We start from the raw sequence: 57671 nt of genomic DNA on the forward strand, positions 1-57671 counted from the left end.
GGGGGGGGGGGGGGGGGGGGGGACGACGTCGAGCGTCTCGTTGTCCCGAGGCGCTGGCATGTCTCCGAAACCGGCTCGCGTGGAAGTACGAGTCGTCCGCGCGCAACAACGCGATCTTCGGTCGCGACCAGTCGTTCGTCGCGGGCGAACCGACCAACGTCCAGATCAGCGTGAAGGACTCGAAACGCTTCCCCGATACCGACGGCTGGGGCTACGCGCAGTTTGAGAACGACGGTACCGCGAACCAGAGCGTCGCGCTCGTGAATGCGTGCTACGCATGCCACAAGAAGTTGCCGGCCGGGAGCGATCTCGTCTTCAGCTCGTATTCGAAGTGAGCGGCGATGGTCGAGCGGACGGGCCGTCCTTTCGTGGACGCTCGGAAGCCCCGCAGTCGCGTGGCGTCCTCGGACCGTTCGGGCACGGGGCACAGCACGCGCTCTGTCGCCAGCCTGCGCCAGAGCGCCTTAGCTCGAGGGACGGCGGCTCCGGAGGAAGGAGTGCGGGGAAGAATGGCGCGCCTGGAGGGATTCGAACCCCCGACCAATGGCTTCGGAAGCCACTACTCTATCCGGCTGAGCTACAGGCGCGTAACAGCGGACCGGCATTGTAGCGGGTATGTCCCCGGCGGCCTAGTCTTGGGGCCGGGGCCCTCGCACGGGCCGGCTCCGCACCCGCCGCCACGGCGCGCACCGTCTCACGGTAGCGACGCCGCGTCTCCGCGTGCAGCGGCCAGCAATCGCACGCGCGCAGCAGGAACGGCAGCATCGCGAGCGACACGGCCATGCTGGTGAACTCGTTGGTGGCGATCTCCGACACCGACGCTGCGATGCCATGGCGATCCGCATCGATGCGCCATGTCAGCGTGTTTCCGATCGCGGCGCTGCCGAAGGCGAGGAGCCAGAAGGCGAGCATGAAATGCCGCCTCCGCGTGTGCGCGCGGTCGAGTTCGAGGCCGGGAGGCGCAGGGGAACGGGTCATGACTCGATAGCAACGTCGCGAAGGCCAGACATGAGAAGAGCGCCTTCCGGCGCCCTTCGGGTGGTGCTTCCTTCGATTTGTAGAACTCGCCCAGTGAGTCGGACCTGCCCTTATTCCGCTCCGGGTGAGGTAGTTGAGCAATCGTGGCGATCGGTGCGAGTGGTATTGCAACCTGTCGGCACGATCGAGTCGAATCGTCATCCCGCCAATTCGGCAAGCCCGTCGGCGATAAAGTCGAGCGCCACGTCGCCCCAGTCGATGCCTGCCTGCCCCCTCGGTATCGCCCGCCACTGGAACATGAAGAATCCCTGCCCGCTCACGACACCGTACGTATCGAGCGTTCTCGACGTGTCGCTCTTCGCACGCGGAAGCCGACGCGCGCGAGGGAATGCCCCGGCCGCCTCATCGTAGATGGGCTGCACGGCTTTCATGTACTCGTCGGATCCGACATCGTACGTCGCGATGGCCTCGGCATACTCGGGACGCTCGACGATCGCCCGACAGATATCCCTCTGCCGCTGGGTCTCCCGCGCCACGGCAGCCTCCGGGATTTCCGTCTTCAGAACGTCGAGGGGCGGTACGCCGTTGCGCTCCTCCGTACTGAAAATGTCCGTGGTCTTTTCGTGCGTCTTGTGCAGTACCTTGTATAAGGCTGCGATGTTTCCGTAGTCGCGGCCCTTGCAATGCGCGTCCACTTCTTCCGAGCGACGACACGTCGAATACCCTATTACATCGATATCGTTGTAGATGAGTCCTTCATTCGCGTTGTAGCGCGTCAGATCGACCTTCCCGGTAGAACCCGTTTCCGTAGCACGCAAGATCAGACAGTACAGATCCCCAAGCGTCCGGGTCTTCGGATCCAGGACCAACGTCCTGAGGCCGTAGTTGCGATCGTCCAGGAACCCGAGCACACGAAATTCATACGGGCCTTCGCCATCCATGACGTTTCTCCTCGTTGGCGGAATGTTTGGCCGGTCTTAATTGCCCGCCGCACTCGACGGAAGCGCCGGCTTGCCGAAATAATGGAAGGCGACGCAGGCATCGAGTCCGGGGTAGGCGCCGAAGTTGATTTCAGACAACCTCAAGGCCACCGCCGACGCACGGCTGTATGGCGGACAACTTCCATCCGGGTCGCAGTACGTGACATTGAGCATGGCCCCTGCGTTCATGCCGAGAGGAGGCCGCCCCGTCACCGCATCCGCCTCGCTATCCGCCCACCCTATCGAGACGGCGTAGTAAAAGCATCGATTGCTACCGGCGCCCCCAAGGAAATCTCCGAAGCCGCAAGCTGCACCAACGATGTCTTTCGAATAGGGCGAATTGAGTCCAGGCATGATCGTTCCCTCCATGGGTTCGCGATGTTGCGAGAGCGGCATCCGCTTGCTACCGCTCGTACGACATTTGACGATCAACGCACGCCCTCGTAAATAGCGCGAACGGTGTAGGAACCGCGCTGCGGACTCATCCCGTCGTTTCGCGGCACGAACGCAAGAAGGGCGCCTTCCGGCGCCCTTCTGTCGTGCTTACTTCGCCTTGTAGAGCTCGCCCAGCCAGTCGGGCTTGCTCTTGTCCCGCTCGAGGTGCGGGTACTTCAGGCCATCGTGGTAGTCGATGCGGATCGTCTTGTACTGGTCGAAGTTCTTCACCAGCAGTTCGATCGGCGCCTTGTCCGTCTTCGCGGCGGTCACGGCGTCCTTCAGCGCGTCGCCGTCGAACTCCTTGTTGTTCACCGCGACGATGTGCATGCCCGGCGACAGTCCGGCGTTGAAGGCGGGACCGTCCCAGAGCACGTCCGCGATGTCGCCCTTCGACGACACCGAGAAGCCTGCCGAGTAGGTCAGGTCGGTGTAGTGACGACGGGCCTCGATCGCCTTGGCGGCCTCGGACGGCTTGTCGTTGTAGACGAGCTTCCAGCCACCGCGTTCGATACCTTCGAGGTCGCCCTTGTGACCGTCGACGCGGTCGCGCAGGTAGGTCGCCCAGTCGAACGGCGTGATGCCATTGAGCGTGGAGACCACCTCCTCGAACGTGTACGGATTGACCTTCCAGTCACCGTCCTTCATGCCGAAGAACGCCTTGGCGAAATCGTCGAGCGACCGCTTGTTCTTCGTCAGTTCGCGCAGCTTCGTATCCACGTCGAGCCAGATCATCTGACCACCCGAATAGTAGTCTTCGCTCATCTGGTAGTTGCGATACGAGAGCGGACGACGCTGGGCGATGGTCGGATCGTTCGTGGTGTCCTGGATGTTGCGCCACGACAGGCCGGGGCGGCCCTTGTCGTACGTGGCGGCCACGAAGGCGAGCATGTCGCGCGCCTGATCCTGCGACAGCAGGCCCGAGCGTGCCGCGACGACGTTACCCCAGAACTGCGTCTGGCCTTCGTACACCCACAGCAGGCTGTCGCCCATCGGCACGTTGAAGCTGGGCGTGGCGAGGTCGGCGCCGCGGCGATACTTGCCGTCCCACGAATGGTTGTATTCGTGCGCGAGCAGGTCGCGGCCGGCCCAGCTCTTGTCCCACTCGGTGAAGTAGTTCGTTCCCGCGCTGTTCTCGGACGAACGATGGTGCTCGAGACCGATGCCGCCGAGCTTGTCGGTCAGCGCCAGCAGGAAGTCGTAGTGGTTGTAGTGACGCGCCCCGTAGAGCTTGTCCATCTGCTGGACGAGCTTGCGATGGGCCTCCAGGCCTTCCGGCTTGATCTCGAGCGCTTTCGCGTTGTCGGCGACGATGTTCAGGTGCACCGGCGAGCGACCGTTGGGATCGAGATCCACGCGCTTGAAGTAGCGACCCGCGAAGATCGGCGAATCGACGAGGTTGTCGAAATCGATCGCCTTGAACGTGACGGTGTCGCCGTTCTTGCTCGCCTGCTCCAGCGCGGTGCCGAACTGGAACCCGGCCGGGAACTTCACGGTCGGTTCGACCTGCACGCGATCGGCGCGGTAACCCGCCGGATACAGCGCGACCTGGTTCCACTGCACGTTGACGATGTCGGGCGTCATCACGATACGGCCCTGGCGCGCGTCCTGCGGCGTCAGTGTCTGGAATTCGAGATCGACGGACGACGCACCGGCGGGCACGTCGACGTGGAACGCGTAGACGTTGTATTCGTCGCGCTTCCACTCGAGGCGCTTGCCGCCGGCGGTGACGACGAGGCCTGCGAACTGGTCGATCGGACCGGTCGGCGAATGGTGGCCCGGGATCCACTCGGGGAACAGCAGCGTCAGCGGGCCCGGCTTCGCGGGCACGGTCTCACGCACGCGCATGATGCGCCGGTCGAGGTCGGTCGCGTCGACCGTGATCTTCAGCGTGCCGTCGTAAGCCACGTCCTGCGGGGCGGGAACGGTCGGCACGTCGTCCGCACGGACAGCGGTGGCGCCGACGCCCGCGAGGGCAGCCAGCAGCGCGGAAGCAAGCAAGGTGGATTTCAAAGCATTCTCCCCTGGGGAAACATGGTGGTCGCCCTTTCTTCCATGCGAGCGGATCGGCGCCGCCCAAGGCGGTTCGCGCAAGCCTTCGATCCTAAACGGCAGGGAGGGGGGTGCCCCATGCCAGAGGTCACGGTCGGGCCGTGTGCCGGTGGACGGCGGGCCGCAGGAAATCGCGGCGCCGGGCCCGGCGCCGCGACGGCACTTACTCGAGATCGCCGAGTTTGTCGTCCATCTTCGGTTTCGCCAGCCACTGGGCGATATCTTCGCCGATGGCCTTCGCGGTGCGCACGAGCACGGCGCAGTTGCCTTTGAAGCCACCGAAGGCACCGCCCATCGAGACGCGACGGTCCTTGAAGCTGCCGACGACGTTGCCGCCCTCGTACAGCTTGCCCTTCACGGTCATGGCCTTGTGGTGCCCCATGAAGGCATTGCCATCGGCGCTCACGTCGGTGATTTCCATCCACAGCACCCGGCCCGGTTCCGCGCCGGACACCTTCTCGGCGAACGTCACGGCCGTGCCGGTCTCCTTGGCCTTGTCCGCGATGGCGTCGGGCAGCTCGCTTTCGAGCTTGCACTCGTTGAGCACCGCCTTCGGCACGTCCGCATCTTCGTTGATACCCACGGGCTTCTGCACCGTCACGGCGTCGGCACCATAAACCGTCGGCGTCGCGGCCGCGATCAGAAACGCGGCGATCGTCCACTTCCTCACTGGTGTTTCTCCTTTTTACCCTGTTGCGTCATCCGGAGCGCGACCCGGCGTACGCCGTGGCTCCGCTCCCAACCGTAGCACGAGGGTCGGGACCGGCGCCTGCGCTCATCCCCGCGACGGTATCCTCAGTCCACGCTGAACCGCCGGACGCGACATGCCGCGTTCCAGCCATGCGGCGACGTTGGCGAAATCGTCGAAGCCGACCAGCTCGCGCGCGCCGTAGAACGTGATGAGGTTGTTGACCCAGCCGAGCGTCGCGATATCGGCGATGGTGTACTCGGCGCCGACGATCCAGTCGTGGCCCTTCAGCTGCGCGTCGAGCACGCCGAGAAGCCGCTTCGATTCGTTGACGTAGCGCTCCAGCGGTCGCTTGTCCTCGTACTCGCGACCGGCGAACTTATGGAAGAAGCCCACCTGTCCGAACATCGGACCGATGCCCGCCATCTGGAAGAACAGCCACTGGATCGTCTCCCAGCGTTTCGTCGCGTCCTGCGGAATGAACCGTCCGGTCTTCTCCGCCAGGTAGAGCAGGATGGCGCCGGATTCGAACAGGCCGATGGGTGCGCCGCCCGGGCCGTCCGGGTCGACGATCGCCGGGATCTTGCCGTTCGGATTGAGCGACGCGAACTCGGGCAGCTTGCTCTCGTTCTTGCCGATGTCGACCAGGTGCGGCTCGTACGGGATGCCGAGCTCTTCCAGCATGATCGACACCTTGACGCCGTTCGGCGTGTTCAGCGAATACAGCTGGATGCGTTCGGGATGCTGCGCGGGCCATCGCTGCGCGATGGGAAACGCCGATAGGTCGGTCATCGGATCGGTCCTGTGATGGGAAGGCCCTCCGAAGGTAGGCGCTCGATCGTGGGGATTCAATGAGGACGCGCCCGCGCTCCGGTTCGGCGCGAATCGAAGTAGGTGTCCGGCTCCCCGTGCGCCCCACGCCGCCCATGGGCTCGCGACGCGCGTATCGTGCCGCCTCCCGCGCTCCCGACCGGCGCATCCACGAAAAGGAAATCGTCCATGACATCGACGTCGTTGGCAGCATGCTGCCTGCTCGCCCTGCTCGCCACAGCGCCCACGGTACGGGCGTCCAACGCACTCGACCGCTTCGACGCGGCCGTCGCGGACGGCCTGCCGCGCACCATCGTGCTCGGCGACACGCACGGCGCCCGCGGCCGGGATGCCCCGGGCGACGTCTTGACGATCGCGGCGGCGCTGGACGTGGATGTGCGGTTCACCGATGGCGTGCCCGCGCGGCTGTACACCGGCACGTGGCGCGGCGAACCGGCCGTGATGACACGCTCGGACCACCACATGGACATCACCGTGACCGGCCGTGACGGTGTCACCATCACCGGCTTCACCGACGATTCGTCCGGGAGCCATCAGGTGGCGCCGCCGGCGAACCCCGGGCCCGCACAGGCACCCCGTGCGTCCGATGCCGCAAGCCGCCGACACGCCGGAGCACGGCCAGCCATGCTCGCGGCACGGTCCGCGCGCGCGTCGGGCACCACCAACGACCTGTCGTACCTCGCACCGGCCGTCGTGCCGCCGACGGTGACCTTCTGGATTTTCCTGCACGACGATACGAAAGGGACATCCCGACAGCACATCAACGCGGGCTATGTCGCGTGGTGGATAGCCGACATGAAGCGCATCCTGCCGTCGTACCGGCTGCGAGTGTTCTACATCGACAACCGGCCCGGCATGACCGACCTCTCCTACGGCAACAAGGAGACCGACATGTGGCGCTGGACCCTTGCCGCGGATGCATACGCCGCGCAAGCGAAGCTCGTGTACCAGCCCGGCAAATCGGAATACAAGTTCATGCTGATCACGAAGGACCTCGTCGCGCCTTCGACGGTCGGCCTGGCATGGCTCGGCGGCGATCAGGCCATGGTGTCGCTGAAGGGCTCGTACAACACGGTCGCCCACGAGTTCGGCCATACGTTCGGCGGTGTGCACGAGGACTCGGCGGTGTGGTGGTCTTACGTCTGGCCGTGCGAGACGAACCTGTACCCGACCGACTATGCGCTGCTCTCGAACTGCTACCGGTACACCGCGGCGAACGAGGCCCGCATCCGCACCTACCTGACCCGCGGCGGCGACGGCCCGCAGCCGCTGGATCCGGCGAGCAGCGCCATGACGCTCGTCGACTGACCCGACACGGAAAAGGATCGCCATGTACCGACACTCTTCCCGGCATGCGCGCCACGTGCGCGCATGCGTCGGCTCCCTCGTGTTTTCCGTCTGCGCCACATCCGCATCCGGCGTCCGCGTCGATCCGATCGACGTCTTCGATCGGGCCGTCGCGCATGGCCTGCCGCGTACCGTCACCTTCGCAGATCGTGGTATCCGTGCTCGCGACGCGGCGGGTGGTGGTCAGCTGACGATCATCGAAGTACTCGACGTCGACGTCCGCTTTTCCGACGATTCCGTGGCGACCATGTATGCCGCGACGTGGGACGGCGCGCCCGCTTTCGTCACCCGCTCGGCCGACCATCTCGACATCACCGTGACCGCGCCACACGGTGTACGCGTGACCGGCTTCGCGCGTGACCACGCGGGCAGCCACGCCATGGAGCTGCCGGGGTCGCCTCCGGACGACGCAGCGGCTCGTCGATCGCGCCGGAGCGTGGCGATCGCCTCGCCCGAGGGCGGCGAGACGTCGTCGCCCTCGACGCAGAATCCGCACGAAGGCGTGTCGACGGCCGGCTTCTACATGTACCTCCACGACGACCTGCGCGGGGTGTCGGAAAAACACGTGCATGCCGGCTACGTGGCCTGGTGGGTGGCCGGCATGCGCCGCACGCTGGCGGTATCGAAGATCCAGGCCGTCTATCGCCGCGACATCAAGGGGTTGACCGATCTGCCGTACGGTTACGAAACGGCGCTCGACGACTGGACCGTGGCCGCGGAAGCGCAGGCGGAACGCGACGGCCTCCTTTCCATCGACGGTCGCGCGTGGTTCAAGCACATGCTGATCACGTCCGGCATGCCCATCCCCGGCGCCCACGGACAGGCATGGGTGCGCGGCGACCAGGCGATCGCATCGATCCGTGGCCCGTATTCGGTGATCGCCCATGAATTCGGCCACACGCTCTCGGCGTCGCACGAGGCCGCGGAGATCGACTGGTCGAACGTCTGGCCGTGCGAGACCAACCTCTACCCGTACGCGAACGCGCTGCGCTCGAACTGCTATCGATTCACGCCGGCCAACGAGCGGCGCATGCGCGACTACATGGCTGGCGCATGGCACGCCGACCCGGTGGGCGGGAAGTTCGAGAAGGTGAAGTAGAACGGCTCGATCCTTCGCCTTCTCTCACGAAGGCGAAGGCGCCGACACCGCCGCATCAGGCGTCGCGGTTGAGCTTGCTGTGGCGCACGCCGTAGGTGAAGTACACGATGAGGCCGATCGCCATCCAGATGGCGAAGCGCTCGAAGGTGATCCAGGGCAGGCCCCAGATGAGCGCCAGCGAGAAGAGGATGCCCAGGGGCGCCACGAACCACACCGCCGGCGTGCGGAACTTGCGATCGAGGTCGGGCTTGCGCACGCGGAGTACGAGCACCGACGCGCAGATCAGGATGAAGGCGCTGAGCGTGCCGATGTTGACCAGCTCGGCCACTTCGCCGATGGGCAGCAGGCCCGCGACGACGGCGGTGAAGAGGCCGAGGATCATCGTCGGGCGGGCGGGCGTGCCGAAACGCGGATGCACGCGGGCGAACCATGCAGGCAGCAGGCCATCGCGCGACAGCGCGAACCAGATGCGGGCCGCGCCGAGCATGAACGCGAACAGCACGCTGATGACGCCGATCACGGCGGCGACCGCGATGACGTTGCTGATCCACGGCAGGCCGATCGCGTTGAACGCGTCGGACACCGAGGCTTCGCCGCTCAGGGTCGCGTACGGCACGATGCCCGTGAGCACGAGCGAGACCGCGATGTAGAGCACCATGGCCACCGCCAGCGAGAGCAGGACGGCGCGCGGCAGGTCGCGCTGCGGATCGCGGGCCTCTTCGGCGGCGGTGGTGAGCGTGTCGTAACCGAACACGGCGAAGAACACCACGCTCGCGCCGGTGAGGACGCCGTGCCAGCCGAAATGGCCCACGCCCTTGTCGTCGAAGATGCGTTCCGGGATGAACGGGTGCCAGTTGGCCGTGTTGATGAAGAACGCGCCGACGCCGATCACCAGCGCCACGCCGAGTACCTTGATCGCGACGATGCCGGTGTTGAGGCGCGCGCCCCACTCGGTGCGGATCGACAACAGCACGGCGACGAACAGCGAAATGCCCGCCGCGATGACGTTGAAACGGTGTCCATCGGTCGGCGCCGCTACCGGATGTCCGAACGAGATACCGAGCGGGCCGACGGCGTGCTGCCAGTAATACGTCATGGTCTCGGCGCTCATGCTCTTCTGCGCCCACTCCGGCAGGTGCACGCCAGCCGTCGCGAGCAACACCTGCACGTAACCGGACCAGCCGATGGCGACGACCGCGACCACGAGCGCATATTCGAGCAGGAGATCCCAGCCGATGATCCAGGCGGCGCCCTCGCCGAGCACCGCGTAGCCATAGGTGTACGCGCTGCCGGTGACCGGGATCAGCCCGGCGAATTCGGCGTAGCACAGCGCGGCGCAGGCGCTGCCGAAGCCCGCGATGATGAAGCTGAGCGCGACCGCCGGGCCAGCGTTCATCGCGGCCTGCTGGCCTGCGAGCACGAAGATGCCGACGCCGATGATGCCGCCGATGCCGATCGCCGTGAGCTGCCACAGGCCCAATACGCGCCGGAAGTCCTTGCGCTGGCCGACCTCGGCCTGCAACTGCTCGACGGACTTGTGGCGAAGGAACCTGGCTAACGACATGTGGGACACCCTGGGCTGGCTGACCCGGGATCATAGCGGGCGGGGCTTCCCCTGTCGTCGGGACACGGCGGGGCGGTGTGTAGCCGTACGCCGCCCTGGTGGGAGCCAGCCTGCTGGCGAAGGGTGCTCGCGGCAAGCACCTTTCGCCAGCAGGCTGGCTCCCACCAGGGTAACGGTCACCGCCCGTCGACGGCTCTGCGCCCCAGCGCCGGATCGTCCGTGAAGAACGCATCGATGCCCGTCGCCAGATAGGCGCGGATCTCCGCCACCGAACCGGCCTCGTTGCGGGCCGCGTCGCCCGCGCCGTCGCGGAAGTCGGCGGCCAGGAAATGGTTCTCGGGCCGGAACGTGTACGGATGCACCTCGAGACCGGCCGCGTGCGCATCGCGCACCAGCGTCGTCGCCGCAGCGAGGCGGCCGTCCTTATCGAGCGGAACGATGCTGCGGATGGAGGGCCCGATCGCGTCTGCATACGCTGCGATCGCTTTCAGCCCTTCCGGGGTCATCATCGCGGCATACGACGTGGCCGGCGCGTCGGCCGGATGCTCGTCGCCGGCCTCCATCAACTGGAGAAGGCGGATGTTCGGATGTGCTTTACCGAGCTTTCCCCGCAGGTACTTCAGGTTGCCGACCTCGAACGACTGGATCTCGACCGGTGCGGACCGCGTGTACGCGTGGGCCGCGATGGTCGCCAGCACCTTGTCTTCCATCGGCAGGCCGATGCCGCGGAAGTACGTCGAGTGCTTGATCTCGGGAATGATGCCGATGACACGCCCGCGCGCCGATGCCTCGGCCGCCACGAATTCGATCATCTCGTCGAACGTCGGCACCGCGAACTGGCCGTCGTACGCGGTATTGCCCTTGCGGATATCCGCGAGGCGCTCACGCGCGCGCAGCGTCTTCAGCTCCGCGAGCGTGAAGTCTTCCGTGAACCAGCCGGCGATGGCGACGCCGTCGACGGTCTTCGTCGTGCGACGCGCGGCGAATTCCGGATGGCTGGCGACGTCGGTCGTCCCGCCGATCTCGTTCTCGTGGCGGACCACCAGCACCCCGTCCCTGGTCGACACGAGGTCCGGCTCGACGACGTCGGCACCGTCCTCGATCGCCACGGCGTACGACGCCAGCGTGTGCTCGGGTCGCAGCGCGCTCGCGCCGCGATGCCCGATGACGAGGACCTTCGCCGCGATGGGCGTGGTCGTGGCGGTCGTGGACATCGGCAGCGCTCCGAGCAACAAGGCGAATGCGGCCGAGGATAGACCAATCCGACCCATCAGAAGTCCGCCGTGAGGGTGACGAAGCTCTGCCGGGGAGCGCTCGCGTGGAAGGCGAGCGCACGCCCCTGCGGATCGGTGGCCGCGAAGGCGGTCAGGTTCGTCGCGTAGCGATGGTCGGTGAGGTTGGTGACGTTAAGGGCGAGGGTCAAGGCCTTCAGACTCGCGATGGGACCGAAGTCGTAGCTTGCACCCAAATCGAACGACGTGGCACCGGCGACTTCCTGGTCGTTGGTGTAGGTGTAGTAACGACGACCCGTGTACTTGCCGCGCAGGCTTGCGGACCAGGGACCGTCGTGCCAGCTGATCTCGCTGGCGAACATGCGCTTCGGCGTGTCCACGGTCGTCTTGTCCTTCACCGGCACGATCTGGCCGTTCGCCACGTAGTTATCGTCGTAGGTCGAGCGGTTGAACGATGCCGAGTTGTACCACTCGAGTCCGCGCACCGGCTTCCAGATGAAGGTGAATTCGGCACCCCGGCTGCTGACCGAGCCGACGTTCACGAACGCGGTGTTGCACTCGGGACGCGTGCCCACCTCGATGCTGGGGCACGGATTGAGCGACAGCAGACGGTTGTCGAACCTCACGTCGTACAACGCCACCGAGGCTTCGTACGCGTCGCCGACGCTGCGGAAGCCGCCGTCGATCGAACGCGATTCCTCGGGCTTCAGGCCCGACTTCGTGCCATCGAACGCCGCCTGCGAGACGGAAAGCGGACCGCCCGCGCCGCCGCCCTGGAAGGCGGCGATGTTCTTCGCGTACGAGAGGAACAGCTCCTGGCCCGGTGCGAGCTGAAACGCGAGACCGGCCTGGGGAAGCAGCGACTTGCCTGCCTTCAGCGTGCCATTGGCATAGGGACTCTCCACGCCAGGCAATTCGACCGCCTTCATCGTGGTGTGCGGGCTCTTCACGCCGATGTCGACGGTGAGCCGGTCGTCCACGGCCTTGAAGCTGTCCTGCAGGTAGGCCTGCTTCGTGGTGATCGTGTAGTTCTGCGCGAACAGGCGGCGGTCCGGATCGGAGAGATAACGGTCGTCGCTGACCGGGCCGTCGATGTAGTAGAAGTTGCGCTCGACGTGATGGTGGTTCTGCTCGTACCACACGCCGCCTTCGATGTGATGGCTGCCGAGATCCCATGCGAGCGATGCGATCGCGCCGTCGCGGTTGATCGTGTAGTTCGTGCTGCGGATGGAGATCGGCAACTCGCGCGCCGTGCCCGGATTCGACTTCTGCCCCGGCGACCACCAGTGGCCCTGGCCCGCGTTTTCGTGGTGGTAGACCTGCGTGTGCAGCGTGGCCGACTCGGTCACGGTGAAGTCGCCGGCGATGTAATAGAGGTCGTCGCGGCGCAGGGCGCGGCTCTGGTAGTAGGCGTCGTCGATATTGTCCACGCCGCCCGAGAAGCCGCAGCGCGGATCCTTGACGCCGCCCTTCGTATAGGCAGGCGCGCAGTACGCCGCGGCGAGAGCGCGATTCCAGTCCGGTGCGTAGAGGTTCCAGTCCCAGCCGAGACCACGGCGCATCCCGCTCTTCGACAGATACGCGTAGTCGGCCTGGCTGGTGCGCGACGTATCGACGAAACCGCTGATGCGATTGCCTTCGCCGAACTCGTAGACGCCCTTGCCGTTGAACTGCTTGGTGTTGGTCGGCGAGTGGGGTCGCGCCCACATGTCCGCGTCCGCATGCACGCCGGACAGGTACATCGAAAAGCCCTTGTAGTCGCCGGTATCGATGCGCGCGTACGTGCGGCGGTTATGGTCGCTGCCGAACGTCTGTGCCACCTTGCCGCCGAACGTCTTCGCCGGATCGGCGGAAAAGTACTGGATGGCTCCGCCGAGGTTGCTCGTGGATGCCGTGCCGAGGGCGCCGATGCCTTCCGAGAGTTCGACCGTCGCCATGTTCTCGGCGATCAGCGCACGCGAGATGTTCAGGCCGTTGTAGTTGCCGTAGGCGTTGTCGCCGAGCGGCAGGCCGTCGAGCGTGTAGCCCAGGCGCGTGGTGTTGAAGCCGCGCAGGGTGATGGACTGCGATTCCTCGTTCGCACCGAACGCGTCGTTCGACTGCACCGATACACCCGGGAGACGGTTGAGGATCTTCTGCGGGCTGGTGCCGGGCGGCAACACCTTCTGGTCGTCCGGGACGATGCGCTGCACCTGGCGGGTCTCGCCCTGTCCGATCACGGAGACCGCTTCGAGGTCCTGGGTTTTCGGAGGCGTCGCCTCGTCGGCATGGGCCTGCACGGCGATCGCGGAGGCAAGGGCAAGAAACAGGGCGCGGCGGGTGACGATCATTCGGGGGAGCACGTGCATGGGGAAGCCGGCGAGCGTGCCCGTCGCATGTGTAGTTTTGTTTACGGCCCCCGCCGGTGCACCGAAAAGGTGGGGCGCGTCACACATTTCTGCTAGTTTTCGCCCCGGAAACCCCAACGGATCCCCGCATGATCAAGCCTCTCGCCCTGGCGGCGCTGTCCGCCGCCCTGCTCGCCGCCTGCGCCGGTACGCCGCCCGGCAGGACTTCCGCGCCCGCGGGCGTCAAGGACGGCGCGACGCTCGACCTCGCGATCCTCGAGACCACGGATGTGCATTCGAACATCCTCTCGTACGACTACTACAAGCAGAAGGACGATCCGACCTTCGGCTACGAGCGTGTCGCCACGCTCATCCGCGACGCGCGCAAGGAATTCCCGAACACGGTGCTCTTCGACAGCGGCGACACCATCCAGGGCAGCGTGTTCGCCGACTACCAGGCGCTGGTGAAGCCCATCGGCTGCGATACCGAGCTCGGCATCTACAAGGCGATGGACGCCGTCGGTTACGACGGCGGCACCGCGGGAAATCACGAATTCAACTACGGCCTGCCGTTCCTCGCGCAAGTCACGAACACGGCGATGAACGTCGATGGCGTGAATACGCGCCAGTGCGCGGGTCCGAAGTTCCCCATCGTGCTGTCCAACGTCTACAGCGCGCGCGACGGCAAACCCCTCTTCAAGCCGTGGACCGTGGTGGAGAAGACGGTGACCGCGACCGGCAGCGACGGCAAGCCCGTCAGCACCACGCTGAAGATCGGCATCATCGGCTTCACGCCGCCACCCATCCTCGACTGGGACAAGCGCAACCTCGCCGGCAAGGTCACGGTCGACGGCGTCGTCGAAGCCGCGAACAGATACCTGCCCGAGCTGCGGGCGCAGCACCCCGACCTCGTCGTGGCGATCCTGCATGGTGGCCTGAACACGTCGCCGTACACGCCGCAGATGGAGAACGGCGGCTGGTACCTCGCGGGCGTGCCGGGTATCGACGCACTGCTGCTGGGCCATTCGCACACCGAATTCCCGGGGCCGCGCTATGCGGGCATGAAGGACGTCGACGCGAAGCGCGGCATCGTTCGCGGCGTGCCGGCCGTGATGGGCGGCTTCTTCGGCAAGGATCTCGGCGTGATCAACATGACGCTGAAGCGCGAAGGCGATCGCTGGGTGGTCGACAAGGACAAGAGCCGCAGCCAGGTGCGTCCGATCTGCCCGAAGAAGAACGACTGCGTCGCGCCCGATCCCACCATCGCGCCGCTCGTGCAGGATGCGCACGACGCGGCGATCGCGTACGTGAACACGCCGATCGGCGCGACGGATCACGCGCTCACGAGCTATTTCGCCGACGAGGGCAACATGTCCGCGCTCGCCGTGGTGAACGCGGCGCAGATCGATTACGCGCGCGACGAACTCGGTCGCACGCGCCCCGACCTGAAGGACGTGCCGGTGATCTCGGCCGCTTCCGCGTTCCGCACCGGCTTCGGCGGACCGGACGACTTCACGGACGTGGCGAAGGGTCCGATGACGATCCGCAACGCGTCCGATCTCTATTTCTATCCGAACACGCTCGCCGCGGTGAAGATCGACGGTACCGGCGTCAAGGCATGGCTGGAAAAATCCGCATCGCGCTTCAATCGCATCGATCCGTCGAAGGAGGGCGAGCAGCCGCTGATCGGCAAGATGGCGGGCTATAACTTCGACCAGATGCAGGGCGGCGTCACTTACGCCATCGACGTCACGAAGCCGGAAGGCGAGCGCATCGTCGACCTTCGCTACAAGGGCAAGCCGATCAAGCCGTCGCAGCCGTTCGTCGTGGTCACGAACAGCTATCGCGCCAATGGCGGCGGCGAGTTCCCGGGCATGAACGGCGACAGCGTCGTGCTCAACGCACCGGACGGCAACCGCGAGGTCGTGATCCACTGGGTGGAAAAGATGAAGACGCTCACCCGCAAGAACGTCGAAAAAGCCTCGTGGCATTTCGCGCCGGTACGCACCAAGGGCGACGTGACCTTCACCTCCGCCAGCGGCAAGGTCGACGTGGCGACCTCGCTCGGCCTGCCCATCCGCCAGCTGCGCGACAACGGCGACGGCACGGCGGTCTACGCGATCGACCTGTCGAAGCGCTGACCACCTTTACCGTAGGAGCCGCTATAGCGGCGAGCTCTCGGCACCTGCTCGCCAAGAGCTCGCCGCTATAGCGGCTCCTACATCGCCCCTAGGCCATCCGGCTGCTTGACAGCCCCCGAGAGCCGGGCATAACGTCGACCCATGCACCCCAACGCGCCAGCGCTGCGTTCCACCCCGGCCCTCCCGGCCGGTGCGCCCGCGTCCGTTTCCACCGCGACTACAACGACCACGACCACCCTGGTCGGAGGATCGGAGTTCGCGCGCGCCTAGTTCCCAGTCGCTGCCGGCCCCGACCTCCCGCAGGACGGGACGGGCGCCGGATCGAAACGCCGCACATCCCACCTGACGCGAACGAAGGGCCTCTCACCGGAGGCTTGTCCCGTGTCCATCGCCATCGCTCCCTACCGCTCGCCGCTTCGCGCCGCGCCCCTGCGCGACGTCGCGGCGCCGCTCGTCGTCAACGTCGGCATCGTCGGTCCCGGCAAGGTCGGTACCGCGCTGCTCGCCCAGTTGCGCGCCGCCACGCCGCGGCTGCTGCGCGACTGTCGTCTCGAGCTGCGCCTGCGCGCGGTCTGCGACAGCCGCCACATGTGGCTCGACTGCGACGACGAGGCACTCAACGGACGCCTGCACGGCGCCCAGACCTGGCGCCCGACCGAGCTGGACGAGTTCGCCGCGTACGTGGCCGGCGAACACGGTGAAGCCGCGGTTCTCGCCGACTGCAGCGCGAGCGACCTCGTCGCGGATCGCTATGCCGGCTGGCTCGGGGCGGGCATCCATGTGGTCACGCCCAACAAGCGCGCGGCGAGCGGTCCCGTCGATCGCTGGCGGCACATTCGCGCGGCCGCGGACGCGAGCGGTGCGCGGCTGCACTACGAGGGCACGGTCGGTGCGGGCCTGCCGGTGGTACAGACGCTGCGCGACCTCCTGGACACGGGCGACGAACTCATGGCGGTGGAAGGCATGCTCTCCGGCACGCTCGCCTGGTTGCTGAACCGCTTCGATGGATCGGTGCCCTTCTCCGTTCTGGTGCGCGAAGCCCACGACATGGGTTACACGGAACCGGATGCCCGCGACGATCTCTCGGGCATGGACGTGGCGCGCAAGCTCGTGATCCTCGCGCGCGAGGCCGGCGTGGCCCTGTCGCTCGACGACGTCGCGGTGCGCAGCCTGGTACCGGAAGCGCTGGCGCACGGCTCGCGCGACGCGTTCATGGCCGGCCTCGCCGCGCTCGACGAACCCATGGCCGCGATGCTGGCCGAAGCGCGCGAGGCCGGTGGCGTGCTTCGCCACGTCGCGCGGTTCGACGGGCGACAGGGCTCGGTCGGGGTGCGGGTGGTCGATCGCGACCATGCCTTCGCCCATGCGCACCTCACGGATAACGTGGTGCGTTTCGCGACGCGCCGTTACTGCGACAATGCGCTGGTCGTCCAGGGCCCGGGTGCCGGCCCCGAGGTCACGGCGGCGGCGGTCTTTACCGACCTGCTGCGCGTGGCGGGCGCGATGGGAGTAAAACGGTGCGCATGCTGAAAGAAGAATCCTCGCCCCTGGCCGGCACGAACGTCGCCGTCGCGGAGGCCTATGCCAGTGTCGGCAACGTCGGCATCGGCTTCGATATCCTCGGACATACCGTCGAAGGTGCGGGCGACCGCGCCGAGGTGCGCCGGATCCCCGAGCGCGACGTGCGCATCGCGGCGATCGATGGCGTCGTCACCGACCTGCCCATCGTGGCCGCCGAGAACACCGCCGGCGCGGCCCTGCTGTCGATGATGCGCGGCCTCGACCTCCCGTTCGGTTTCGAACTCATCCTGCACAAGGGCATCGCCCTCGGGTCCGGCATGGGCGGCTCGGCCGCGTCGTGCGTGGCGGCGGTGGTCGCCGCGAACGCACTTCTCGACCATCCCTTGCCGCAACAGGACCTCTACCCCTTCGCGCTCGACGGTGAAGTGGTCGCCAGTGGCAGCCGTCATGGCGACAACCTCGGGCCGATGCTGCTCGGCGGACTCGTCCTGGCGACGGAGCGGCGGCTGGTGCGCATCCCCGTGCCGGCGCAGTGGCACTGCGCACTCGTTCACCCGCATGTGGTGCTCGAAACGCGCAAGGCGCGCGCGGCGCTCGCGGGCCACTACGCGCTGGGCGAATTCGTGGCGCAGAGCGCGAACCTCGCGCTCGTACTCGCCGGGTGCTACCGCGGCGACGCCACGCTGGTACGCGAAGGGCTGGCGGATGTCCTGATCGAGCCCCGCCGCGCGCCGCTGATTCCCGGCTTCGCGCACGTGAAGCAGGCCGCGCTCGATCACGGCGCCATGGGCGCCAGCATTTCCGGGGCGGGGCCGAGTGTCTTCGGCTGGTTCGAAGACCGCGCCACGGCGACCGCCGCCGCGCACGACATGCACGCCGCCTTCCTCGCCGCCGGCCACGAAAGCGACGTGCTCGTCGCGCCCGTCGACGGACCCGCCGCCCGCGTGCTGTGACGATGCGCTACGTCAGCACGCGCGGTGGCGCCGCGCCGGTCGGATTGTCCGCCGCGATCGCCGCGGGGCTCGCGCCCGATGGCGGGCTCTACGTTCCCGAGGCCATGCCCCGCGTGTCGCGCCCCGCCCGCGACGGCTATCTCGCCGGCACGGCGATGCACATGCTGGAGCCCTTCTTTGCCGGGGATGCCCTGGCGGAGGAGCTCGGCGCGATCTGTGCCGAAGCTTTCGCGCATCCCGCGCCGCGTCGCGAACTGCGCATCGACGGCGCCCACCTGCTCGAGCTCTTCCACGGCCCGACCGCGGCCTTCAAGGACTTCGGCGCCCGCTTCCTGGCCGCCTGCATCGTCCGCACGCGGCGCCACGACGCCCCTCCCCTGACCATCCTCGTCGCCACCTCCGGCGACACCGGCGCGGCCGTGGGCGCGGCGTTCCACGGGCTGCCGGGGGTGCGCGTGGCGATCCTCTACCCCGACAACCGGGTGTCGCCGAGGCAGGCGCACCAGCTCGGAAGCTTTGGCGACAACGTCCGGGCGCTCCGGGTGGAGGGCACGTTCGACGACTGCCAGCGGCTGGTGAAAGGCGCGCTGAGCGACCCTGCGTTGCAGGCCGACGTGCCCTTATCGTCGGCGAACAGCATCAGTCTGGGCCGCCTTCTCCCGCAAATGGCGTATTTCGGCCACGCGGCGCTGCAGGCCGGCGAGCCGATGAACGTCATCGTGCCCACCGGCAACCTCGGCAACGCGGTCGCCTGCCTCTGGGCGCGGGAGATCGGACTGCCCATCGGCGAAGTGGTATTCGCCTGCAACGCGAACGGGACGCTTCCGGAATTCTATGGCGGTATGCCTTATCGGCCACGCGACGCGGTGCCCACGCTCGCCAACGCGATGGACGTGGGCAGCCCCAGCAACTTCGAACGCCTGCGCCACCTGTTCGGAGACGAGACCACTTTGCGCGCCAGCGGCCGCGCGGAAAGCGTCGACGACGCCGCGATCCGCGACGTCATCCGACGGCACGCCGCGAGCGATGGCGAGGTCTTCTGTCCGCACACGGCGACCGGCATCCGGGTATTCGAGAAGCTGCGCCTCGCGGGCGACCGCCGGCCCTGGACCATCGCCGCGACGGCCCATCCGGCCAAGTTCGAAGCCGTGGTCGAGCCGTTGACGGGGCGCACCGTCGATGTCCCGGAGGCGTTGCAGGCCATGCTTTCCCGGGAGCCTTACGCCGAACCGATGACCGTGGATACGCGCGCGTTTGGTGCATGGTTGCGCGCGTGGTGACACGCCGCGTGTCGTGGGTCACATTAATTGGACGTCCAGACGTCTTCCGAGAAAGTTTCGTTCGAAAGTGTTGACACGCGTCGACGAGGTGACTTACGGTCGACCACATGACGCAGCGCAACACCCATGACCGTTTAGCCATCGACCGACTTACGCCGGTCAACGGCACGCTGCGTTCCGGCAGCGGTCTCCTTCTTCTTAGCCTTGTACTTATTACCTGCGGAGGTGCGGGCTGAGGGCAAGTGTCCAGGTGAAAACGAAATAACCTGAAGACTCCCGAAGAACCCCGCACCCGGAAACGGATGCGGGGTTTTTTATTGCCCGGCCCGCCTCATCAACGAGCGGAGCCAGATCATGAACCCAGCGAACCAGGGCAGCACCGACGCCGTCGACAGCGACGTAGGCGGGCGCGTGCGCATCTTCGACACCACCTTGCGCGACGGCGAGCAAGCCCCCGGCTTCTCGATGGACCGTCGCGCGAAGATGCGCATGGCGCATGCCCTGGAAGAACTGGGCGTCGACATCATCGAGGCCGGCTTTCCGCAGGCCTCACCCGACGACTTCGCCGCGGTCGCGGAGATCGCGAGGTCACTGAAGACCCCCACGATCGCCGCATTGGCCCGATGTCAGAGCACCGACATCGACAGTGCGGGAAGAGCGTTACAAGACGCGCACCGATCACGCATCCACCTGTTCCTCTCCACCTCTCCCCTGCACCGCGAACACAAGCTCGGCAAGAGCAGGCAGGAAGTCATCGACATCGCCGCCGAGGCGATCCAGCGGGCCCGGGGCCTCGCACACGAAGTCGAATTCTCCGCCGAAGACGCGCTGCGCACCGAGCCGGAATTCCTCGCCGAGATCTTCTCGGTCGCCGTCGAAGCCGGCGCCTGCGTACTCAACGCTCCCGACACCGTCGGTTACGTCACCCCCAACGAGATCACGCGCATGTTCACGTACCTGCGTGAGCACGTGCGCGGCGCCGACCGCGTCGTCTTCTCCGCGCACTGCCATGACGATCTCGGCATGGCGGTGGCGAACAGCCTCGCCGCGATCGCCGCGGGCGCGCGCCAGGTGGAATGCACGATCAACGGTATCGGCGAGCGCGCAGGCAACGCGGCGCTGGAGGAAGTGGTCATGGCGCTGCACACGCGTCGCCCGCTCTTCGAAGTCGATACCGGCATCGTCACCCGCCACCTGTTTCCGACGTCGCGACTGCTGGCCGAGGTCACCGGGCAGCCGGTGCCCCGTAACAAGGCCATCGTCGGCGACAACGCGTTCGCCCACGAGTCCGGCATCCACCAGCACGGCATGCTGAAGCATCGCGGCACCTACGAAATCATGCGCCCGCAGGACGTCGGCGCGAAGACGTCGCTGGTGCTGGGCAAGCATTCCGGCCGGCACGCGCTGCGTCAGCGCCTCGCCGAACTGGAATTCGAACTCGACGACGCGACGCTCGACACCGTTTTCGACCGTTTCAAGGTGCTGGCCGACAGCCAGCGCTCGGTCACCAACGACGATCTCGTCGCACTGATGCGCGACTTCGAAGAAACCCAATCCGCCGCGCGCGTCGCGGTCGAGTCCTGAAGGAGGATCCATGGAAGCCCCGACCCATCTCTGGCACAACGGTCGCATCAAGACCTGGGCCGACGCCACCGTGCATGTGGGCGCGCATGCGCTGCATTACGGATCCTCCGTGTTCGAAGGCATTCGCGTCTACGATACGCCCGACGGCCCGCGCTATTTCCGCCTGGACGAACACACCGAGCGGCTGTTCCATTCGGCGCGCATCTACGATCTGTCGATCGCCTACGATGCCGCGACGATCAACCGCGCATGCCGCGAGGTGATCACCGCGAACGGGCTGAAGTCCGCGTACGTCCGCCCGATCGTGTTCCGTAGCGGCTTCACCTTCAGCCTGGCGCCGTCGCTCGATACCGCGGTCGACGTCGCGATCATCGCCCTTCCCTGGGGCGCGTACCACGGCGCCGATGCGATCGAGAAAGGGGTCGACGTCTGCGTGTCGTCGTGGAACCGCGCCGCACCCAATACCTATCCGAGCGGCGCGAAGGCCGGCGGCAATTACCTCAACAGCCAGCTGATCGCGCGCGAAGCGATCAACGGCGGTTTCGCGGAAGGCATCGCGCTGGGAACGGACGGCCTGCTCAGCGAAGGCGCCGGCGAGAACCTGTTCATCGTGCGCAAGGGCACGATCTACACGCCGCCGGCGGCGTCGTCGATCCTCTGCGGCATCACGCGCGACGCCGTGCTGACGCTGGCGCGCGATCGCGGTTTCGACGTCGTCGAACAGCCGCTGCCGCGCGAGATGCTCTATTTCGCCGACGAAGTGTTCATGACCGGTACGGCCGCCGAAGTGACCGCGGTGCGCTCGGTCGATCGCAAGCCGGTCGGCAGCGGACGCCCGGGTCCGGTGACGCGCCAGTTGCAGGACGCCTTCTTCGGCCTGTTCGACGGCCGCACGGAGGACCGCTGGGGCTGGCTCACGCCGGTGGAAGAAGCGACCAGCGGGAGGGCCGCGGCATGAGCGCGCGCACGTTGTTCGACAAGCTGTGGGACGCACACCAGGTGAAGGCCGAGACCGACAGCACGCCCGGCGTGCTGTACATCGATCTGCACCTCGTGCACGAAGTCACCTCGCCGCAGGCGTTCGACGAGCTGCGCGGACGCGGGCTGAAGGTGCGTCGTCCCGATCGCACGCTGGCGACGCTGGACCATTCCACGCCGACGCTGCCGCCCGATGCCGACGGCAAGCGCCCCTACTTCACGAAGGAAGCGGAAGCGCAGGTCGCGAAGCTCGAAGCCAACGTCCGCGAGTTCGGTGTCGACCTGATGGGCTGGGACAGTCCGCAGCGCGGCATCGTGCATGTCGCAGGACCCGAGGTCGGCGCGACGCAGCCGGGCATGACCATCGTCTGCGGCGACAGCCACACCGCGACGCACGGCGCGTTCGGCGCACTGGCCTTCGGTATCGGCACGACCGAGGTCGGCCACGTGCTGGCGACGCAGTGCCTGCTCCAGCGCAAGCCGAAGTCGTTCGCCATCCATGTCGACGGCGCGCTGCAGGACGGCGTGACGGCGAAGGACCTGATCCTGCACATCATCGGGCAGATCGGCATCGGCGGTGGTACGGGTCACGTGCTGGAGTACACCGGCGAAGCGATCCGCGCGCTGTCGATGGAAGAGCGCATGACGGTGTGCAACATGTCGATCGAAGCCGGCGCACGGGCCGGCCTGATCGCGCCGGACGAGACCACGTTCGCGTGGCTCGAGGCCCGCGAACGCGTGCCGAAGGGCGAGGCCTGGGATCGCGCGGTGGCACAGTGGCGCACCCTGCCCAGCGACGAGGGCGCTCGTTACGACCGCGAGGTCCGGATCGACGCGTCGTCGATCCAGCCATCGGTCACGTACGGCACGCATCCGGGCATGGTCGTGTCGATCCACGCACCGGTGCCGGCCGCGGCCGACGCCATCGAACAGCGTGCGCTCGACTACATGAAGGTGACCGCGGGCAAACCGATCGCCGGCGAAGCCGTCGACGTCGTCTTCATCGGCAGCTGCACGAACGGTCGCCTGTCCGATCTGCGCGCCGCCGCGGGCATCCTGCGTGGGCGCCGCGTCGCCAGCGGCGTGCGCATGCTCGTCGTTCCGGGCTCGGAGCAGGTGCGCCGCGATGCGGAGCAGGAAGGCCTGCACGAAGTGTTCCGCGCCGCCGGTGCGGAGTGGCGCCAGCCCGGCTGCTCCATGTGCATCGCGATGAACGGCGATCTCGCCCAACCCGGGCAGCTCGTCGTCGCCACGAGCAACCGCAATTTCGAAGGCCGGCAAGGCAAGGGCGCACGTACCGTCCTCGCCAGCCCGCTCGTCGCCGCCGCATCCGCCGTGGCGGGCCACGTCGCCGATCCGCGCGACTACATGAACCAGGAAGTCGCCGCATGAGCCAGACCAGCCGCCCGCTCGCCTACGTGCACTCGCGCACCGCGGTGCTGCGCGACGAAAACATCGACACCGACCGGATCATCCCCGCGCGCTTCCTCACCACGACGGAACGCACGGGCCTCGGCAAGCACTGCTTCGAGGACTGGCGCTATGCCGCCGACGGCAGCGACGACCCCGCGTTTCCGCTCAACCAGCCGCAGGCACGCGGTTGCTCGATCCTCGTCGCCGGACGCAACTTCGGCTGCGGCTCGTCGCGCGAACACGCGCCGTGGGCCCTCCTCGACTACGGCATCCACGCGGTGATCTCCAGCGAGATCGCGGACATCTTCCGCGGCAACGCGCTGAAGAACGGCCTGCTCGCCATCGTCGTCAGCGACGCGGAGCACCGGTGGCTGCTCGACAACCCGGGCGCGGAACTGCGCATCGACATCGCCGACGGCACGATCCGCGTGCCCGATGGCGGAACGATCCGCTTCGACCTCGACGCGTTCTCGCGCCACTGCCTCCTCAACGGCGTGGACCAGCTGGGCTTCCTGCTGCAGCAGGAGGACGACATCACCGCCTTCGAACAGCAACAGGAGAAAGCCGCATGAAGGCTTCCATCGTCGTACTCCCCGGCGACGGCATCGGCCCGGAAGTGGCCGCCGCCGGCGTGGCCGTCCTGCGCCAGGTAGCCGAGCGCTTCGGTCACGATTTCACCTTCACCGAACATGCGATCGGCGGCGACGCCATCGATCGCTTCGGCGACCCGCTGCCGCCCGCCACGCGCGAGGCGCTGCTGGCCGCCGACGCCATCCTGCTCGGCGCGGTCGGCGGTCCGAAATGGTCGGATCCCCACGCGTCGGTCCGCCCCGAGCAGGGCCTGCTCGCGATGCGCAAGCTGCTCGGCGTCTTCGCCAACGTGCGTCCGCTGAAGCTGCACCCGCGCACCGCGGCGCTGTCGCCGCTGAAGCCGGAACGCACGAAGGGTGTCGACCTGGTGTTCATCCGCGAGCTCACGGGCGGCATCTATTTCGGCGCGAAGACACGCAGCGACGACGATGCGACGGACGAGTGCCGCTACAGCGTCGCCGAGGTCGAGCGTGTCGTGCGCCACGCGTTCGAACTGGCGCGCACGCGCCGTAAGAAGGTCACCTCGGTCGACAAGGCGAACGTGCTCGAGACCTCGCGGCTATGGCGTTCGGTCGCCACGCGCATCGGCGCGGAATACCCGGATGTCGAACTCGAACACCAGCTCGTCGATTCGATGGCGATGCACCTGCTGACGCGCCCCGCGGACTACGACGTGATCGTGACCGAGAACATGTTCGGCGACATCCTGACCGACGAGGCCTCGGTGCTCGCCGGGTCGCTGGGTCTGTCGCCGTCCGCGTCCGTCGGGGGGCCGGGCGCTGGCGTCTACGAACCCATCCACGGCTCGGCGCCCGACATCGCCGGCCAGGCGCTCGCGAATCCCCTGGGCACGATCCTTTCGGCGGCGATGCTCCTGCGTCATTCGCTGGGTCTGCCGGACGAAGCCGCGGCGGTCGAGGCCGCGGTCGACCATGTGCTCGAACACGGCAACCTGACGCGCGACCTCGGCGGCACGGCAACCACGCATGCCGTCACCCGCGCCGTGCTGGATGCCTGCCAGGCCAACGCGGAGGCCGCATGAACACGAAGAAGATTCCCATCCGCACGCTGCGCAGCGACGCGATCAAGACCGGCCCCGATCGTGCCCCGGCGCGCGCGATGCTGCGCGCCACCGGCCTGGACGACGACGCCATCGCGAGGCCGATGGTGGCGATCGTCCACAGCTGGTCGAACGTGTCGCCCTGCAACCTCAACCTGCGCGATCTCGCCGAGGCGGCTGCCGAAGGCGTGCGCGCGGCCGGCGGCACGCCCGTCGAATTCAACACCATCGCCGTCACCGACGGCATCGCCATGGGTACGTCGGGCATGCGCTCGTCGCTGGTCAGCCGCGAGATCATCGCGGATTCCATCGAACTCGCCGTCGACGGTCACTGCCTCGACGCGATGGTGGTGCTGTGCGGCTGCGACAAGACGATCCCCGCCGCCGCCATGGCGCTGGCGCGCCTGAACATCCCCGGTGTCGCACTCTACGGCGGCAGCATCGATCACGGCAGCCGCAACGGCTGCCCGATCACGGTGCAGGAAGTGTTCGAAGCCGTCGGCGCGCACGGCGCCGGAAAGATCGACGACGCCGAGCTGGACGACGTGGAACGCCACGCCTGTCCCGGCGCCGGTGCCTGCGGCGGGCAGTTCACCGCCAACACGATGGCGATGGTACTGACCACGCTGGGTCTCTCGCCGGTGGGCCTCAACGACATCCCCGCGACGCATGCGGGCAAGCGCGACGCCGCGTTCCGTTGCGGTGAGCTCGCCATGCAATGCCTCGACGCGAACCGTCGCCCTCGCGACGTGATGACGCGTGCCGCCTTCGACAACGCGGCACGCATGGTCGCCGCGACGGCGGGTTCGACGAACGCCGTGCTGCACCTGCTCGCCATGGCCAACGAAGCACGCGTGCCGTTGTCGATCGAGGATTTCGAGCCCGCCTCGGCGCACACGCCGGTCATCGCCGATCTCAAACCGGGCGGACGTTACAGCGCCGTGGAACTGACGGCCGCCGGCGGCACCGCCGTGGTCGCACGGGCGCTGCGCGACGCCGGCATGCTTGTCGACACGCCCACCGTGACGGGTCGCACGCTGTTCGCGGAACTCGACGCGGCGCCCGCCGCGACCGACGGGCAGCAGGTGGTCCGCAGCGTCGACGCGCCGTTCAAGCCGCGCGGCGGCTACAGCATCCTGTACGGCAACCTGTCGCCCGAGGGTTGCATCCTCAAGCTCGCCGGCCACGGTCGCACCAGCCACGCCGGTCCCGCGCGCGTGTTCGAAAGCGAAGAAGAGGCCTTCGCCGCCGTGCAGGCCGGACGCATCCGCGCCGGCGACGTCATGGTCATCCGCAACGAAGGTCCCGCGGGCGGGCCGGGCATGCGCGAGATGCTCGCCGTCACCGCGGCGTTGGTCGGACGTGGCCTCGGCAACGACGTGGCCCTGATCACCGACGGACGCTTCAGCGGCGCGACGCACGGTTTCATGGTGGGACACATCGCCCCCGAAGCCGCACGCGGCGGACCGATCGGCCTGCTGCGCGAAGGCGACGCGATCTTCATCGACGCGTCGACGCGCGAGCTGCGCACCGATGCGGACCTCGCGTCGCGCCGTGCGGCGTGGCGTCCGATGGCACCGAAAGTCACGCGCGGCGTGCTCGCGAAGTACGCACGTCTGGTCGGCTCCGCCGCCGAAGGCGCGGTGACCCAGGCCTTCGACGACGCGCCGGCCCCGAGTGCGCGGGTACGCCGCGAGATCGAGGACGAAGACATGACGCAGGAATTGATCGGCAACTGACGAACCCCGAAGGGTGGAGGCCAGCCTGCTGGCTCCCACCAAAGCATCGCCTACACGAAGCCCGATTTCCGAGGAGACACCCATGACCGACAAGCAAGCCACCACCGCCCCCTTGCAGAACGCCCGTATCGCCGTGCTCGGCTACGGCAGCCAGGGCCGCGCGCACGCGCTCAATCTGAAGGATTCCGGCCTCGATGTCGTCGTCGGGCTGCGTCCCGGCGGTCCGTCGTGGAACCGTGCCTACGTCGATGGGTTCGCCGTCGCCGAGCCCGCCGAGGCGGTGCGCGAGGCCGACCTCGTCGCCGTGCTCACACCGGACATGACGCAACCGGGCATCTACAAGGACGCCATCGAAGCGAACATGAAGCCGGGCGCGACGCTGCTGTTCGCCCATGGTTTCAACGTGCACTTCGGACAGATCCAGCCGCGTGCCGACATCGACGTCGTGCTCGTCGCGCCGAAGGGCCCGGGCGCGCTCGTCCGTCGCGAATACGAGATCGGTCGTGGCGTGCCCTGCCTCTACGCCGTGCACCAGGATGCCACGGGCCACGCCACCGAGCGCGCGACCGCGTACGCGGCCGGCATCGGCGGTGCGCGCGCGATGCTCATCGAGACCGACTTCAAGGAAGAAACCGAAACGGATCTCTTCGGCGAGCAGGCCGTGCTGTGCGGCGGCGCGACGGAGTTGGTACTGAAGGGTTTCGAGACGCTCGTCGAGGCGGGCTACCGTCCGGAGATCGCGTACTACGAGGTGATGCACGAGCTGAAGCTGATCGTCGACCTGTTCTACGAAGGCGGCATCGCGCGCATGCTCGAGTTCATCTCCGAAACCGCGCAGTACGGCGATTACACGCGCGGCCCGCGCGTCGTCGACGAGAGCACCAAGGAACGCATGAAAGCCGTGCTCACGGAAATCCAGGACGGTACGTTCGCCCGTGAGTGGACCGCCGAGTACAAGGCCGGCCTACCGAACTACAAAGCGCTCAAGCAGAAGGATCTCGATCACCCGATCGAGAAGGTCGGCGCACAGCTTCGTGCACGCATGCCGTGGCTCGCCGCCAACCAGCCGAAGGCGACCGAGCCCGCCAAGGCCGGTTGACGACCCTGTCCTCGGGCGGGAGCGCGCTCCCGCCCGAAGGCTCCCGATGCTTGCCGAGATCCAGAGGAACCGAACACCGTGAACGCCCAACCGGACACCGTCGGCGACATTCGCCGGCCCACCTCGACCCATCCCCTGGCCGGCCGCACCCTGACCGGCGCGGACATCGTCGTGCAGGTACTCGCCGACGAAGGTCTCGATGTCCTCTTTGGCTATTCCGGCGGCGCCATCCTTCCCGTGTACGACGCGGTATTCCGTTTCAACGCGGCGCACCCGCGCGACGACGGCTCGGATCCGATGCCGTTGATCGTGCCCGCCAACGAACAGGGCGCATGTTTCATGGCGGCCGGGTACGCCCGCGCGTCCGGACGCGTCGGCGTGGCGCTGGTCACGTCGGGTCCCGGTGCGACGAACGCCGTGACGCCGGTGCGCGACTCGATGGCGGACTCCATACCGCTGGTGGTGATCAGCGGACAGGTGCCGACGGGTTCCATCGGCACCGATGCGTTTCAGGAAGCACCGATCAGCACCATCATGGGATCGTGCGCCAAGCACGTCTTCCTGGTGACCGACGCGGCATCGCTCGAAGCCACGCTGCGCACCGCCTTCCACATCGCTCGCAGCGGCCGTCCCGGCCCCGTGGTGGTCGACATCCCCAAGGACGTGCAGAACGCGCCGCTCGTTTTCGACGGCGGCCGGGAACTGCCGGTGCGCGGTTACCGCTCGCGCCTGCGCGCGGTGGAAGCCGCGACCATCGCCGATGCGGAATGCGCACGCTTCTTCGCGGCGCTCGGCCGTGCCTCGCGGCCGTTGATCTACGCGGGCGGCGGTGTGGTTTCCGCAGGCGCCTCGGAAGCACTGCACGACTTCGCGCATGCGTTCGGCATCCCGGTCGTGACGACATTGATGGGCATCGGCGGCTTCGACACCACCGATCCGCTGGCGCTCGACATGCTGGGCATGCATGGCGCCGCGTATGCGAATTACGCGATGGACGACTGCGATTTCGTGCTGGCCCTGGGTGCGCGCTTCGACGATCGTGTCGTCGGCGTGCCGGCGAAGTTCGCACCGAAGGCACGCACCATCGCGCAGATCGACATCGACCCGGCGGAGATCGGCAAGGTGAAGGGTGCCGACTGGCATCACGTCGGCACGCTCGACGTCGCACTTTCGCGCCTCACCGCCTACGGCAGGCAGCACGGATTCGGGCCCGACTACAGTGAGTGGCTCGACCATGTGGCCGCGCTCAAGACACGTCACTCCATGAACTTCTGCCGCGACAGCGAAACGATCCAGCCCTGCGCGGTGATCGAGGCGATCAATCGCATCACGGATGGACGCGCGATCATCAGCACCGGTGTCGGCCAGCATCAGATGTGGGCCGCGCAATACTTCGACTTCCGCGAGCCACGCCACTGGCTCACGTCGGGCTCGATGGGCACGATGGGCTTCGGCCTGCCCGCCGCGATCGGCGCGCAGTTCGCGCGGCGCGATCGCGTGGTCATCGATATCGACGGCGACGCGAGCATTCGCATGAACATCGGCGAGCTGGAGACGGTCACCACCTATGGCCTGCCGGTGAAGGTCGTCGTGCTGAACAACAGCGGCGACGGCATGGTGCGCCAGTGGCAGAAACTGTTCTTCAAGGGGCGCTTCTCCGCGTCCGACAAGAGCCTGCACAAGAAGGACTTCGTGCGCGCCGCGCAGGCCGATGGCTTCGAGTGGGCGCAGCGTCTCGTCGATCCCGCCGCGATCGAGAGCACCGTCGCCGATTTCCTCGCCTTCGACGGACCCGCGTTCCTCGAGGTCGTCATCGACCCGGATGCCGGCGTGTATCCGATGGTGGGCCCTGGCGCGACATACGCCGAGATGATCACGGGCGACTGGATCGCCAGTCGCAGCACGCCCGTCGCGAGCGCGACCGAACCGACAGGGATGTTCTGACATGCGCCACCTGATCTCCATGCTGCTGCAGAACGAAGCGGGAGCGCTCGCGCGGGTCGCCGGCCTGTTCGCCTCGCGTGGCTACAACATCGAATCCCTCACCGTCGCGGCCACGCTGCACGAGGACGCTTCCCGACTCACGCTGGTGGTCTTCGGCGACGATGCCGTCGTGGAACAGATCGTCAAGCAATCGTCCAAGCTCGTGGACGTGATCGAGATCGCCGAACTCACCGGCCGCGAGCACGTGGAGCGTGAACTGCTCGTGGCGCGCATCGACGGTGACGTGAGCGCCGTGGATGCCCTTCTCGCCCGCTTCGGTGCGCGTCTCCTCCAGCGACAGGGCTCGCATTCCGTGGTGGAGTACACCGGACGCGCGGACGAGATCGACCTGATCCTCGACGCGATGCATCGCGTCGGCGAGCTGGTGGACCATGCACGCAGCGGCATCGCGGCCATCGAACAGCCGCTGGTGGCTGCCTGACGGCTCGTGCAGGGGCGGCCTCGGCCGCGGTGGGTGCTTATGCCGGCAGGCCGGCAACGGGCGCCCGGTTACCAGACCTTGTACATCTGCCCCGTTTGGCGGCCTTCGACCGAGCGCGAGACGGCCATGGCCGCGCGGCCGGCCGATACGGACTCGAAGCCGCGGAAGAACGGGCCGTAGCTTTCCATGGATTCGGTCAGCACCGACGGGCTCACCGAGTTGATGCGGATGCCCCGCGGCAGCTCGATGGCGGCAGCGCGCACGAACGCGTCGATCGCGCCGTTCACCATGCTCGCGCACGCTCCCGCCACGATGGGCTGCTCGCTCAGGATGCCGCTGATCAACGTGAACGACCCGCCGTCGCGCACGTGTCGGGTGCCGGATTCCACCAGCCGGACCTGACCGAGCAGTTTGTCCTGCAGACCTTCGATATAGCGGGTCTCGGTCAGTTCGGCGAGGGGAAGGAAAGGAACGTTGCCGGCGGCGCAGACCACCGCGTCGACGTCGCCGACCTTGCGAAACATCGCCACCACGCTGGATGCCTCGCGCATGTCGACGGTGACGTCGCCGCTCGTGCGTCCGCAGCGCACGATGTCGTGACGCGCGCCCAATTCGTCGATGACGGCCTGGCCGAGGGTGCCACTGGCGCCGATGAGCAGGATTTTCATGGTGTCTGTCCTTTGCTGGGTCTGCCGGGACCATACGCCGGGCCGACCGGCCCGTCTTGCTGGCACGTCCTGCGTCTCCACCGGAGCTTTACGGGTCGTACCCGGGAGATTCACCGGCGCGTGCGCAGTCTGGCGCTTTCCCCCAGCGGAGTGGATCCCATGCCGTACACCCCCACCAATCCCCAGCCGCCCTTCGCCGAGCCCGGCAAGAACCGCCCCGAGGACGAGATCCGCCAGCCGGGAAGCTACAAGCCGGAGCGCGACGCGGATCCGGAGCCGCTGGACGACAACGATCCGATCGAGCCGCTGGAGCGCTGAGCGGAGCGAGTGGCTTGCAGACGTTTGGTGGGAGCCAGCCTGCTGGCGAAGGGTGCTTGCCGCAAGCACCCTTCGCCAGCAGGCTGGCTCCCACCAGCGGAAAAAAAACCCCGCCGAGGCGGGGTTTTTCTCAGTGCTTGAGCGTCTTTCGCATGCGTTCCAGTGCCTGGAGCTGGGCGAGGGCCTCGGCCAGTTTGGCCTGCGCCTCGGCGACGTCCAGCTGCTCGCCACGGTTGGCCAGGGCAGCTTCGGCTTCTTCCTTCGCCTTCAGGGCCGCGGCCTCGTCGAGATCGGACGCGCGCGCGGCCGTGTCGGCGAGGATGGTCACGACCTGCGGCTGCACCTCGAGGATGCCACCGGACACGTAGAACTGCTGGCGCTCGCCGTTGGCGGCGACGACGTCCACGTGGCCCGGCTTGAGGCGGGTGATCAGCGGAGCGTGACGCGGCGCGATACCCAGCTCGCCGAGCTCACCAGTGGCGACCACGAGCGTGGCTTCGCCGGAGTAGATCTCGGCTTCGGCGCTGACGATGTCGACGCGGATGGTGTGGGTCATGGGCTTGTCTTCCGTTGGAAAGGGAGTGGGGGAAAAAGGCGCTTACGCGGCCTTCTTCGCACCCATCTCCTCGCCCTTCTTGATGGCTTCGTCGATGCCGCCGACCATGTAGAACGCCTGCTCCGGCAGGTAGTCCAGCTCGCCGTCGAGAATCATGCGGAAGCCGCGGATCGTTTCCTTCAGCGGGACGTACTTGCCCGGCGAGCCGGTGAAGACTTCGGCCACGTGGAACGGCTGCGAGAAGAAACGCTCGATCTTGCGGGCGCGGGACACGGAGGCCTTGTCCTCCGGCGAGAGCTCGTCCATGCCGAGGATCGCGATGATGTCCTTCAGCTCCTTGTAGCGCTGCAGCGTGCCCTGCACCTTGCGCGCGGTGTCGTAGTGCTCCTGACCGATGACCGACGCGTCGAGCTGACGGCTGCTGGAGGCCAGCGGATCCACGGCCGGGTAGATACCCAGCGAGGCGATGTCGCGGCTCAGCGTGACCGTGGCATCGAGATGCGCGAAGGTCGTCGCCGGCGACGGATCGGTAAGGTCGTCCGCGGGAACGTAGACGGCCTGGATCGACGTGATCGAACCGGTCTTGGTCGAGGTGATGCGCTCCTGCAGGACGCCCATTTCCTCGGCCAGCGTGGGCTGGTAACCCACGGCCGACGGCATGCGGCCCAGTAGTGCCGACACTTCGGTACCGGCCAGCGTGTAGCGGTAGATGTTGTCGACGAAGAGCAGGACGTCCTTACCCTTGCCCGAAGCGTCCTTCTCGTCGCGGAAGTACTCGGCCATCGTCAGGCCGGTCAGCGCGACGCGCAGGCGGTTGCCCGGCGGCTCGTTCATCTGGCCGTAGACCATCGCGACCTTGTCGAGAACGTTGGAGTCCTTCATCTCGTGATAGAAGTCGTTACCTTCACGAGTACGCTCACCCACGCCGGCGAACACGGACAGACCCGAGTGCGCCTTGGCGATGTTGTTGATGAGCTCCATCATGTTGACCGTCTTGCCGACGCCGGCGCCGCCGAACAGGCCGACCTTGCCGCCCTTGGCGAACGGGCACATCAGGTCGATGACCTTGATGCCGGTTTCCAGCAGCTCGCTCGCCGCGGCCTGCTCGTCGTACGACGGGGCTTCGCGGTGGATGACCCACTGTTCCTTCTCGCCGATCGGGCCGGCTTCGTCGATCGGGTTGCCGAGCACGTCCATGATGCGGCCGAGCGTGGCGGTACCGACCGGCACCTTGATGCCTTCGCCGGTGTTGCGGGCGATCAGGTTGCGGCGCAGGCCATCGGTGGAACCGAGCGCGATCGTGCGCACGATGCCGTCACCGAGCTGCTGCTGCACTTCGAGGGTGATCTCGGTGCCGTCGATCTTCAGTGCGTCGTAGACCTGCGGTACCTGGTCGCGCGGGAATTCGACGTCGACGACCGCGCCGATGATCTGAACAACTTTACCCTGGCTCATGGATGTGCTCCGGATGAATCTTCTTTAGGTTCTGTAGCGGCGCCGCTTTCGCGTCGCCATGGCGTGTTCGGTTAAACAGCGGCGGCGCCGCCGACGATTTCCGAGATTTCCTGGGTAATCGCGGCCTGGCGGGCCTTGTTGTAGACCAGCGTGAGTTCGCCGATGACCTTGTTGGCGTTGTCCGACGCGGCCTTCATGGCGACCATGCGCGCGGCGTGTTCGCTGGCGAGGTTTTCCAGCGCCGCCTGGTACACCACCGACTCGATGTAGCGCGTCATCAGGTGCACGAGCACCGTCTGCGCATCGGGTTCGTAGATGTAGTCCCAGTCGTGCGTCTGCTCGACCTTCACACCCTCGGACGCGTTGCCTTCGGCGTTCTCGAGCTCCGTCGCGACGAGCGACAGCGGCAGCAGCGCCTCGATGGTCGGCTTCTGCACGATCGTGTTCACGAAGTCGTTGTAGACCAGGAAGACACGGTCGAGCTTGTTGTCCGAATAGGCATCGAGGACCACCTTGATCACACCGATGAGGTCTTCGAGCTTCGGCTTTTCGCCGAGGTGCGTGGCCGAACCGATGAGGTTCACGCCCTTGATCCGGCGGAAGAACTGCACGGCCTTCTGACCGACGGCGACGATGTCGATCTGCGCGCCCTTGTCCTGCCATTCGCGGATCGACGTCAGCGTGCGGCGGAACAGGTTGGAGTTGAGGCCGCCGGCGAGGCCGCGGTCCGTCGACACCACGATGAAGCCCACGCGCGCGACGTTCTCGCGTTCGGTGAGGAACGGATGGGTGAAGTCCGTGCTGGCCTGCGCGACGTGCGCGATGACCTTGCGCATCAGGCGTGCGTAGGGACGCGAGGCCTTCATCAGGTCCTGCGCCTTGCGGATCTTCGACGCAGAGACCATTTCGAGCGCGCGCGTCACCTTGCGCATGTTCTGCGTGCTCTTGATCTTGGTTTTGATTTCGCGGCCGCTTGCCATGGCTTACTCGTCTGTAAAGGGTGACGCAGCGGGGCGGGCGAACCGCCCCGCGTGGTTGTCGCTTACCAGCTACCGGTCTTCTTGAACTCGTCGGCGGCGGCCTTGAAGGTCGCCTCGATGTCCTTGTCCCAGTCGCCCGAGTGGTCGATCTTCGTCATCAGTTCGCCGTGGTTCTGGCGCATGAAGGCGTGCAGACCCTTTTCGAACGGCAGCACCTTGTTGACCGGCAGGTCGTCGAGGTAGCCCTTCTCGGCCGCATAGACCGACACGCCGAGTTCGGCGATCGACAGCGGCGAGTACTGCGCCTGCTTCATCAGTTCCGTGACGCGCTGACCGCGGTCCAGCTGCGCGCGCGTGGCGGCATCGAGATCCGAGGCGAACTGCGCGAACGCGGCGAGCTCACGGTACTGCGCGAGCGCGAGCTTCACGCCGCCGGAGAGCTTCTTGATGATCTTGGTCTGGGCGGCACCACCGACGCGCGACACCGAGATACCGGCGTTGACGGGCGGACGGATACCGGCGTTGAACAGATCGGTCTCGAGGAAGATCTGGCCGTCGGTGATCGAGATCACGTTGGTCGGAACGAACGCCGACACGTCGCCCGCCTGGGTCTCGATGATCGGCAGCGCGGTCAGCGAACCGGTCTTGCCCTTCACTTCGCCGTTGGTCATCTTCTCGACGTACTCGGCGCTGACGCGCGACGCGCGCTCGAGCAGACGCGAGTGGAGATAGAACACGTCGCCCGGATAGGCTTCGCGACCCGGCGGACGCTTCAGCAGCAGCGAGATCTGGCGGTACGCGACGGCCTGCTTGGAGAGGTCGTCGTACACGATCAGGGCGTCTTCACCACGGTCGCGGAAGTACTCGCCCATGGCGCAGCCGGAATACGGCGCGACGTACTGCAGGGCGGCGGCTTCCGACGCCGAGGCGACGACGACGATCGTGTTGGCGAGGGCGCCGTTCTCTTCCAGCTTGCGCACGACGTTGGCGATCGAGCTGCGCTTCTGGCCGATGGCGACGTAGATGCACTTAATGCCGGAGTCTTTCTGGTTGATGATCGCGTCGATCGCGACGGCGGTCTTGCCCGTCTGGCGGTCGCCGATGATCAGCTCGCGCTGGCCGCGGCCGATCGGGATCATCGAGTCGATGGACTTGTAGCCCGTCTGCATCGGCTGATCGACCGACTGACGCCAGATGACGCCCGGCGCGACCTTCTCGACCGGGCTGGTGCCCACGGCGTCGATCGGACCCTTGCCGTCGATCGGGTTGCCGAGCGCATCGACGACGCGGCCGAGCAGGCCCGGGCCGACCGGCACTTCGAGGATGCGGCCGGTGGTCTTGGCGGCATCGCCTTCGCGCAGGTGCTGGTACTCACCGAGCACCACGGCGCCGACCGAGTCGCGCTCGAGGTTCAGCGCCAGCGCGTAGGTGTCGTTCGGCAGTTCGATCATTTCGCCCTGCATCACGTCGGCCAGGCCGTGGATGCGCACGATGCCGTCGGACACGCTGATGATCGTGCCTTCGTTGCGTGCCTCGGCGCCGAGCTTGAACTGCTCGATGCGGGTCTTGATCAGCTCGCTGATCTCGGACGGATTCAGAGTGGTGCTGGACATGGTCGGTTCCTTGGGTTGCGCCGCTCTCGCGGCACCCGGTGGTATGAGAAGCTCGTAATCAGTGCGTCAGCGCGCTGGCCAGCCGCTGCAGGCGGCCGCGCGCGGAACCGTCGATCACCTGCTCGCCCGTGTCGATGACGACACCGCCGAGCAACGCCGGATCGACGTGCGTATCCAGTTCGATCTCGCGCTTGAAGCGACGCTTCAGCGAGGCGCGCAGCGTTTCCGCCTGCGTCGTGTCGAGATCCAGTGCGCTCGTGACCTTGACCTTCAGGGTCGACTCGGACTCCAGCTTGTACTGGTCGAAGAGCGCGGCGATTTCGGGCAGCAGGTGCATGCGACCGTTCTCCGCCAGTTCCTCGAGGAAACGGGCGAACGGAGCATCGGCGGCCATGCCCTGCGGAAGATGGATCGCGACGAGCTGCGTGGGCAGCACGCGCGGATCGTTGCCGAGGCCGGCGACCTGGGGGTCGACCGCGACCGCGGCGGCGAAGTTGAGCGCTGCCGACCAGTCGGCGAGCGCACCGGACGCGTGTGCCACTTCGAAAGCGGCACGCGCGTACGGACGGGCGAGGGTGAGCGCCTGGGCCATGATCAGATCTCGGCAGCGAGCTGGTCGAGCAGCGCCTTGTGGGCCGCCGGATCGATTTCACGCTGGACGATCTTCTCCGCACCCTTCACGGCGAGCGCACCGACCTGCTCACGCAGCTGTTCGCGTGCGCGCTGGGCCATCGAGGCGATCTCGTCCTGGGCCGAGGCCTTCAGGCGGTTGATCTCGTCGATCGCCTCGGCGCGGGCCTTCTCGATGATCTGGTTGGCCTGCGCCTGCGCGCGATCGATGATCTCGGTCGACTGCTGGCGGGCCTGCTTGATCTCGATGGCGACCTTGGCGTCGGCGTCCTTGAGCTCGGCACGCGCGCGCTCGGCGGCGGCCAGACCCTCGGCCACCTTTTTCTGGCGCTCTTCGATGGCACCGTTGAGCTGGGGCCAGATGAACTTGGTGGTGAACCAGACCAGGATCGCAAAAGAGATCATCTGGCCCAGGAAGGTCATGTTGATTTCCATGATCTCTCCGAAGACTCCGAACGCTTGGGTACTGAAAATCGCCGTGACCGGAAGCGGTCACGGCGACAAGACGAACGGCTGCTTAGCCGCCGACGGCGGCGCGCACGACACCGACCAGCGGGTTCGAGAACGCGAACAGCAGGGCGACGGCGAGACCGATGATGAACGCCGCGTCGATCAGGCCGGCGAGCAGGAACATGCGGCCCTGGAGCAGCGGGACCAGCTCCGGCTGGCGAGCAGCCGACTCGAGGAACTTCGAGCCCATGACGGCGATACCGAGACAGGCGCCGAGCGCGCCGAGACCGATGATCACGCCGATGGCGATGGCGGTCATGCCCTGGACGTGGGCGAGAAGCGAGGCGAGTTCCATGGTGTTCTCCTGGGATAAACGAATAGCGAAAGGATGGAAAAGAAAAGGGTGGCGCTGAAATCTTTAACGTCGGTGCGGTGAGTTAGTGATGTTCCCGCGCCGTGGCGATGTAGACGATCGTCAGCATCATGAAGATGAACGCCTGGAGGGCGATGATCAGGATGTGGAAGATCGCCCACGCCGTGTTGAACACGACGCCAGGCACGAAGCTGATCCAGCTCACCATCAGACCGGCAATCAGCATGAACACCAGTTCGCCGCCGTACATGTTGCCGAACAGTCGCATCGCGAGCGACACGGGCTTCGACAGGGTTTCGACGACGTTGAGAAGGAAGTTCGGGATCACCAGCACGAGCTTGGCGATCGGGTTGGACGCGTGGAACGGGGCGGTGAGCAGTTCCTTGCCGAAGCCGAAACCACCCTTCGCCTTGATACCGTGGCCGATCACGATGAACAGCACGGCGACCGAGAGGCCCACGGTGGTGTTGATGTCGGCGGTGGGCACCATGCGGAAGTAGGTGTGGTGGGCGACTTCGTCACCCGCGAACACGTGCACGAGCCAGCCGGCGAGATCCACCGGGAGCAGATCCATCGCGTTCATGAGGAACACCCACATGAAGATCGACAGCGCCAGCGGCGTGACCGTGCGACGGTCGCCGTGGAACGTGTCCTTCACCTGCGTGTCGACGAACTCGATCGCGAGCTCGACGAGGGCCTGGCCCTTCGACGGCACGCCGGACGTCGCCTTGCGGGCGTAGAGCCAGAACCACAGGCAGAACGCCGCGCCGAGAACGAACGAGATGATGATCGAGTCCGCGCGGAGGTTCCAGAACCAGAAATGATCGGCGCTGAAATTCACCGTCATGTGGTTCAGGTGGTGCTGGATGTATTCGGTCAGACCGCCCTGCGGTTCGCTCGCCATGCTCAACCCTTGAATCTGAATGCAAATACGTTGACCGCGTAGCCGGCCACCAGTCCCACGAGAGCGGGCAAGGGTGGCAGCTTCCACAGAACCAGAATGAGCGCCAGTCCACCGATGAGCACGATCCAGCGAAGGATCATGCCCGCCAGGAACCTCATGAACGTCGCTCCCGCCCCGCCCAGCGCGCTGAACGCTCGCGCGGCTAGCAGCGCGGTGGCGATGGCGACGATCAGGGCACCCCCGAAGGCGGCCAGCGCGGCTGGTCGACCCTGCAGGGAAAAAGCGAGTCCCGCTATGACGGCCACCACCAGCTGCGCGATGACGATGCGCAAAGCCAGGTGACGACCGGCGGCAAGACTGTTAAGCAACGCGAGGCTCCCGTGGTTTCGCTCGAAGGCGGCACCTGCTGGTTCAACGGGCCACGGTTTAATCTGGAAAAGTATACCAGCCGCGTAAACGACGGGACAAGCTGCGAAAGGCCAAAACCACCCGCCGGCGCGACGATGCGTCGCGTCGTTCACGGGGGGACGCGGTCGATCAGGCCCGGGCGGGCGGACCGACCAGTGCGCCGAGCGACGTCGCCGTCGTCACCGCCACGTCCAGGATGTCGCCGGCGGCCGAAGCCGCCCGTTCGACACCTTCACGCTGGAGCTCGCCGCCGCGCGCCAGTACGGCATGCAGCGCGGCCGCGTCCGGCGCGACCATCGCATCGGCCATCAGGCCGGTGGCGGCGCGCGCGTGCCCTTCCATCGCCTGCAGGTGCAGGTCGGCGACACGCTCCATGCCGCGCCAGGCGAGGGCCTGCGCGGCCGCGGCCTGTTCGACGAAGCGGGCAAAATCGGCGTAACCGTTTACATGCGACATCGATGCGACCACGGCGATCGGGGAGGTGCCGGAGTGTAGACCCGTCTGCGGCGACGCAGCAACCGCGAAACCTTGCGCTCCGATGGAAGCCCGTCAGCGCGCGGAGAACTCCGCGCCCGAGGTGCAGGTCTCGTGGACCACGACCTTCGCCAGCCCGGGTACGTCGGGCCGCAGCTTCTCGAAGATCCACCGTGCGAGGTTCTCGCTCGTTGGATTCTCCAGGCCCTCGATGTCGTTGAGGTAATGGTGATCGAGGCGATCGTAGAGCGGCTGGAAGCGCGCCTTAAGGTCGCCGAAATCCATCACCCAGCCCAGCACGGGGTCGATGTCGCCCTCGACGTGCAGCTCGACGCGAAAGGAATGACCGTGCAGGCGCGAGCACTTGTGGCCCTCGGGCACGTTGGGCAGCCGGTGGGCCGCTTCGATGTTGAAGGTCTTGAAGATGCGCATGGGGAGGACGTTCCACGGGTGACTGCATAGTGTAGCCGAGCGCGCGTAAGCGTTTTCGGGAAAGTGGTATTCACGACGAGGTTCGCATTTCGAGGCATCCGACCTCGTGAATCATGGACTTTTCATCGCCGAGCGGTTGCAGTGGTAACCAACCGGCGATGAGGAGGGGTATCGCCCGCCATACGTCCTTGAGCCTCCAGGAGGCCTCGATGTGTCTTGGTCGTGGTTCGCTCGACAGCCCGCACGTGTGCGGCCTGGCCGAGGAAGTGTTCGCCGCGCTGCCGTGGCCCTGCGTCGTCTGGCGCCAGGACGGACGGCAACCGGTGATGATCAACGCGGCGTTCCAGCGCGAATTCGGCACGACCCGCGGCCGCGCCGGGCCCGCATGGCTCGAAGCGCACCTCGAACCCACCGCCGAGCCCGGCGAGTTCCTCTTCAGGGACCGGCACGCGGCGCCCCGCCTCTACCGGGTGAGCCGGCAGGTGATCGACGTGCCGCCGACCGCGTTCGACGCCGTATTCCTGATGCCGCTGCCTGGGGCGACACGCATGCCTGACGAGGCCCCGGCCGCGCCGGTCGCCTGCCTGCCGCCCGGCGTCACGCTCACGCGGCGCGAATCGCAGGTGCTGGATGGGATCATGTGCGGCAAGCTCAACAAGACGATCGCGGGCGAACTGCACATCAGCCCGAAGACCGTGGAACTGCATCGCGCCAACCTCATGGCCAAGCTGCGCGTGCACAACGCGGTGGAACTGGCGAGGGCGGTGCTGGACATGGCGCCGCGTGCGGAAGAAGCAGCGACCCTTTAGGCTCTTCCTGTGGGAGCGGCCTTGGCCGCGATGGGTGCTTGCCGCGAGGACCCATCGCGAGCGAGAGAGCCAAAAAAGAAAGGCCGCCCGGAGGCGGCCTTTCTTTTTTTCCTGGTGGCTAGAGGCGGGCTCGAACCGCCGACCTCAGCATTATGAGTGCCGCGCTCTGACCAGCTGAGCTACCTAGCCGTGAAACCTGGTCGTTCGCAGGCGGACCCGCGAAGGCCGGGCAGTTTAATCGGCCTGAGGCTCCCGTTCAAGTAGCGCCTTGTGCGTGCTTCTCGCGCTGTGGTTGAATCGACCGTAACAGCGGTCTCCGGCAAATCCGCCGGACCCGCCGGAGACGGTTCGCGGAGGGCGAATGATCGACGCTGATGGCTACCGACCGAACGTGGGGATCGTGCTCCTGAATGGAGACGGGCGCCTGTTCTGGGCGCGCCGCGTCAATCGCGACGGTTGGCAGTTCCCGCAGGGCGGCATGCGCAGCGACGAAACCCCGCTGGAGGCCATGTACCGCGAGCTCGAGGAAGAAACCGGCCTGCTCGAACAGCACGTGGAAGTGCTGGCCGAGACCCGCGGCTGGCTCCGCTACCGCCTGCCCAGCCGCTTCGTACGCCACCACCAACGCCCGACCTGCATCGGTCAGAAGCAGGTCTGGTTCCTGTTGCGCCTCAAGTGCAGCGAAGACGCTTTCCGTCTCGACGCCTGCGAGAAGCCCGAATTCGACCTCTGGCGCTGGGTGGACTTCTGGTACCCCGCCAATCACGTGGTCAACTTCAAGCGCCAGGTCTACGAGCGGGCTCTGCGCCAGTTCGCGCCCACGGTCGAGACGGTATGCAGCGTCGAGGTGGGCCGCTGCCCCCAGCAGGCCGAACTGGAGCGCCAGGCCCGCGAAGCCGGGCTCTGAGGTGCGTTCACATTTCGGTAGTTGACAATCGTTCGCATTCGCGTTCGAATCTGCATCCATGTACATCTGCATGTGCAACGCCGTCACCGACCACGCCATCCGCCGCGCCGCGGCCGAGGGCGTCGAAACCTTTGCCGAGCTCCAGGCCCGCACGGGCTGTTCGGACTGCTGCGGTGCATGCGAGCCGGAAGCCCGCCAGTGCCTCCGCGACGCCGTCTCCGACGTGCGGTCGACCCTGACGTTCCTGCCCTCCCCGGCCTGATCCGCGCCGCTCTTTGCGGACGCGAAACGTCTTCATTCTCGTTACGTCATCGGGCCTTCCGGCGCCGTATAGTCGTGCCCTGCATTCCAGGGAGACACCCTCATGAAGGGCGACGCGAAGGTCATCGAATTCCTCAACAAGGTCCTCTACAACGAGCTGGCCGCCATCAACCAGTACTTCCTGCATTACAGGATGTTCAAGGACTGGGGCTACAACGAGCTGGCCAAGCACGAGTACGAAGAGTCCATCGAGGAGATGAAGCATGCGGACAAGCTCATCGAGCGGATCCTGTTCCTCGACGGCCTGCCGAACCTCCAGCATCTCGGCAAGCTGCGGATCGGCGAGAACGTGGTCGAAGCCCTGCAGGGCGACCTCGACCTCGAGATGATCGCCACGAAGGACCTGCGCGAAGCCATCGCATACAGCGAAGGCATCCACGACTTCGTCAGCCGCGACCTCTTCAAGTTCATCCTGGGCCAGGAAGAAGAGCACATCGACTGGCTGGAGACGCAGTTCAGCCTGATCGCCGACATCGGCCCCGAGCGGTACATGCTCAGCAAGGTCGGATCGCTCGACAAGTCGTAAAGAGAGGCCGCCGCAAGGCGGCCTCTTTCGTTGTGGGGTGCCGTTCCTTGACCATCCGGGACCGCGGGGGCTATACCATCGCCGCCTTCACGTCTTCACCACGGAATCGTCCATGGCTCCACGCCACCCGCCACGGTTCGTCGTGCGCACGCTCGACGACGCGGCCAGCGAGCGCCGAAAGCGGCTCGTCCTGATCGGCGGCTGGCTGCTCAGCCTGCTGCTGGTCGGCGTTGGCACGTGGCTGGCGACGTCGCGGGTCCCTTCCGCCTCGGGCGCCCGGGTCCCGGCGAAGCAGCTCGTGGCCGAGAACGAGGCGCTGCGCCAGCAGGCGACGAATCTCCAGCGCTCCGCGCAGGTGACGGACGTCGCCACGAAAGAACTCAAGCGAAACCTCGCCGAGCGCGACGAGGAAATCAGCGGCCTTCGCACCGATCTCGCTTTCTATTCGAGACTGGTCGGCGGCGGCGCGCAGCGCGACGGCCTGAAGATCCAGGGCGCCCGGACCACGGCCGTCAGCGGCGCGGCCAACGCGTGGAACGTGGTGATCACCCTCACCCAGAACGCCCGCCGCGGCGAACTCGTGAAAGGCGAGCTCAAGGTGGCCATCGAAGGGATCCAGGGCGACAAGGTCACCACGCTCGAAGGCCCCGCGCTGGGCCAGGGCGATTCATCGAAGGGCCTGCCCTTCTCTTTCAAGTATTTCCAGCAGGTCCAGGGCAGCTTCACGCTCCCGGCAGGGTTTCGCCCGACCCGGATGCGGCTGACCGCCGATGTCACCGGCGACCAGCCGGTGGTCGGCACGCTGTCCTGGAGCGACACCCTCCGCAACGACGAGGTCAACGATGTTCAGCAATAACCGGAAGAACGCACCGCCCGCCGTCGGCACCGCCGCCACGAGCCTGATCGCCCGCGGCGTGACCCTGCGCGGCGACATTCTGTTCAGCGGCGCGCTCCACCTCGACGGGGTCGTCGAGGGCTCCATCCACGCCGACCCGGGTAGCGACGGCGTGCTCACGATCAGTGAGACCGGCCGCGTCATCGGCCGCGTCGAGGTGCCGCAGGCCGTGATCAACGGCGGGGTGACCGGAAATATCGAGGTGTCCGAGCGTCTGGAGCTCGCCCCGCTGGCCCGGATCGACGGCGACGTCCACTACCAGGTGCTGGAGATGGCGGCTGGCGCGCAGGTGAACGGAAAGATGGTGCACCGCGCGCCGCAGACGGTGCGCCAGCTGGCCCAGGCGGCGATCGAGGTCGCTCCGGCGCTGACCGAGGCTTGACCTGCCGGGGATCGGCGCCATTATGGGCGGCATGAACAACCCATTTCCCATGGCTCCGACCCAGGCGCCGGACTACCGGTCCGGCGTGGCGCCGCTCGTTTTCACCGAGGCCGCGGCCCGCAAGGTCCACGAGCTGATCGAGGAAGAGGGCAACCCCGGCCTCAAGCTGCGCGTGTACATCAGCGGCGGCGGCTGCTCCGGTTTCCAGTACGGTTTCACCTTCGACGAAGACCAGGCCGAGGACGACCTCGCCATCTCGCGCGAAGGGGTGACGCTGGTCGTCGATCCGTTGTCGCTGCAGTACCTCACCGGCGCCGAGATCGACTACGCGGAATCGTTCAGCGGTTCCCAGTTCGTCATTCGCAATCCCAACGCGAAGACCACCTGCGGGTGCGGCTCGTCGTTCAGCGCATGACCGGCGTCACGGCGTGAGCGTCGAACAGGAACGCGACAAGGCGGTCGCCACACGGGCACGCGAAAACGTGTTCGCCGGCATCGACATCGATCGCATGGCCGAGCGTCGCGACGATCGGGTCTGGATCGACGAACTCGAAACGAAGGACGACACGCGCTTCCTCGTGCTGGACAGCGAAGGCAACGCCTTCGTGCTCGCCGACACCGATCTGCCGCACTGGATGCCCGCCGCCATGCGCGGCGAGCGCTTCGGCGACATCCCGTCCACGTTCCTCGGCATCGCGAACGCATCCGCCTGGTTCACGCTGGTCGTCGACGAAGCGCAGGCATCGCTCTTCGTCACGCTGACCGGCGCGCGACGCATGTCGCTGCGTGAGGCGGGGCTGATCTTCCCCGCGTTCGAGGCCGGCCTGTTCGCCTATGCCAAGGGCATCACCCACTGGCAGCGACAGACGCGATTCTGTAGCCAGTGCGGCGCGCCGACGCTCGTCGTCGCCTCCGGACACCGCGTGCAATGCACGAATCCGGACGGATCGCACATGCATTTCCCCCGCACCGACGCCGCGATCATCGTGATCGTGGAGCACGGCGACGCGTGCCTGCTCGGCCGCCAGCGTGGATGGCCCAAAGGGCGTTACTCCACGCTCGCGGGCTTCATCGAGCCGGGCGAGTCGCTGGAAGACGCCGTTCGTCGCGAAGTGCGCGAGGAATCGGGCGTCGAGGTGCTGCATGCCACCTACCATTCGTCGCAGCCCTGGCCGCTGCCGGCGTCGCTGATGGTGGGCTTCACCGCCACGGCGTCGTCGCGCGAGATCCACCTGCGCGACGACGAACTGGAAGATGCGCGCTGGTTCAGCGTCGACGACATCGTGCAGGGCATGGCGTCGGGCGCGCTGGCCGTGCCGCCGCCGTTGTCGGTGTCCTATCGCCTGATCGAGCACTGGCTCGCGCTGCGCGGCGTGTCGCTCGAATCGCTCGTCACATCGTCGGCCTGACCGCGAGATCGACGGGATCGCTTTCGGTGGGAGCCTGCCTGCTGGCGACGGGTGCTTGCCGCGAGCACCCTTCGCCAGTGGGCTCGCTCCCACCGACGAGCCCCCGGGCCGTTCGCTTGCGAGCGCGCTTCCCACATACAATCGGGCCAACGACCTGCGGATAGTTCCCACGCCATGGCCCTACGCCTTCTTGCCGTCCTGATCGCCCTCGTCATCGCGTGGAGCGTGCCGCAGCTAGCGCGCTGGCGCGACGACCGCTGGTTTCGTGGCTGGGTGAACCGGCTGGGCGACACGTCCGGCGCGGGCCGCGTCGCGATCGCGCTGCTGGTGCCCGTCCTCGCGTGCGCGATCCTCGGCGGCATCCTGCACTCCCTGCCCTTCTTCGATCTCGGCTGGCTCGCGTTCTCCGTGCTGGTGCTGGTCTATGCACTCGGGCCGCGCGAGATCGAGAACGACATCGACGCCATCCTCCGTGCCCCCGACACCCTTCGTCGCGACGAGGCCGTGGCCGCGTTGCGCCACGACGACGCGCCGCTGGGCTGGTTCGCGCCCGTGCTGGTCGAGGCAGCTTTCTACGGTGCGCTGCGCCGCCGCTTCGGCGTGCTGTTCTGGTTCTTCATCCTCGGTCCGGCGGGTGCGCTGGGGTATCGCCTCGCGCAGACCCTCGCCCGCGACGCCGCCCTCGCGCTCGACACGGCCTCGCGTGCCGCCGCCCGTCGCGTGGCCGATGCGCTCGACTGGGTGCCCGCGCACCTGATGGTTTTCGCGATGGCGCTGGTGTCCGACTTCGACGCGGTCATGGGCGCGTGGAAGACCTGGCACCGCACCTCGGGCAGCCCGCGTACCCGGCTCGAACCCGACTTCCTCGGTGCGGTCGCGCGTGCCGGCGTCGATGCCGACGTGGAAGCCGGCGACGGCTACGTGCAGGACGTCAGCGACCCGATCGCCGAACTCGAGGATGCGCGCCGCGTGATCCGACGCGTGCTCGTCGTGTGGCTGGCCGTCGTGGCCGTCATCGTGCTGGCGGCCTGGTTCGCCTGAGGTCGCCTATCGACCAGCACATGTGAGAGCGAGCTCCCACACGAGCTTTTTCACGTGACTGGCTGTTACGCCGCGTCGCCACGTAGTTCCGTCACGCGCGCTTCCAGCGACACCGCGCTCGCATCGGCCGCCGGCACCGGGGTGCCGCCGACCAGCTCGATCCGCGACCAGAACCGGCGTGGCAGGCGCGCACGGCGCAACGCGCTGTCGCGACGGCTGAAGATGCTGCCCCACATGCCGCGCAGCGCCAGCGGCACCACCGGCACAGGACGGCGCGCCAGGATGCGATCGACACCCGGGCGGAAGTTCTGGATGCTGCCGTCGCGCGTGATGCCACCCTCGGGGAAGATGCACACCACCTCCCCGTTCGCGAGCGCCTCGTCCACGAGTTCGAACGCGCGCTCCATCAGCGCGGGATCTTCGCCGCGGCCGGCGATGGGGATCGCCTTCGCGGTGCGGAAGACGAAGCGAAGCAACGGCAGGTCGTAGATCTTGTAGTACATGACGAAGCGCATCGGACGGCGCACGCTCGCCATCAGGATCAGCGGGTCCATGAAGCTCACGTGGTTGCACACGACCAGCGCGGCGCCTTCGTCGGGCACGTTCCGCAGGCCGTCGACGCGCACGCGATAGAGCGTGTTCACCAGTACCCAGGTGATGAAGCGCATCATGAATTCGGGCACCAGCGTGAAGATGTAGATCGCCACGGCGATGTTCACGATGCCCGTGATGAGGAAGATCGTCGGCACGTCGAGACCGAGCGCCGTCAGACCGATACCGAAGCCGGACGCGATGCAGATGAGCAACGCGTTGACGATGTTGTTGCCCGCGATGATGCGGGACAGGCGGTCGCGCGGCGCGCGACTCTGCACGAAGGCGAAGAGCGGAACGACGTAGAAGCCCGCGAACGCGCCGATCATCGTCAGGTCGAGCATCACGCGCCACGCGCCCGGCGCGGCCACGAACGCCGTCCATCCCAGACCCGCACCGGCGACCACGCCAGGCCGGGCGAAGAAGAGATCGACGGCGAACACGGTGAGCCCGAACGCGCCCATCGGCACGAGGCCGATCTCGACGCGCTTACCCGACAGCTTTTCGCACAGGAGCGAACCGATGCCCGTGCCCAGCGAGAACAGCGTGAGCACCAGCGTGTTGACCGACCCATCACCGCCCAGCGTGTGCCGCGTGTAGTTCGGCAGCTGCGCGATCATCACCGTGCCGAAGAACCAGAACCACGAGATGCCGAGCACCGCGTTGAACACGGCGCGATCCTCGTGCGTGATCTTCAGCACGCGCCAGGTTTCGCTCAGCGGATTCCAGTTGAAACGCAGATCCGGCGCCGTGGCCGGCGCCACGGGGATAGCGCGGCAGACGAGATAGCCCGCGCACGCGATCGCGATGGTCGTCAGCGAGGCCGCAAGGGTGCCATACCCCGCGATCAGCATCAGGGAGTTGCCGACGATCATGCCGATCAGCATCGCAAGCTGCGTGCCCGTCTCGACCAGCGCGTTACCGCCGACGAGTTCGCTGCGCTCGAGGGCCTGCGGCAGGATCGAGTACTTGATGGGGCCGAACACCGTGGAGTGCACGCCCATCAGGAACAGCACCACCAGCAACAGCGACACGTGATGCGTGAAGAAGCCGATGGCGGCGATCACCATCGCGGCGATCTCGAAGAGCTTCACGTAGCGGATGATCCGCGTCTTCTCGAACTTCTCGGCCAGCTGACCCGCCGTGGCCGAGAACAGGAAATACGGAAGGATGAACAGCGCCGGCGCGAGGTTGGTGTAGAGCGACACCTGCGCATCCGGGAGCGCCATCTGGAACGCCACGAGCATGACCATCGCGTTGCGGAACGCGTTGTCGTTGAACGCGCCGAGCGCCTGCGTCCAGAAGAACGGTGCGAAACGCCGCTTGGTCAGCAGGGAGAACTGGGACATGGGCCGTTCCGTCGGTGGAGTCGACGGAAGTGTAATCGAGCCTGCGCCGTGGTGGGTCAAGCACGAATCGCCGGGGCGTGTATGGGCGACGCCCCGCAGAAACACAACGTTCGGATAGCACTGACAACAACTTCAGAGCTTACTTACAGCCAGCTGTGGGCGAGCCCAACCAAGATCATCACTCCCCCCTAGCCAAGGTCATGGCACCCATGAAACGACACCCGCTTGCCCACGCCCTCGCGTCCTGCCTCTTCGCAGCGATCGCCATCCCCTCGATGGCATCCACCGTCGCCCCTTCCTCACGGCTTCCGCTCCTTCCCGTCGCGGACATTCCTGCCACGCTGTCGGCAACGAACGCCGATGTCGCGAACATGCGACCCGACATCCTCGGTGACGCAAGGGCCCGTTCGTCGCGTCTGCGCGATACACCAACGCCGATCGCCACCTGGGTCACGAGCGCATCCCTTGCCGATGCCGGGCGTCGTACCGAGGTGCTGGCACTGCTCGCAAGCGGCGCCGCGGTGCTCGTGACAAGCCGTGAGGGCGAGGCTCGCCACGAGCTGGAGACCTTCGGCATCGAACCCGCGGCGCGCACGGTGATGTATGTCGAATCGCCGGACGGCCTGAAGGCCACATCGGTGGAGGGCGATCCACTGAGTCCGGCCTCCGCCGCGGCGTTGCAAGGTGCCACGGAGGCCGTGCTCGCAGCGATGCAACCCGCGGCGCCCTCGCGCACCGCCCGATCGGTCGCGCGGGATGCCGCGCCGCAGTCGATCGATCCGGAGACGCTGGAAGGCCGCCCCTTCCTCCGTATCGACGATCAGGTCTTCGGCGCGCATGGCCGGTCCGCCTCGCAGACCATCCGTATCGTCCGCGACAGCACCGCGACACGTGACAGGAAGATCGTCACGGTGAAAACGGAAGTCGGCGTCATCCCCGCCGAGAACGGTATCCAGAACGGCAAGTCGTTTATCCAGCATGGAAGCGGCATGTCCCTCTACGTGGCCGATGCCTACGAGGCGACGACGGCCTTTTACGCCCTGGATCCCGCGGCGGAGGTGCGGCTGCTCCAGACCATTCCAAAGTCGAGCGGCCCGACGAAACGTAAGATCACGGAGGAGTTCTCGAGCAGGAGCGCGTTCGGCCTCTCGACGTCGCCGGACGTCCAACAGGGACTCAACAAGGACGGCATCAATACGGTCGGAAAGATCCCGTTGTCGCTTTCGCTCTCGACCGAAACGACCGAGCGGTCCGTGGTTGAGATGGAACTCGACGACTACGCGGTGAGCCAGATGACGCGTCCCGCCGATCGCGGCTTCATCGCCGTGTGGAAATTGCCTCTCGCCAACGATGTCGCCGGCAATTCGCGCCACTTCCTCGAGGGCTCGTTGAACTCGACGGCGAGGATGACTCCGATGATGCGTCGCGCATCGCTGGAAACGGCGAGTGAGTGGAGCGTCGACGGCGCCTACGAGGGCAAGGTCGTCATCGGATCGCGAGGTACCGTGACGAATCGTCTTTATCGCGCCCTGTCCGTCGTCAATCTCCCTTCGGAGGAACGTCCCGACCCAGCCTCGGCGTACTACGACCCGATGACGCAGCCCCACCTCTCAGGCCAGTTGCAGCCCTGGGTCGTATCGACCCTGGATCTGTCCTCGCCCTACCTCACGCGCAGCCCAACGACGCTCATCCAGTCGCTGTCGGGAACCGGCCAGTGCCTGGAAGCAGGCGACGTCGAGGTAACGTTGGCCGCATGCGCGAAGACGAAGCGCGCCCAGCAATGGTTACTGGAAGCAGACATGACCTATCGAAACCGCGCGAAAGGGCTCTGTCTGACCACCGATCAGGGCGATGGCCGAATGACCGTCGCAGAGTGCGTGAACAACGCGCTCAACCAACAATGGGCGTGGTCGGCGGATCGGATCCATTCGCGGGTCGAGGGCGGCGAGCGCTGGCGCCTGCATGTGAACAACGGCGTGATCAACGCGAAGTTCGACGTCCAGCGGCACTTCCCGATATCGGCGAACCCCAATCACTTCCTGCTGCGGCCATGGCAGTCCTATCCGTCGAAGCCGCAGGCGGACGACACGGTGCCCGTGCTCGCCGGTGTTTCGCCGAAATTCCCACTGAATCCGGACGTTCAGTACCGGGATATCGACACCGGGCAGCGCTGGCAGACGCTGCCGTTGCGCCACGGGCTCTGAAACCGCGGGGTCAGTGTCGATCGAGCGCCCGATGCGCGATGTCGCGGCGATAGAACGACCCTTCGAGGCCTATGCGGTCGATGGCCGCATAGGCCTTCGTGCGCGCGTCCGCGAGATCGGTGCCGAGCGCGCACACGGTCAGCACGCGGCCACCCGCACTCACCGGCTCGCCGGCTGGGCCGACAGCCGTGCCGGCGTGGAATACCTTCACATCCGCGCCGAAGTCGCCATCGGCGCCACGGATCGCGTCGCCTCCGCGCACCTTGCCCGGATAGCCACCCGCGGCGAGCACCACGCCCAGCGACGGACGCGGATCCCATACGGCTTCGACACGACCGACGTCGCCGTCGAGCGCCGCCTCGATCAACTCCACGAGGTCGGACCGCAGGCGGAGCATGATCGGCTGCGTTTCGGGATCGCCGAAGCGCACATTGAATTCGATGACCTTCGGCGCGCCGGTCTTGTCGATCATCAGTCCGGCGTAGAGGAAGCCGGTGAACGGCGCACCGTCGGCGATCATGCCGGCGAGCGTCGGCGCGATCACCTCGCGCATCACGCGCGTGGAGACCTCGTCGGTGACGACCGGCGCGGGAGAATACGCACCCATGCCCCCCGTGTTCGGCCCCTTGTCGCCGTCGTCGCGACGCTTGTGGTCCTGGCTCGTGGCCATCGGCAACGCCTGCCTGCCGTCGGCGATGACGATGAAGCTCGCCTCCTCGCCGTCGAGGAATTCCTCGATCACCACGCGCGACGACGCGTCGCCGAACGCCTGCTGGCCGAGCATGTCGTCGAGAGCGGCTTCCGCCTCGGCAAGCGTCATGGCCACGACCACGCCCTTGCCCGCCGCGAGGCCATCGGCCTTGATGACGATGGGCGCACCTTTCTCATGGACGTAGGCGAGCGCGGGCGCGAGTTCGGTGAACACGGCGTAGTGCGCCGTGGGAATGCCGTGGCGTGCGAGAAAGTCCTTCGCGAACGCCTTGCTGCCCTCCAGTTGGGCCGCCGCGGCGGTCGGCCCGAAACAGCGCAGACCTTCCGCGACGAAGCGGTCGACCACGCCGGCGACGAGAGGCACTTCGGGACCGACCACGGTCAGGCCGATGCCTTCCTGCTTCGCCAGCGCGACGAGGCCGTCGAGATCGGTGACCGCGACGGGCACGTTGCGCAACCGCGGCTCGTGCGCGGTACCCGCGTTGCCGGGAGCAACCAGTACCTCGTCCACGCGCTTCGATTGCGCGAGTTTCCAGGCCAGCGCGTGTTCGCGACCGCCGCTGCCGATGACGAGGACTTTCATGGGACTCTCCTGACGTTGAACCGCCTATTCTACCCGGCGGCCCGCCCTCGCTGCCCGCGAACGGCCAGATCGGCGCCACGGCGCGTTCCCGTCGAAGGCGGGAAGCTCGGCAGCCACCACCCAAGGAGATCGTCCCTCATGGTCAGATGGCCCACGCTACTCGCCGCCCTGCTCGCCCTCTTCGTTTCGGTCGGCTCGCATGCCGCCGCATGGCAGGAGCACCCCGAATGGGGCAAGGTCTTCGCCGATGCCCACGTCCGGGGCACGATCCTCGTCTACGACGAGCATGGCGATGCGATGCACGTGTTCGATGCCGCGCGCGCGCGTCATCCGTACCTGCCCGCGTCCACGTTCAAGGTCTTCAACGCGCTCGTCGCGATCGATACGGGCGCGGTGGCGGACGAGTTCCAGACCCTCCCGTGGGACGGCAAGGTGCGGATGATGGGCGGCAAGCCCATGACCGAGTGGAACCGGCCGAACAGCCTCGCGAGCGGCATGCGTTACTCGACGGTGTGGCTCTACCAGGAAGTGGCCCGCCGCGCGGGCCAGGCGCGGATGCAGTCGTGGATCGACAAGGCCGGGTACGGCAATCGGGATATCGGTGGCGGCATCGATCAGTTCTGGCTGTCCGGCAAGCTGCGCATCTCCGCGGAGCAGCAGATCGCCTTCCTGCGCCGCCTGGCCGACGGCACGCTGCCGTTCTCGGCGCGCGCGCAGGAGATCGTTCGCCGCATCACGATCTACGACGCCGCGCCGCACTACGTGCTGCATGCGAAGACCGGCTGGGGACCGCAGCTCGACGCGCGTCTCGATGGCACGGATCAGGGTGCCGACATCGGCTGGTACGTCGGCTGGGTCGAGCACGACGGACGCCGGTGGTTCTTCGCGCTCAATATGGATATGGGCGGGGCCGCCGACGCGGGCAAACGCGTTGCGTTGGCGCGCGAGATGCTGGATACCCTCGGCGCGTTCGGCGACTGACCGCGACGCCGGTACGGCGCGGCGTCAACCGCCGCGCAGTGCCACGAGCAACGCCTGCCGGGGGAGCTTGCCCGTGTCGTTGCGCGGCAGCGCATCCACGATGCGCAGCGGCCGCGGCAGGAACACCGGGTCCATCGCGTGCCGCAGTGCGGACATCACGGCCTGCTCCGTCATGCCCGGGGCGACCACCAGCGCGGCGATGCGACGGACACCCGACGCGTCGGCCTCGTCCAGCTGGAACACCACACCGTCGCGCACGCCGTCGATCGCCAGCAGGCGACGATTGAGATCGCCGAGCGACGCGCGCTTGCCGGCGATTTCGAGGAGATCCGTGTTGCGGCCGCGCAGGCGGAATCGGCGGCCTTCGTCGTGCAGCGTGACGATGTCGGCGAGCGCGATCGGCTCCTCGAGCTGCGGCGCCTGCACGAGCGTGCCGTCCGGCTGAGGATGCAGCGAGACGTCCGCATACAGTGTCCAGTCGTCGTCCGTCGCGGTGCGTCGGCTGGCGAACACGCAGGTTTCCGTCGAGCCGAATACTTCATACAGCGGCGCACCGAAGCGCTGTTCCGCGGCGGCCGCGAGTTCGACCGGCATGGGCGCGGTAGCGGACACGAACGCCGCGAGGGTCGGCAGCGCGACACCGGATTCCACGAGCGCGCGCAGGTGCACCGGCGTGGTCACGAGCACGCGCGGCTCCGGCATGCTGCCCAGTGCGGTGGCGACGTCGGCGGGAAAGAAAGGTCGGCCGGCATGCACGCTGACCGCGGAGAGCAGCGGCATCAGCACCGACATTTCCATGCCGTACATGTGCTGCGGAGGCACCGTGGCGACGACGTCGAACGAGCCGCCGATCGCACGGTCGAGCATGTCCGCATTGCCTGCGTTGCTCGCGACGAAGCTGCCCCAGGTCTTCACGTTGGGCTTCGGCCGCCCCGTGGAGCCCGAGGTGTAGCCGATGGCGGCGATCGCGTCGGCGGCGATCGTCGGAACGCTCTGTTCGGGCACTTCGTCGTCCGCCAGCGACGGCATGCGCACGTAGCCGGCCGGCGCGGGCGTCAGGTCCAGTTCGCCGATCGCATAGGAGCCGGGGTGACCGGACATCGCCTCGTCCACCGCGTGAGGGGCGCGCGACGGCGGCAGGAGGTTCGTCTGGCCTCGCACGAGCAGCGCGGCGAACGCCACGAGAAACGCGTAGCGGTCCTCGCAGAGGTTGACCGCGCTCTCGGCGTCGGGGAGCAGCGCCGCCACGCGGCGTACGTGCGCCAGGAACACACCGGCACGGATGGCCTTGCCGTCGCGCCAGGCGACCGGCCGCGACAGCGCGCCGACCAGCAGGGGCAAGCGCGTACCGGGCGCGCGACCCGTCATTTCATGTGCGTTCGTAACCAACGGACGTCCCCCCGGGATCAGGCGCGGATGATAGCGCCGCTGAGGGCGTCTCGGATGATCGTCGGCCGGTCGAGACCACCGAGCGGCGCATCGAGCGCACCGTCGAGGCGGTCGCCGAAATAGCGTTCGAGTGTCGCCACGTCCCGCGCGGGGGCCTCGCCATGGGGATTCGCGCTGGTCGACACGAGCGGAGCGCCGAAGGCGCGGCACAATGCGGCGGCGGGCTCATGCGCGGTCACGCGCAGCGCGATGCCGGCATGCGCGCCGGCGACCCAATCGGGCACGGCGGCGCTGCGCGGGAAGATCCAGGTGTTGGGGCCGGGCCACGACGCCTCGACCTGCGCCAGCACCTCGGTCGGCACTCGCGCCATGTCGATGTAGGGCGCGATCTGCTCGAACGACGCCGCGATCAGCAGAACCCCCTGCGTGGCAGGGCGTCCCTTGAGCGCGAAAAGCGCCTCGAACGCGTCACGGTCGTGGGGATCGCAACCGAGGCCGAACACGGCTTCGGTCGGGTAAGCGAGCACGCGGCCCTCGCGCATGAGCGCGGCGGCCGCGTCGACACTGGCCAGGTCGAAACGACGCATCACTCGGCCGCGGGCGATGCCGTCTTGGCCGCGACCTTTTTCGCCGCCGCTTTCTTCGTCGCCGCCGGCGCCTTCGCGGCCGCCTTCGTCGTCGCGGTCTTCTTCGTCGCGGTCTTCTTCGCGGCAGCCTTCTTGGTCGCCGTCTTCTTCGTCGCCTTCTTCGCGGCGACCTTCCTGGCCGGCGCCTTCGTGGCGGCCGTCTTCGTCGTCGCGGTCTTCTTGCTGGCCGCCTTCTTCGTCGCGGTCTTCTTGGCCGCACGACCGCCACGCGGCTTCTTCACCGGCGCGGCGGCGAGCAGCTCGGCGCACTCGGCTTCGGTCAGCGACTTCGGCTCGCGATCCTTCGGGATGCGCGCATTCTTCTCGCCGTCGGTGATGTACGGGCCGTAACGGCCGTTGAGCACCTGCACGCCGTTGCCGAAATCGAGGATCGTGCGGTTGGCGATCGCCTCGAGCTTTTCCTGCACCAGCTGCAGCGCGCGCGGCAGTTCGATCGTGTACGGATCGTCTTCCGGCTTCAGCGACGCGTAGGTGCTGCCCTGCTTCACGAAGGGACCGAAGCGACCGATGCCGACCGTCACGTCTTCGCCGGCTTCCGACTGGCCGAGCGTGCGCGGCAGCTTGAACAGCTCCATCGCTTCCTCGAGCGTGATCGTGTGCATGCTCTGGCCGGGACGCAGGCTGGCGTACGTCGGCTTCGCCTCGTCGTCCTTGCTGCCGATCTGCGCGTAGGCGCCGTAGCGACCGAGACGCACCGACACCGGCTTGCCGGTTTTCGGATCGGGGCCGAGTTCGCGCGCGCCGGTCGCCTCGTTGCGGTCGACGGTTTCGGTCTTGTCGTCCACCAGCGTCTTGAACGGCTGCCAGAAACGCTCGAGCAGCGGCACCCAGGCTTCCTCGCCACGGCTGACGGCGTCGAGTTCGTCTTCGAGGCGCGCCGTGAAGTCGTAATCGACGTACTGCGCGAAGTGCCCCGAGAGGAACTGGCTGACCGCGCGGCCGACATCGGTGGGCCTGAAGCGTCGACTGTCGAGAAGCACGTACTCGCGGCTGAGGAGCACCTGGATGATGCTGGCGTACGTCGACGGGCGGCCGATGCCGTATTCCTCGAGCGCCTTCACGAGGCTGGCTTCGGAAAAGCGGGGCGGCGGCTCGGTGAAATGCTGGTCGGCGGCGATCTGCGACACCGGAACGACGTCGCCCTGCGTCAGGCGCGGGAGGCGGCGCTGATCGTCATCGTCGTCCGCCTTCTGGTCGCGGCCTTCTTCGTAGACGGCGAGAAAGCCCGGATCGATCACGGTGGTGCCGGTCGCGCGGAATGCCGAATCGCCGACGGGGAATTCCACGGACACCGTGTTCATGGTGGCGTGGATCATCTGGCAGGCGACGGTACGCTTCCAGATCAGCTCGTAGAGCTTGCGCTGGTCGTCGTTGAGGTACGACGCGACGCTGCGCGGGGTGAGCATGGCCGAGGTCGGGCGCACGGCTTCGTGCGCTTCCTGTGCGTTCTTCGACTTGGACTTGTAGACCTGCACGGCGTCGGGCAATGCGCCCTTGCCGTATTCGCGCCCGATCAGGTCGCGGAGCTCGGCGACGGCGTCGTCCGAAAGCGCCACCGAATCGGTACGCATATAGGTGATGAGACCGACGTTACCCTCGGAGCCGAGGGCGACGCCTTCGTAGAGGCCCTGCGCCACGCGCATCGTGCGGCTGGTCGAGAACCCGAGCTTGCGCGCGGCTTCCTGCTGCAGGGTGGACGTGGTGAACGGCGGCGCGGGGCGACGCTTGCGCTCGCGGCTCGTCACTTCGCCGACGGTGAACTTGCCGGCGGCGGCCTTTTCGAGCGCCGAGCGCGCCGCCATGGCGTCGTTCTCGTTCGTCAGGTCGAACTGCTCGAACTTCTTGCCGTTGAGTTTGACCAGGCGTGCATCGAACGCACCCTCGGGGTGCGCCAGACCCGCCTGGATCGTCCAGTACTCACGCGCCTTGAAGGCTTCGATCTCGAGCTCGCGCTCGACGATCATGCGCAGTGCCGGCGACTGCACACGGCCGGCCGACAGGCCGCGCTGCACCTTGCGCCAGAGCACCGGCGACAGGTTGAAACCCACCAGGTAGTCGAGTGCGCGCCGGGCCTGCTGCGCGTCGACGAGGTCGTGCGACAGCTTGCGCGGATTGGCGACGGCCTCCTTGATGGCCTTCGGCGTGATCTCGCTGAACACCACGCGCTGGACGTCCTTGCCCTCGAGCAGGCCGCGTTCCCGCAGGATCTCGCTGATGTGCCAGGAGATCGCCTCGCCTTCGCGATCCAAGTCGGTCGCGAGATAGATGCTGGTCGCGGCGCGGGCCGCCTTGGCGATGGCGTCGACGTGTTTCTCGTTGCGGTCGATGACCTCGTAGGCCATGGCGAAGCCATGCTCCGGGTCGACGGCGCCCTCCTTCGGCCGCAGATCGCGGACGTGGCCATACGACGCCAGCACCTGGAAGTCGGCTCCCAGATACTTGTTGATCGTCTTGGCCTTGGCCGGCGATTCGACGATGAGGAGGTTCTTTGCCATTCGTTACCGATTCCGAGGTCGCGGGGCGAGTGAACCCCAGCACATGTATATATTTAGTTGGAAACACATCGCCGTGATGGCTGTCAAGCCGACGATGATCAGACCACGCGCTGGTACCGGTTCCCGGGGAGCGGGGCGATCTCGCCTTCGAGCTCGAGAATCAGCAGCATCGACGACAGCGCGCCCGGAGAGAACCCTGTCGAGTCCACCAGGGCGTCGAGGGAGGCGGGATCGTACCCCATGACGTCGAGCAGGCGGCGATATTCCTCATCCTGTCGCCAGTCGAACGGGCCGGTCTTGCGCCGGGATGCCCCGGATGCGCCGCCAGCGCCCTCCAGGCGCGCCTTCAGCTCGGCGCCCAGTTCGCGAGCGGCAGGCGCCAACGCGGCAAGCACCTCGTCGGACCGCTGAACCAGCCGTGCGCCCTCGGCGATGAGCGAGTGGCAGCCCTCGGCGAGGGGATTGTGGATGGACCCGGGGAGGGCGAAGACTTCGCGCCCCTGCTCGCCCGCTACCCGCGCCGTGATCAGGGATCCGGACCGCAGGCCGGCTTCGATGACCACGACGCCGAGGCTCAACCCGGCGATGATCCGGTTACGCTGAGGAAACCGGTAGGGCAATGCGCCCGTACCTGGGGGATATTCGCTGACGATCGCACCCTGTTCGGCGATTCTGCGGGCCAATGCGTGGTGTTTGCGAGGGTAGACGCGGTCGGGGCCAGTACCGATCACGGCGATCGTCGGCTCGCCCGCGGCCAGTGCGGCTTCGTGCGCCGCTCCGTCGATCCCGTCGGCCATGCCGCTGGTGACCAGCAGCCCGGCCGCGGCCAGTTCGCCGGCGAACCGGCGGGCGT

At 67.0% G+C, this 57671-nt stretch carries 53 protein-coding genes, 2 tRNA genes and 2 pseudogenes (1 of these 57 only partly in view); 28 read left to right on the plus strand and 29 right to left on the minus strand.

Going from position 1 to position 57671, the window contains the following annotated elements; all coding sequences use genetic code 11:
- Window positions 1–335 (plus strand): cytochrome P460 family protein (locus tag BMX32_RS05905; protein WP_170843608.1); only part of this gene is annotated, 335 nt, incomplete at its 5' end.
- A gap of 175 nt (window positions 336–510) precedes the next feature.
- Here the strand turns inward: BMX32_RS05905 and BMX32_RS05910 are convergent.
- The 7 genes from BMX32_RS05910 to BMX32_RS05935 form a co-directional block, all read right to left on the minus strand.
- Window positions 511–587, minus strand: a tRNA-Arg gene (locus BMX32_RS05910).
- Window positions 565–978 carry a hypothetical protein gene (locus BMX32_RS05915; protein ID WP_139206677.1) on the minus strand — a complete coding sequence of 138 codons (414 nt, stop codon included), beginning with the start codon at window positions 976–978 and terminating at the stop codon, window positions 565–567. The genes BMX32_RS05910 and BMX32_RS05915 overlap by 23 nt, the downstream gene beginning before the upstream one ends.
- 197 nt (window positions 979–1175) lie before the next feature.
- Complete coding sequence (locus BMX32_RS05920) at window positions 1176–1919, minus strand: hypothetical protein (RefSeq protein WP_089975562.1); 744 nt, start codon at window positions 1917–1919, stop codon at window positions 1176–1178.
- A 36-nt stretch (window positions 1920–1955) separates the two neighbouring features.
- The gene (locus BMX32_RS18405; protein WP_139206678.1) at window positions 1956–2312 is read right to left on the minus strand and encodes a hypothetical protein; all 357 of its coding nucleotides are present in this window, start codon (window positions 2310–2312) and stop codon (window positions 1956–1958) included.
- Between the two features lie 189 nt (window positions 2313–2501).
- On the minus strand, window positions 2502–4379 hold the full coding sequence (locus tag BMX32_RS05925) for a M61 family metallopeptidase (protein ID WP_244511470.1): 1878 nt from the start codon (window positions 4377–4379) through the stop codon (window positions 2502–2504).
- A 229-nt stretch (window positions 4380–4608) separates the two neighbouring features.
- Window positions 4609–5115, minus strand: a complete 507-nt coding sequence (locus BMX32_RS05930; RefSeq protein WP_049808575.1) for a hypothetical protein — start codon at window positions 5113–5115, stop codon at window positions 4609–4611.
- A 105-nt stretch (window positions 5116–5220) separates the two neighbouring features.
- Window positions 5221–5925: a glutathione S-transferase N-terminal domain-containing protein gene (locus BMX32_RS05935; RefSeq protein ID WP_089975566.1), complete on the minus strand. Its 705-nt coding sequence runs from the start codon at window positions 5923–5925 to the stop codon at window positions 5221–5223.
- Window positions 5926–6132: 207 nt separating this feature from the next.
- On the opposite strand from BMX32_RS05935, the gene BMX32_RS05940 reads away from it, so the two are divergent.
- Both BMX32_RS05940 and BMX32_RS05945 read left to right on the plus strand, forming a co-directional pair.
- Entirely contained in the window at window positions 6133–7272 is a 1140-nt protein-coding gene (locus BMX32_RS05940; protein WP_089975569.1) for a reprolysin-like metallopeptidase, read from the plus strand.
- Between the two features lie 22 nt (window positions 7273–7294).
- On the plus strand, window positions 7295–8410 hold the full coding sequence (locus BMX32_RS05945) for a hypothetical protein (protein WP_089975571.1): 1116 nt from the start codon (window positions 7295–7297) through the stop codon (window positions 8408–8410).
- Window positions 8411–8465: 55 nt separating this feature from the next.
- Here the strand turns inward: BMX32_RS05945 and BMX32_RS05950 are convergent, their stop codons facing one another.
- The 3 genes from BMX32_RS05950 to BMX32_RS05960 form a co-directional block, all read right to left on the minus strand.
- Entirely contained in the window at window positions 8466–9974 is a 1509-nt protein-coding gene (locus tag BMX32_RS05950; protein WP_029213227.1) for an amino acid permease, read from the minus strand.
- A 176-nt stretch (window positions 9975–10150) separates the two neighbouring features.
- Window positions 10151–11188, minus strand: coding sequence for a glycerophosphodiester phosphodiesterase (locus BMX32_RS05955; protein ID WP_089975574.1), 1038 nt, complete (start codon window positions 11186–11188; stop codon window positions 10151–10153).
- Window positions 11189–11244: 56 nt separating this feature from the next.
- Window positions 11245–13554, minus strand: coding sequence for a TonB-dependent receptor (locus BMX32_RS05960; protein ID WP_170843570.1), 2310 nt, complete (start codon window positions 13552–13554; stop codon window positions 11245–11247).
- Window positions 13555–13682: 128 nt separating this feature from the next.
- Between BMX32_RS05960 and BMX32_RS05965 the strand changes: the two genes are divergently transcribed.
- The 13 genes and pseudogenes from BMX32_RS05965 to ilvN all read left to right on the plus strand — a co-directional run bounded on the left by BMX32_RS05965 (window position 13683) and on the right by ilvN (window position 30317).
- A complete protein-coding gene (locus BMX32_RS05965; RefSeq protein ID WP_089975579.1) occupies window positions 13683–15674 on the plus strand; it encodes a bifunctional 2',3'-cyclic-nucleotide 2'-phosphodiesterase/3'-nucleotidase in 1992 nt (663 codons plus the stop codon).
- Between the two features lie 459 nt (window positions 15675–16133).
- A pseudogene (locus BMX32_RS05970) lies at window positions 16134–17204 on the plus strand (homoserine dehydrogenase); the annotation flags it as partial.
- The gene (locus BMX32_RS05975) at window positions 17198–18148 is read left to right on the plus strand and encodes a homoserine kinase (RefSeq protein WP_089977009.1); all 951 of its coding nucleotides are present in this window, start codon (window positions 17198–17200) and stop codon (window positions 18146–18148) included. The pseudogene BMX32_RS05970 and the gene BMX32_RS05975, both read left to right, overlap by 7 nt.
- Before the next feature lie 2 nt (window positions 18149–18150).
- The gene (thrC, locus tag BMX32_RS05980; protein ID WP_089975584.1) at window positions 18151–19428 is read left to right on the plus strand and encodes a threonine synthase; all 1278 of its coding nucleotides are present in this window, start codon (window positions 18151–18153) and stop codon (window positions 19426–19428) included.
- Window positions 19429–19782: 354 nt separating this feature from the next.
- A pseudogene (locus BMX32_RS05985) lies at window positions 19783–20958 on the plus strand (2-isopropylmalate synthase); the annotation flags it as partial.
- A gap of 64 nt (window positions 20959–21022) precedes the next feature.
- The gene (locus tag BMX32_RS05990; RefSeq protein ID WP_089975590.1) at window positions 21023–21970 is read left to right on the plus strand and encodes a branched-chain amino acid transaminase; all 948 of its coding nucleotides are present in this window, start codon (window positions 21023–21025) and stop codon (window positions 21968–21970) included.
- Complete coding sequence (leuC, locus tag BMX32_RS05995) at window positions 21967–23382, plus strand: 3-isopropylmalate dehydratase large subunit (protein ID WP_089975593.1); 1416 nt, start codon at window positions 21967–21969, stop codon at window positions 23380–23382. The genes BMX32_RS05990 and leuC overlap by 4 nt, the downstream gene beginning before the upstream one ends.
- Entirely contained in the window at window positions 23379–23975 is a 597-nt protein-coding gene (gene leuD, locus BMX32_RS06000) for a 3-isopropylmalate dehydratase small subunit (RefSeq protein WP_089975596.1), read from the plus strand. The genes leuC and leuD overlap by 4 nt, the downstream gene beginning before the upstream one ends.
- Window positions 23972–25036, plus strand: coding sequence for a 3-isopropylmalate dehydrogenase (gene leuB / locus BMX32_RS06005; RefSeq protein WP_089975599.1), 1065 nt, complete (start codon window positions 23972–23974; stop codon window positions 25034–25036). The genes leuD and leuB overlap by 4 nt, the downstream gene beginning before the upstream one ends.
- Window positions 25037–25062: 26 nt before the next feature.
- Entirely contained in the window at window positions 25063–26793 is a 1731-nt protein-coding gene (gene ilvD, locus BMX32_RS06010; protein ID WP_089977012.1) for a dihydroxy-acid dehydratase, read from the plus strand.
- 82 nt (window positions 26794–26875) lie between these two features.
- Window positions 26876–27892 (plus strand): ketol-acid reductoisomerase, encoded by a 1017-nt coding sequence (ilvC, locus tag BMX32_RS06015; RefSeq protein WP_089975601.1) that lies wholly within the window; start codon window positions 26876–26878, stop codon window positions 27890–27892.
- Between the two features lie 78 nt (window positions 27893–27970).
- A complete protein-coding gene (gene ilvB / locus BMX32_RS06020; protein WP_244511426.1) occupies window positions 27971–29836 on the plus strand; it encodes a biosynthetic-type acetolactate synthase large subunit in 1866 nt (621 codons plus the stop codon).
- A gap of 1 nt (window position 29837) precedes the next feature.
- Window positions 29838–30317 (plus strand): acetolactate synthase small subunit, encoded by a 480-nt coding sequence (gene ilvN / locus BMX32_RS06025; protein ID WP_089975604.1) that lies wholly within the window; start codon window positions 29838–29840, stop codon window positions 30315–30317.
- Between the two features lie 68 nt (window positions 30318–30385).
- On the opposite strand, the gene BMX32_RS06030 is transcribed toward ilvN, so the two are convergent.
- A complete protein-coding gene (locus BMX32_RS06030) occupies window positions 30386–30985 on the minus strand; it encodes a short chain dehydrogenase (protein ID WP_089975606.1) in 600 nt (199 codons plus the stop codon).
- Window positions 30986–31144: 159 nt separating this feature from the next.
- On the opposite strand from BMX32_RS06030, the gene BMX32_RS18610 reads away from it, so the two are divergent.
- A complete protein-coding gene (locus BMX32_RS18610) occupies window positions 31145–31303 on the plus strand; it encodes a hypothetical protein (protein WP_170843571.1) in 159 nt (52 codons plus the stop codon).
- A 130-nt stretch (window positions 31304–31433) separates the two neighbouring features.
- Here the strand turns inward: BMX32_RS18610 and BMX32_RS06035 are convergent, their stop codons facing one another.
- The 11 genes from BMX32_RS06035 to queD form a co-directional block, all read right to left on the minus strand.
- A complete protein-coding gene (locus BMX32_RS06035) occupies window positions 31434–31859 on the minus strand; it encodes a F0F1 ATP synthase subunit epsilon (RefSeq protein ID WP_089975609.1) in 426 nt (141 codons plus the stop codon).
- Window positions 31860–31901: 42 nt separating this feature from the next.
- Window positions 31902–33314, minus strand: coding sequence for a F0F1 ATP synthase subunit beta (gene atpD, locus BMX32_RS06040; RefSeq protein ID WP_089975612.1), 1413 nt, complete (start codon window positions 33312–33314; stop codon window positions 31902–31904).
- 71 nt (window positions 33315–33385) lie between these two features.
- Window positions 33386–34294, minus strand: coding sequence for a F0F1 ATP synthase subunit gamma (atpG, locus tag BMX32_RS06045; protein WP_089975614.1), 909 nt, complete (start codon window positions 34292–34294; stop codon window positions 33386–33388).
- Window positions 34295–34356: 62 nt separating this feature from the next.
- Window positions 34357–35907 carry a F0F1 ATP synthase subunit alpha gene (gene atpA, locus BMX32_RS06050; RefSeq protein WP_089975617.1) on the minus strand — a complete coding sequence of 517 codons (1551 nt, stop codon included), beginning with the start codon at window positions 35905–35907 and terminating at the stop codon, window positions 34357–34359.
- A gap of 58 nt (window positions 35908–35965) precedes the next feature.
- Entirely contained in the window at window positions 35966–36499 is a 534-nt protein-coding gene (locus tag BMX32_RS06055) for a F0F1 ATP synthase subunit delta (protein WP_089975619.1), read from the minus strand.
- A 2-nt stretch (window positions 36500–36501) separates the two neighbouring features.
- On the minus strand, window positions 36502–36972 hold the full coding sequence (locus tag BMX32_RS06060; protein ID WP_089975624.1) for a F0F1 ATP synthase subunit B: 471 nt from the start codon (window positions 36970–36972) through the stop codon (window positions 36502–36504).
- 82 nt (window positions 36973–37054) lie between these two features.
- A complete protein-coding gene (atpE, locus tag BMX32_RS06065) occupies window positions 37055–37342 on the minus strand; it encodes a F0F1 ATP synthase subunit C (RefSeq protein WP_089975626.1) in 288 nt (95 codons plus the stop codon).
- 82 nt (window positions 37343–37424) lie between these two features.
- Entirely contained in the window at window positions 37425–38264 is an 840-nt protein-coding gene (gene atpB, locus BMX32_RS06070; RefSeq protein ID WP_089975629.1) for a F0F1 ATP synthase subunit A, read from the minus strand.
- 2 nt (window positions 38265–38266) lie between these two features.
- Window positions 38267–38785, minus strand: coding sequence for an ATP synthase subunit I (locus tag BMX32_RS06075; RefSeq protein WP_244511428.1), 519 nt, complete (start codon window positions 38783–38785; stop codon window positions 38267–38269).
- A 16-nt stretch (window positions 38786–38801) separates the two neighbouring features.
- Window positions 38802–39128 (minus strand): hypothetical protein, encoded by a 327-nt coding sequence (locus BMX32_RS06080; RefSeq protein WP_139206679.1) that lies wholly within the window; start codon window positions 39126–39128, stop codon window positions 38802–38804.
- Between the two features lie 93 nt (window positions 39129–39221).
- On the minus strand, window positions 39222–39578 hold the full coding sequence (queD, locus tag BMX32_RS06085; protein WP_089975637.1) for a 6-carboxytetrahydropterin synthase QueD: 357 nt from the start codon (window positions 39576–39578) through the stop codon (window positions 39222–39224).
- 209 nt (window positions 39579–39787) lie between these two features.
- On the opposite strand from queD, the gene BMX32_RS19005 reads away from it, so the two are divergent.
- Window positions 39788–40387, plus strand: a complete 600-nt coding sequence (locus BMX32_RS19005) for a LuxR family transcriptional regulator (RefSeq protein WP_089975639.1) — start codon at window positions 39788–39790, stop codon at window positions 40385–40387.
- Between the two features lie 112 nt (window positions 40388–40499).
- On the opposite strand, the gene BMX32_RS06095 is transcribed toward BMX32_RS19005, so the two are convergent.
- Window positions 40500–40576: transfer RNA gene (locus tag BMX32_RS06095), tRNA-Met, on the minus strand.
- A 172-nt stretch (window positions 40577–40748) separates the two neighbouring features.
- Here BMX32_RS06095 and BMX32_RS06100 point away from each other — a divergent pair.
- The 8 genes from BMX32_RS06100 to BMX32_RS06135 all read left to right on the plus strand — a co-directional run bounded on the left by BMX32_RS06100 (window position 40749) and on the right by BMX32_RS06135 (window position 45868).
- Window positions 40749–41294: an RNA pyrophosphohydrolase gene (locus tag BMX32_RS06100; protein WP_089975642.1), complete on the plus strand. Its 546-nt coding sequence runs from the start codon at window positions 40749–40751 to the stop codon at window positions 41292–41294.
- 58 nt (window positions 41295–41352) lie between these two features.
- Window positions 41353–41556 carry a (2Fe-2S)-binding protein gene (locus BMX32_RS06105; protein WP_089975646.1) on the plus strand — a complete coding sequence of 68 codons (204 nt, stop codon included), beginning with the start codon at window positions 41353–41355 and terminating at the stop codon, window positions 41554–41556.
- A gap of 102 nt (window positions 41557–41658) precedes the next feature.
- Window positions 41659–42141 (plus strand): bacterioferritin, encoded by a 483-nt coding sequence (bfr, locus tag BMX32_RS06110; protein WP_089975649.1) that lies wholly within the window; start codon window positions 41659–41661, stop codon window positions 42139–42141.
- 112 nt (window positions 42142–42253) lie between these two features.
- Window positions 42254–42997 (plus strand): DUF6776 family protein, encoded by a 744-nt coding sequence (locus BMX32_RS06115; protein ID WP_089975652.1) that lies wholly within the window; start codon window positions 42254–42256, stop codon window positions 42995–42997.
- A complete protein-coding gene (locus BMX32_RS06120) occupies window positions 42984–43418 on the plus strand; it encodes a bactofilin family protein (protein ID WP_089975655.1) in 435 nt (144 codons plus the stop codon). The genes BMX32_RS06115 and BMX32_RS06120 overlap by 14 nt, the downstream gene beginning before the upstream one ends.
- A gap of 31 nt (window positions 43419–43449) precedes the next feature.
- Window positions 43450–43833 carry an iron-sulfur cluster insertion protein ErpA gene (gene erpA, locus BMX32_RS06125; protein ID WP_089977019.1) on the plus strand — a complete coding sequence of 128 codons (384 nt, stop codon included), beginning with the start codon at window positions 43450–43452 and terminating at the stop codon, window positions 43831–43833.
- Between the two features lie 13 nt (window positions 43834–43846).
- Window positions 43847–44827 (plus strand): NAD(+) diphosphatase, encoded by a 981-nt coding sequence (gene nudC, locus BMX32_RS06130; RefSeq protein WP_244511429.1) that lies wholly within the window; start codon window positions 43847–43849, stop codon window positions 44825–44827.
- A gap of 174 nt (window positions 44828–45001) precedes the next feature.
- On the plus strand, window positions 45002–45868 hold the full coding sequence (locus BMX32_RS06135) for a beta-lactamase induction protein (RefSeq protein ID WP_089975658.1): 867 nt from the start codon (window positions 45002–45004) through the stop codon (window positions 45866–45868).
- Between the two features lie 65 nt (window positions 45869–45933).
- Here the strand turns inward: BMX32_RS06135 and BMX32_RS06140 are convergent, their stop codons facing one another.
- Window positions 45934–47808, minus strand: coding sequence for an MFS transporter (locus BMX32_RS06140; protein WP_089975661.1), 1875 nt, complete (start codon window positions 47806–47808; stop codon window positions 45934–45936).
- 155 nt (window positions 47809–47963) lie between these two features.
- On the opposite strand from BMX32_RS06140, the gene BMX32_RS06145 reads away from it, so the two are divergent.
- Window positions 47964–50012: an RICIN domain-containing protein gene (locus tag BMX32_RS06145; RefSeq protein ID WP_139206680.1), complete on the plus strand. Its 2049-nt coding sequence runs from the start codon at window positions 47964–47966 to the stop codon at window positions 50010–50012.
- Window positions 50013–50022: 10 nt separating this feature from the next.
- On the opposite strand, the gene purD is transcribed toward BMX32_RS06145, so the two are convergent.
- Complete coding sequence (purD, locus tag BMX32_RS06150) at window positions 50023–51306, minus strand: phosphoribosylamine--glycine ligase (RefSeq protein ID WP_089975668.1); 1284 nt, start codon at window positions 51304–51306, stop codon at window positions 50023–50025.
- Between the two features lie 138 nt (window positions 51307–51444).
- On the opposite strand from purD, the gene blaOXA reads away from it, so the two are divergent.
- Window positions 51445–52287: a class D beta-lactamase gene (blaOXA, locus tag BMX32_RS06155; protein ID WP_089975671.1), complete on the plus strand. Its 843-nt coding sequence runs from the start codon at window positions 51445–51447 to the stop codon at window positions 52285–52287.
- A 24-nt stretch (window positions 52288–52311) separates the two neighbouring features.
- On the opposite strand, the gene BMX32_RS06160 is transcribed toward blaOXA, so the two are convergent.
- The 4 genes from BMX32_RS06160 to dprA all read right to left on the minus strand — a co-directional run.
- Window positions 52312–53655 (minus strand): AMP-binding protein, encoded by a 1344-nt coding sequence (locus BMX32_RS06160; protein ID WP_089975674.1) that lies wholly within the window; start codon window positions 53653–53655, stop codon window positions 52312–52314.
- Between the two features lie 38 nt (window positions 53656–53693).
- Window positions 53694–54266 carry an L-threonylcarbamoyladenylate synthase type 1 TsaC gene (locus BMX32_RS06165; protein ID WP_089975677.1) on the minus strand — a complete coding sequence of 191 codons (573 nt, stop codon included), beginning with the start codon at window positions 54264–54266 and terminating at the stop codon, window positions 53694–53696.
- Window positions 54263–56818: a DNA topoisomerase I gene (locus BMX32_RS06170; protein WP_089975679.1), complete on the minus strand. Its 2556-nt coding sequence runs from the start codon at window positions 56816–56818 to the stop codon at window positions 54263–54265. The genes BMX32_RS06165 and BMX32_RS06170 overlap by 4 nt, the downstream gene beginning before the upstream one ends.
- 98 nt (window positions 56819–56916) lie before the next feature.
- On the minus strand, window positions 56917–57671 hold the 3' portion of the coding sequence (gene dprA, locus BMX32_RS06175; protein ID WP_089975682.1) for a DNA-processing protein DprA. It continues 385 nt past the right edge of the window; 755 of the gene's 1140 nt are visible here — the last part of the coding sequence; the start codon falls outside the window, past its right edge; the stop codon is at window positions 56917–56919.

Source organism: Luteibacter sp. UNCMF331Sha3.1, from assembly GCF_900109915.1.
Classification (GTDB): Bacteria; Pseudomonadota; Gammaproteobacteria; order Xanthomonadales; family Rhodanobacteraceae; genus Luteibacter.

Coding starts and splice junctions, on each gene's coding strand:
- BMX32_RS05920 (WP_089975562.1), bottom strand. CDS start 1,919: ATGGATGGCGAAGGCCCGTATGAATTTCGTGTGCTCGGGTTCCTGGAC.
- BMX32_RS06135 (WP_089975658.1), top strand. CDS start 45,002: ATGGCCCTACGCCTTCTTGCCGTCCTGATCGCCCTCGTCATCGCGTGG.
- BMX32_RS06100 (WP_089975642.1), top strand. CDS start 40,749: ATGATCGACGCTGATGGCTACCGACCGAACGTGGGGATCGTGCTCCTG.
- BMX32_RS05915 (WP_139206677.1), bottom strand. CDS start 978: ATGACCCGTTCCCCTGCGCCTCCCGGCCTCGAACTCGACCGCGCGCAC.
- BMX32_RS05940 (WP_089975569.1), top strand. CDS start 6,133: ATGACATCGACGTCGTTGGCAGCATGCTGCCTGCTCGCCCTGCTCGCC.
- atpE (WP_089975626.1), bottom strand. CDS start 37,342: ATGGAACTCGCCTCGCTTCTCGCCCACGTCCAGGGCATGACCGCCATC.
- purD (WP_089975668.1), bottom strand. CDS start 51,306: ATGAAAGTCCTCGTCATCGGCAGCGGCGGTCGCGAACACGCGCTGGCC.
- ilvN (WP_089975604.1), top strand. CDS start 29,838: ATGCGCCACCTGATCTCCATGCTGCTGCAGAACGAAGCGGGAGCGCTC.
- BMX32_RS05945 (WP_089975571.1), top strand. CDS start 7,295: ATGTACCGACACTCTTCCCGGCATGCGCGCCACGTGCGCGCATGCGTC.
- leuD (WP_089975596.1), top strand. CDS start 23,379: ATGAGCCAGACCAGCCGCCCGCTCGCCTACGTGCACTCGCGCACCGCG.
- BMX32_RS18610 (WP_170843571.1), top strand. CDS start 31,145: ATGCCGTACACCCCCACCAATCCCCAGCCGCCCTTCGCCGAGCCCGGC.
- BMX32_RS05935 (WP_089975566.1), bottom strand. CDS start 5,925: ATGACCGACCTATCGGCGTTTCCCATCGCGCAGCGATGGCCCGCGCAG.
- ilvC (WP_089975601.1), top strand. CDS start 26,876: ATGACCGACAAGCAAGCCACCACCGCCCCCTTGCAGAACGCCCGTATC.
- BMX32_RS06170 (WP_089975679.1), bottom strand. CDS start 56,818: ATGGCAAAGAACCTCCTCATCGTCGAATCGCCGGCCAAGGCCAAGACG.
- leuB (WP_089975599.1), top strand. CDS start 23,972: ATGAAGGCTTCCATCGTCGTACTCCCCGGCGACGGCATCGGCCCGGAA.
- BMX32_RS06060 (WP_089975624.1), bottom strand. CDS start 36,972: ATGGAAATCAACATGACCTTCCTGGGCCAGATGATCTCTTTTGCGATC.
- blaOXA (WP_089975671.1), top strand. CDS start 51,445: ATGGTCAGATGGCCCACGCTACTCGCCGCCCTGCTCGCCCTCTTCGTT.
- BMX32_RS06035 (WP_089975609.1), bottom strand. CDS start 31,859: ATGACCCACACCATCCGCGTCGACATCGTCAGCGCCGAAGCCGAGATC.
- queD (WP_089975637.1), bottom strand. CDS start 39,578: ATGCGCATCTTCAAGACCTTCAACATCGAAGCGGCCCACCGGCTGCCC.
- leuC (WP_089975593.1), top strand. CDS start 21,967: ATGAGCGCGCGCACGTTGTTCGACAAGCTGTGGGACGCACACCAGGTG.
- BMX32_RS05965 (WP_089975579.1), top strand. CDS start 13,683: ATGATCAAGCCTCTCGCCCTGGCGGCGCTGTCCGCCGCCCTGCTCGCC.
- thrC (WP_089975584.1), top strand. CDS start 18,151: ATGCGCTACGTCAGCACGCGCGGTGGCGCCGCGCCGGTCGGATTGTCC.
- BMX32_RS06105 (WP_089975646.1), top strand. CDS start 41,353: ATGTACATCTGCATGTGCAACGCCGTCACCGACCACGCCATCCGCCGC.
- BMX32_RS06140 (WP_089975661.1), bottom strand. CDS start 47,808: ATGTCCCAGTTCTCCCTGCTGACCAAGCGGCGTTTCGCACCGTTCTTC.
- BMX32_RS05990 (WP_089975590.1), top strand. CDS start 21,023: ATGGAAGCCCCGACCCATCTCTGGCACAACGGTCGCATCAAGACCTGG.
- erpA (WP_089977019.1), top strand. CDS start 43,450: ATGAACAACCCATTTCCCATGGCTCCGACCCAGGCGCCGGACTACCGG.
- atpA (WP_089975617.1), bottom strand. CDS start 35,907: ATGTCCAGCACCACTCTGAATCCGTCCGAGATCAGCGAGCTGATCAAG.
- BMX32_RS06030 (WP_089975606.1), bottom strand. CDS start 30,985: ATGAAAATCCTGCTCATCGGCGCCAGTGGCACCCTCGGCCAGGCCGTC.
- bfr (WP_089975649.1), top strand. CDS start 41,659: ATGAAGGGCGACGCGAAGGTCATCGAATTCCTCAACAAGGTCCTCTAC.
- atpG (WP_089975614.1), bottom strand. CDS start 34,294: ATGGCAAGCGGCCGCGAAATCAAAACCAAGATCAAGAGCACGCAGAAC.
- BMX32_RS06055 (WP_089975619.1), bottom strand. CDS start 36,499: ATGGCCCAGGCGCTCACCCTCGCCCGTCCGTACGCGCGTGCCGCTTTC.
- BMX32_RS05950 (WP_029213227.1), bottom strand. CDS start 9,974: ATGTCGTTAGCCAGGTTCCTTCGCCACAAGTCCGTCGAGCAGTTGCAG.
- BMX32_RS19005 (WP_089975639.1), top strand. CDS start 39,788: ATGTGTCTTGGTCGTGGTTCGCTCGACAGCCCGCACGTGTGCGGCCTG.
- BMX32_RS05960 (WP_170843570.1), bottom strand. CDS start 13,554: ATGCACGTGCTCCCCCGAATGATCGTCACCCGCCGCGCCCTGTTTCTT.
- BMX32_RS06160 (WP_089975674.1), bottom strand. CDS start 53,655: ATGACGGGTCGCGCGCCCGGTACGCGCTTGCCCCTGCTGGTCGGCGCG.
- BMX32_RS06080 (WP_139206679.1), bottom strand. CDS start 39,128: ATGTCGCATGTAAACGGTTACGCCGATTTTGCCCGCTTCGTCGAACAG.
- BMX32_RS05955 (WP_089975574.1), bottom strand. CDS start 11,188: ATGTCCACGACCGCCACGACCACGCCCATCGCGGCGAAGGTCCTCGTC.
- atpD (WP_089975612.1), bottom strand. CDS start 33,314: ATGAGCCAGGGTAAAGTTGTTCAGATCATCGGCGCGGTCGTCGACGTC.
- BMX32_RS05975 (WP_089977009.1), top strand. CDS start 17,198: ATGCTGAAAGAAGAATCCTCGCCCCTGGCCGGCACGAACGTCGCCGTC.
- atpB (WP_089975629.1), bottom strand. CDS start 38,264: ATGGCGAGCGAACCGCAGGGCGGTCTGACCGAATACATCCAGCACCAC.
- BMX32_RS06115 (WP_089975652.1), top strand. CDS start 42,254: ATGGCTCCACGCCACCCGCCACGGTTCGTCGTGCGCACGCTCGACGAC.
- BMX32_RS06120 (WP_089975655.1), top strand. CDS start 42,984: ATGTTCAGCAATAACCGGAAGAACGCACCGCCCGCCGTCGGCACCGCC.
- BMX32_RS18405 (WP_139206678.1), bottom strand. CDS start 2,312: ATGCCTGGACTCAATTCGCCCTATTCGAAAGACATCGTTGGTGCAGCT.